Here is a 57,671-nt window from a genome sequence, read left to right as displayed (position 1 = left end):
CCGAATCCGCAAATGTAAACCCCAGTGACAATGGTTTTTTTGGATATAACTTTGCTCCCTTAGCAGATGAATCCAAAATTGATGAACTGGCACAATTAGCAAACGACAATAAAGTATGGATTGTTCCTACACAAAGTTTGTTTGAAAGATGGTTTGCGCCAATAACTGCAAATGAATTATTGAAAGAACCAGAAATGAAATATATGCCCGCTTCTACCCTACAAAACTGGAAAGACAGAAAGGGGCGCTACACTGCAGACAACCCAAATTTTAATGAAAATCAATGGAATCAATTTAATAGCATACGAAGAAAGCTCCTTAAGAAACTAAGCGATAATGGAAATCGAATACTACTTGGATCAGATGCTCCACAATTATTTAATGTCCCAGGATTTTCTATTCATCACGAAATTGATGGAATGATTCGTGCTGGATTAACTCCTTTACAAATCATCCAATCTGGCACCATTAATCCAGCAATTTTTTTAGGCAAAGAAGATACTTTCGGACAGATAAAAACGGGACTGGATGCCGATTTAATCCTTCTGGATTCTAATCCTATTCAAAACATTCAAGCGTTACAACAAGTTTCTGGAATTATAGTGAGAGGAAAATGGTTATCCATAGAAGATATTAATATGAAATTAAGTGAGATTGCTCAAAACGCTGCTCAAAATTGAAGAATTAATCAAATATATAGATACGATGCACTTAGCCCAAGTAAATATTGCCGAAATGATTGCTCCTATTAATGATCCTGTTATGACAGATTTTGTAAATAATCTTGATCGTATCAATGCGCTGGCAGAAGAAAGTAAAGGGTTCGTATGGAGACTTAAGGATGAAGAAGGAAACGCTACGGCAATTACAGTATTTGATAATCTTTTTTTAATTATTAATATGTCGGTATGGGAAGATATGGACACCTTGTTTAATTTCACTTATAAAACCGCACATGTCGAAATTCTAAAACGAAAAAAAGAGTGGTTCAAAAATATGCCCAGAATGCATATGGCATTTTGGTATGTCGACAATGGGCACCTTCCGACCCCAGAAGAAGCCAAAGAAAGATTATATTACTTACAAGAACATGGAGAAACACCCTATGCGTTCTCCTTTAAAAGTAAATTTACCGAAAAAGAGGCTAGAGAATATAAAGTGAAAATGTAAGGAATTTGATGTTTCTTAATATGCCCGGTATTTCAAAATTAAAATGCTTCTTTTCCTCATCATTTGTAGTTATATATGGGGTATGCATGGCAAATCAAATTTAAAACAGAATATCGAGTAAAAAACAAAAAATAGTAGATCGAAAAGAATATACTTCTTTAAAGTATTAACCCAATTTTATGATACCGTCTACAAGAAAATCTATAATTTAGTTAGATTCGAACATAAAGTTATGTCTGCAATTATCAAAATCAAACCTTTAGGTTTTCCATGGGAAACCAGTGATCCATTTTTATTTTGCGCCTATCATGAAGATCAATACCCAAAAGGAAATGATCAACTGGGTCCTAATGTTTCTTTAGAAGGACGAAATATCGGACAAGATTTCACCCTCAAAGATGGTTGGCGAATGTATCACGGAACTAAAATCCCAGGTTTTCCGGCGCATCCTCATCGTGGGTTTGAAACTGTAACTATTGCTCAAAAAGGATTAGTTGATCATTCCGACTCTCTAGGTGCAGCAGGAAGATTTGGTAATGGTGATGTACAATGGATGACCGCTGGTAAAGGTGTTCAACATTCTGAAATGTTTCCATTATTGAATACCGAAAAAGAAAATTCATTATTACTATTCCAAATTTGGCTCAATCTCCCTCGAGATAAAAAAATGGTAGACCCGCATTTCAAAATGTTATGGAATGAAGAAATCCCCAAGGTGGTTATACAAGATGATAATCAGAAAACAATTGAAATTACTTTAATAGCAGGGCAACTAGAAGGCAAGTCTGCTCCGACCCCTGCTCCTGATTCTTGGGCTCTAAACCCAAAAAATGAAGTTGCTATTTGGACCATGAAAATAGAGTCGAACGCGGTTTATACTTTTCCAAAAGCTTCGGAAGGAATAAGCAGATCTTTATATTTTTTTAAAGGAAGTGAAATTACCAGTGATGGATATACTATACCTGTAAATCATGAAATCATTCTTAAAGCAGATCAAGAGCTTACCATTAAAAATGGTGATGCCGAAGCACATATTTTAATGTTACAAGGGAAACCCATTAACGACACCGTTGTAAAACATGGCCCTTTTGTAATGAATAGTCAAATGGAAATTAGAGAAGCGATACTTGATTATCAGCAAACCGAATTTGGAGGTTGGCCATGGCCGGGCTATGATCACGTACATGATAAATCAAAAGGTAGGTTTGCTTTATACCCAGATGGAACTGAGATAAAGAAGTAGATATAGTACTTTAAATAGATAATAATTAATCACTACCTTTAGAATGCGAATTGCGATATTTAAGTATTGCATAATCCTAATACAAAAAAAGAATAGAAGATTTTATCTAAATGCATCGTAGAACACTACTTCTTTTAGCACTATTGTTTTTATTGCATTCGATTCTGTTTTTTTCCTGTTCTCAAAAGGATATATTAACAAATACAGAAAGAGACTGGCTTAACGCAAATGATAAAATCACCATTGCGTTTTTTCCTTATTATCCTCCATATGAGTTCATAAACGAAAACAATACTATTGAAGGCGTTTTTATTGAATATATAAATTTAATTGAACGTAAAATAAACCATAAATTTAAAAGGCAGTATTACTTTCATTGGCCAAAACTGATGGAAGATGTAAGAAACGGAAAGATTGATATCATTATGCAGATACAGTCTACAAAAAACAGAGATACTTACTTAAATTTCTATGCCGAGCTTTTTGAGTCACCACATGTAATTGCCACAAGAAAAGATTATTTTTCTGGAAATAAAATCACCGATTTCACTCATAAAACGATCACCGTACCAGAGGATTATGCCATTTTTGAAAATTTAAGACGTCAATACCCAAATCTTACCTTTATTGAAGATGAAGATGATTTAATATGTCTTCAGAAATTAAACTCTGGAGAATATGACGCATATATTGGACCAAGAGCAGTCGTAAACTACCTCATCAGAACCGAAAATTTAACTAAGTTACATATTACCGGAGAAACTGATTTAATATATAAACCTGGAATTGGTGTTGACAAAAACAACAAAATACTTAATCAAATTTTTCAAAAAGCAATTAATAACATTTCTCAGTCAGAAAATCAAAATATCTTTGAAAATTGGTTGTACACAGAGACTAAACCTTTTTATAAAAAGGTTGATTTCCTAATACCCATAGTTCTTCTTACACTGTTAGGTTTATTAATCATTTTGGGAATAAATTTTTATTTAGGTTTTATAGTAAAACAAAAAACAAAAGAGCTTAGAATCGCAAAGGATCTTGCAGAAAAAGATGATCAATTAAAAACGGCCTTTATTCATAATGTGTCGTATGAAATTCGAACACCGATGAATAACATTCTAGGGTTTTCAAAATTTCTAAATGAACCAAAGCTTACGAATGAAAATAAAGAAAAATATACCAACGTAATAATCAATAGTGGTAAAAAACTAGTTGAGAGTGTGGATAATATCTTACAAATTTCACAATTACAAACGAAACAAGTCAGTCTTAATGTAGAAGAAGCAGACTTATCTGAAGTTCTTGACGATATTTATACTTTTTTCGAAAAACAAGCAAGAGAAAAGAGTATATCATTAATCCTTAATAATAATCTAAAAGAAAATCAACAATTTATAAGAACTGATAAAGCAAAACTTATCAAAATCATAAATAATTTGGTTGAAAACTCTATAAATTTCACAGAAAAAGGAGCGGTTCTTATTTCTTGCATAGTTCAAAACCCTACCTTAATTATTACTATAAGAGACTCTGGAAAAGGGATTTACAATAGAGATAGACAAGCTATACTAGAAAAAGATTACAAATCAGAAAATCAGATATCAGAAAAAAACGGAGGACTAGGATTAGGGTTAATCATTGCAAAAGAAAATGCTAAATTAATGAAGGGAAAGTTATCTTTTTCTTCTATTCCGTCTAAAGGTTCAACCTTTAGACTTGAGTTACCATATTATCCTGCAGATATTAACAACACTACTACCCCATCCCAAACGAATATCAAAAACAATAAGTCAAAACAACATATTGTCTTGATCGCAGAAGATGGCGAGGTTAATTTTATTTTCCTCAAAACAATACTATCAAAAATAAAAGGATATAATTTTATTATTCACCGGGCAAAAAATGGTAAAGAAGCAATTACGTTTTGTATTAAAAACGAACAAATTAACCTTGTCCTTATGGATATAAAAATGCCGGAAATGAATGGATACGAAGCGACAAGAATAATAAAGAAAATGAACCCCGATTTACCTATTATAGCTCAAACCGCATACTCCACCAATGAAGACATCAAAAATGCGCTGAATGCCGGCTGTGATGATTTTATTTCAAAGCCTATACATCCAAAAACATTAAGAAAGCTATTAAAAAAACACCTTCAGACGGCTTAATATGAATGTTTTTTTGCACAAAAACATATTTACATAAATGGCTTTCAAACACTTAACCATTTATACAAATTAATTACAAAATAACATCTACTATTTCTTTTGAAAAAATTACGATTATAGTATCTTTAATGTACAAGCAAAAATAGTAGGGGAGCTTTTTTAGAATCATATTATGGTAAATAAATTAGGGTATTCTTTTCTTATACTTTTTGCTTGCATTAGTCTTTTTTCATGTACAAAAGTCAATGTTTTAGATAACAAAGAAAAGACTTGGTTAAAAAATAATGACAATCTATCAATAGCTGTTTTCCCTTATTATGCTCCGTATCAATTCATTAATAGTAATGAAAAAATAGATGGGGTTCTTATTGATTACTTTAGTCTTATTGAAGATAAAATTGATTATAAATTTAAAAGGAAGCTCTATACCAATTGGGAACAATTATTGACCGATGCGAAAAAAGGTGAAGTAGATATTATCCTTGAAATACAACAGACACATACCCGAGATTCTTATCTTAATTTCTATTCTCAACTTTTTGAATCTAGTTATACCATTGTTACTCGAAAAAATGTTGAGTATAGCTCAAAATTAAAAGGTTATTATGATAAAACAATTACAGTACCCAAGGATTATGGTATACATGAAATCCTTAAAGAACAAGAAAAAAATCTCTTCATTGCTACAGAAATTGATGATTTAACATGTTTGAAACAAGTTAGTAATGGTAAATATCATGCGTATATTGGACCAAAAGCTGTGGCTAATTATCTAATTAAAACAGAAAATCTCAATAACCTTAAGCTTGTATCCGAAACAGAGTATAGTTATGCTCCAAGCATGGCCGTTCAAAAAAACAATGATATACTTAATCAAATTATTGCCAAAGCATCCAATAGTATAACCGACGATGAAAAAGAAATAATCTTTGATAATTGGTTATATCACAATGTAATTCCTTTTTATAAGAAAACAAAGTTCTGGATATTTTTTGCAATGGCTGCTTGTTTTCTAATGACTATCATTTTAGGTCTAAACAGGTATCTAAAATATCTTATTCGAAAAAAGACAAAAGAGTTAAAAATAGCTAAGGAACTTGCAGAAGAAAGTAATAAATTAAAAACCGCATTTATTCATAATATTTCTCACGAAATCAGAACTCCAATGAATGGTATTATTGGCTTTTCTGAACTACTTAATGATCCAAAGTTAACCCCAGAGGAGCAAGAACAGTATACAAAAATAGTGACGGATAGTAGCAACCAATTAATTAATATCATTGGAGATATTACCGAAATTTCAAAATTACAAACCAATCAAGTAGAGATCAGTACCGAAAAAACAGACCTTAATGAAATCTTTGAAAGATTATCTTCTAAATTTCTGGGTATGGCTAACGACAGGAATATCAAAATTACTTTTAGAAATGAACTAACAAAGTCCAAAAGTATAGTACAAATAGATAAGCCCAAAATTCATAAAATTTTACACAACCTAATAGACAATGCCATAAAGTTTACCAATGAAGGAGGCATAGAAGTTACTTGCCAGTTAAGCAATAACCAACTTATGTTTAGTATAAAAGATACGGGTATTGGAATCAAACAAAAAGATCAGGAGCTAATTTTTAGGAATTTTTCTCAATCGGATAAAGATGTTACAAAAAGTTATGATGGTCTTGGATTAGGATTATCTATTTCTAGAAAAAATGCAAGGCTTCTTGGGGGTGATATTTCTTTTACCTCTATACTTAATGAGGGGTCTATTTTTACCTTAACACTACCTTATCACCCCATAAATGATTGATAAATTAGATATTAAAACGTATTCGTAAAACATGCTTTTTAAGTCTTGCATTTTTAAAAGTGTTACTATTATAGTATCTTTATTAAAGAAATGTTAAAGTAAATCCTGAAGAAAAACCGTGTAATGCTTAAAAAATTACCCCTTTTCCTACTCTTTACGGTAGTCCTTATTTTATTCAACTCATGTTCAAAGGATTCAATTTTGAGTGAAAAGCAAAATAAATGGCTACAAGAACAAGACAGTATCAAAGTAGCTATTTACCCTTATCATCCTCCTTATCAAATTATTAATGAACAAGGAAATGTAGACGGTGTTTTTACTGAATATCTCGAGCTTATCGAAGAAAAGATAGGGTACAAATTTCATCAAAAAATTTACAATACCTGGCCAGCATTGATGGAAGATGTTAGAAAAGAGAAGGTAGATCTTATTGTTGAAATACACCCAACAAAAAAACGAAAAGAATACCTAAACTTTTATGCCTTCTTGTTTGAAAGCCCCCATATGATCGTCACTCGAAAAAAGGATTCTAATGGCGCTAAAATTTCTGATTTCTCAGATAAAATTATAGTATTACCAAAAGATTATGCGATAGCAGAAATCTTAAAGCAAAAATACCCAGAATTAAATCTTGCCTTTGAGGAGGATGAAATAACTTGTTTACAAAAACTAAATTCAGGTAAATATGATGCTTTTATTGGCCCAAAAGCGGTGGTACATTATTTAATCAGAACAAAAAACATTAATAATTTAAAAATTGCTGGCGAAACCGATATCTCTTATAAAACAGGAATTGCCGTTTTTAAAAAAAACCAAATTCTTAATAAGATTATTTCAAGAGCTACCAAAGCTGTATCAAGAAAAGAAAAACAAAGTATTTTAGATAACTGGATATTCAATGTAGTGACTCCATTTTATCAGAAAACCATCTTTTGGGTATTTTTCTCTATCGGAGTAATTTTAATTTTACTAACCATATCATTAATTAATAGATATCTTAAGTTCAAAATAAAACAAAAAACACAAGAGCTGCGTATTGCAAAAGAAAATGCCGAAAACAGTAATCAACTTAAAACTAATTTTATTAATAATATATCTCACGAGATCAGAACACCAATGAATGGTATAATGGGGTTTTCTGAGTTTCTTAATGATCCCAATATAACTCCGGAAGAACGAAAAAATTATACCGGTATTATTATTGAAAGTAGTCATCAATTGATGAGTATTATTGATGATATTATGGAAATTTCTAAACTTCGGAGTAAACAAATTAAGATACAAGAAGAAGAAACAAACTTGAACGATCTATTTCAAAAATTAATGAGGGATTTTGAAACCGTTGCTCAGGAAAAGAATATATCCTTACTACTTGAAAATACAATACCACAAGAAAAATCTCTTGTTTTAATTGATAAATCTAAAGTCGACAAAATCCTGAATAAGATTATTGATAATGCAATTAAATTCACCACAGAAGGATCAGTCAAAATTCGTTGCTCGATTACAAAAGACCAATTAGCAATTACTATTGAAGATACCGGTATAGGGATTAATACCGAAGATCAAAAAAACATATTTAAAAGCTTTTCTCAATCTGAAAAAGAAATTGCCCGAACATACGGTGGTTTGGGTCTAGGCCTTACTATTGCCAAAGAAAATGCAGATTTAATAAAGGGAAAAATTTTATTTACATCAACTCTTAACCAAGGCTCGTCTTTTACACTTTTATTAGCCTATCATCCAATCATTGACTCCAATAAAAATAATATGAAATCAGATCCTAAAGAAAACTTTGTAAAACCATTTAAGCATGTTATCCTAATAGCTGAAGATGGCGAAGTTAATTTTTTGTTTCTTAAAACTATTCTTCAAAAAATGGAAAACTATAAATTTGTGATTCATAGAGCAGAGAATGGAAAAAAAGCAGTTGAAATATGTGAAGAGAATGAGAACATTAATTTAGTTTTAATGGATATTAAAATGCCAATAATGGATGGATATGTTGCTACAAAAAAAATAAAGAAACTAAGACCTTATCTACCCATTATAGCTCAAACTGCTTATTCTACAGAAGAAGACATACAAAGAGCATTAAATGCAGGATGTGATGATTTTGTATCAAAACCTGTTGATCACAAAATTCTTAAACCGATGCTTAAAAAATATTTTTCATTCTTTCAAAGTTAAAATTAGATTTTGGCGTCTTTGAAACAGCAATACTTGGGGTTTTTGAATACTAGTTCTATAAGTAACTCTCAAGTTTTTTTTGGGTTAACCCCTTTTAATTTTGAAGAAATCTCGAAAAAGTCAACATTACCTAATAGTATAGATCTGACTATTAATCATAATGAAGTTCTGGGTAAACGTGCTGAACATTTTTTTGAATATTCTATTCGTCTTTCTCCACACTATGAGGTTATTGCAAAAAATATCCAGATTTTCAAAGAAAAAATTACTATTGGCGAGTTAGATTTCCTTGTTAAGGATATACACAATCATAAGGTTATACATATCGAATTGGTCTTCAAATTTTATGTTTATGATCCCAATATTTTGGATGAAATTAATCGATGGATTGGACCAAACCGTAAAGATTCTTTAGTAGAAAAAATTGATAAACTAAAAAACAAACAATTACCATTATTATTTAATGATCAAACCAAATCAATTTTAGATGATTTCAACTTAGATGTAAATAAAATTGATCAACAAGTATGCTATTTAGCAAGTTTGTTTGTTCCATATTCATTTAAAGAGAAAGAAATGCAACTTGTTAATAACGATAGCATCGTCGGATACTGGATTCATTTTGAAGAATTTATTCCTAAAAAGTATGCTTCTTTTCGTTTTTATATTCCAAAAAAGAAGGATTGGATTGTACACCCAAGACACCATGAGGTCTGGCACTCTTTTGATGAAATCTATGAGCAAATAGAGGATCTATACATGCAAAAAAAATCTTCATTATTATGGATAAATAATGGAGAAAACTCTTACGAGCGCATCTTTATAATTTGGTGGTAAACTATTATCTCATCCCGTTTTAATATCAAACAAAAACTTCAAAAAAAATTACAATCCGCTTATATAACTTCCATAAAGGTCATTGAAATGAAAACCTTCAGAAATTTTATGCTTACTTAGCTTTTTGTATTCAACCAATCCCCATAATAAAAACTCTTTCATAAAATAAGAATCACGATTATTGATATCGGGTTGATATTCTTTAATTAAACTAGTAAGAGGAGGTATAGTATCTAATTTTTCCATGTATTCCTTATCTGGTATATCATCGAGTAATTCAACACCACTCTGTTCGAAAAACCAGTTTATTAAATTCTGGTAGGGACTTTCATAATCTTCTTTCTCTAACTTTTCTACCTTAGGAAAATAATTCGAAAACAATGTTTTTATAGCATTAGTTATCAATGTTTGTGCAACAGATGCTGCTCCTTCTTGTTCTCCTTCATATACCAATTCAACTTTACCTGTTATAGAAGGTATCACCCCAATAAAATCACTCAATCTTAGCAAAGTACTGGTATCCCCCGAATGTAATGCTCTATATTCTGCAGTACTCAAAAGGTTTTCATAAGCCGTAATACTCATTCTTGCGCTTATCCCACTTTTATGGTCAATAAACTCACTTTCCCGTGCCTGAAAACTAATTTGCTCTAGTAAATCCTTGGCCAGATCAGGCACATGTACCAAATCACTTTGCCTCGAATCAAGTTTGGCTTCTTGCTGGGTAATTGTCTTAGCTACTTCTATAGTTTCTGGATAGTGTGTTAAAATTTGAGAACCTATCCTATCTTTTAGAGGAGTAACAATACTTCCTCGATTGGTATAATCTTCTGGATTAGCTGTAAATACAAATTGAATATCCAATGGTAATCGCAATTTAAATCCTCTAATTTGAATATCTCCTTCTTGTAATATATTAAACAAAGCCACTTGGATACGCGCTTGCAAATCAGGCAACTCATTAATAACAAAAATACTTCTGTTGGCTCTTGGGATCATCCCAAAATGAATCACTCGATCATCTGCGTAACTTAATTTAAGGTTGGCTGCTTTAATTGGGTCTACGTCTCCTATGATATCTGCTACAGTAACATCTGGGGTAGCCAATTTTTCTGCAAATCTATCAGATCGATGTAACCAGCTAATAGGTGTGTCATCCTTTTTATCGGCTATTATATTTGTAGCATATCTAGAAATCGGATGAAAAGGATCATCATTTATTTCAGAACCTTCTACTATAGGAATCCACTCATCCAATAGATTAATCATTTGTCTGGCTAAACGAGTTTTAGCCTGACCTCTTAAACCCAATAAATTAATATTATGTCGTGAAAGAATAGCCCTTTCTAATTCTGGAATTACTGTATTCTCATATCCATGAATTCCTGTAAAGGTATCTTCATTATTCGTGATTTTTATTCTTAAATTATCTCTTAGTTCATCCTTAATAGATTTACTTTTATATCCAGCTTCTTTTAATTGACCTAATGTTTTTATATTATCAATTTTCATATTTTTCTATGTTCTTTAAAACAATATTTTTTGACTCAAAATTTTCTAATTAGTCTACCCTCTAATTCTTTTTTTCCTATTGGTTTCGTAATCCTCAAAAATCATTTCTCCTAATCCTTTCAAACCGGTATAAAATGCCTTTCCTTGATTTGCATAGGTAAACTCTCTAACAAACTGTATTAAATATGGATCTTGAGCAATCATAAATGTTGTAATTGGAATATGCAGTCTACGTGCTTGTTGAGCCATCATATAACATTTATTAACAATATGTCTATCCAAGCCATTACTATTTTTATAATATTGACCATCTGGCATTCTAAGACAACTAGGTTTGCCATCGGTAATCATAAAAATCTGTTTATTTGTATTACGTTTTCTACGCAGCATATCCATTGCCAATTGCAATCCTGCTACTGTATTGGTATGAAATGGTCCTACCTGCAGATAAGGAAGGTCCTTGATAGCAATGGGCCAGGCATCATTACCAAAAACTAAAATATCCAGTGTATCTTTTGGATAACGGGTGGTAATAAGTTCTGCCAATGCCATTGCTACTTTCTTAGCCGGAGTAATGCGATCCTCACCATACAAAATCATGCTATGGCTAATATCGATCATTAACACTGTGCTCATTTGAGCTTTAAACTGAGTTTCTTCTACTACCAAATCATCTTCGGTGAGATTAAGATCACCAATACCATGATTAATTTGTGCATTCTTTAAACTCTCAGTCATTGAGATACGTTCTAAGGAATCCCCATACTGATAGTTGCGAAATTCTCCTGCATGCTCATCTCCCCTACCGATGTAATTTGTTCGATGATTTCCTGAACCACTACGTTTTAGTTTTCCAAAAATCTGATCCAATGCACGTTTACGTATAGCTTGTTCTGTCTTGGCAGTAATAGACATCCCTCCTTTTCCATCGGGTTTAATCTCTTCCCGAATATATCCTTTCTTTTTTAAGTCTTCCACAAAATCATCTAACGTATACTCTTCATCAGTTAGTTGATATTCTTTATCAAGCTCTTTCATCCAATCCAAAGCTTCATCAAGATCACCTGAAGTATGTGTGATAATTTCCTGAAAAATATCAAAAAGTTTATCGAACGGAGATTGTTCTTTTGCCTCATAAACTTTAAAAGTGAAGCCCTTTTTGAAAATTTTCTTTTTCTCGTTCATACATTAAAGTTAGCATATTTTATAAAAGATAAAGACACATAATCTATCTAAGAAATAAGAATTAACATTTGTTTTGGATAATTACAGGCATAAATCAACATTTTGATGTCACCGAATTACAATTTGCCAACAATTGTTATCTTTGAGAAGAAAGTGTACAGAAATAAAGTACAAGCACAAACATCAATCGTTACAATCACACATTATCATATCTTATGAAAAAATATATCCTATTTTCTTTACTCCTTGCTTTTACATGTTCTATTCATGCACAAGATGATATAGAAAAAGTGAAATCTACAGTTTCTAAAAGTGAAATCGAAGGTCATATATATTTCTTAGCTTCAGATGAGTTAAGAGGAAGACAAACCGGAAGCCCTGAAAATAAAATTGCTGCACAATATCTAGCAAATATGCTAAGAAGTTATGGGGTAAAACCTATTCCTGGCGAGACTAGTTATTTACAACCTGTAGAACTCAAAAAGACTTCTGGTGCAACCAAAACTGAATTTAAGTCCGGAGATCTAACCCTAAAACAGATACTAACCTTAAATCAAGTTAATACAAATTATAAAGGAAAAGCAGTTTTTCTAAATTATGGAGTAGAAGAGGATTACAAAGATACAGATGTTACAGGGAAATTCGTAATATGCATTATAGGGAATAAAGATGAAAAAGCAGTACGAGCAGCTTTTACAAAAACCCAAGAAAAAAGAAAACTAGCCAAAGAAAAAGGAGCATTAGGTATCATCGAAATATGCAATGTAGATGATGTCACAAGAATGCAAATGGAGCATTATTTTAATGGTGATAAAATGTCTCTTTCAAGTTCAAATAAAGAAGAGAAAAATGAATTTACCCATCTATGGATCAATGATAAAAATGAAGAAATAAGTAAGCTTTTTACTACTGCCAAAGAAGCAGATATAGAACTAATGGTAGAAGGTATTAAAGATAGTAATGAGTATTCGCAAAATGTTATAGGTGTCGTTGAAGGATCAGATCCTAAACTTAAAAATGAATATATTATTTATTCTGCTCATTATGACCACGTTGGTATTGGTGTACCCGTAGAAAATGATTCTATTTATAACGGAGCCAGAGATAATGCCGTAGGAACAGTTACTGTGCTTTCTGCAGCAGAAAATATTGCAAAATATCCAACCAAAAGATCAGCACTTTTCATTCTCTTTACCGGAGAAGAAAAAGGGCTATTAGGCAGTAAATGGTATGTTGACCATCCCGTTATTCCATTAGATCAAATGGTATATTGTTTTAATAGCGATAATGGCGGTTATAACGACACCACTAAAGCTACTATTATCGGATTGGGTAGAACTACAGCACAAAACGATATTACCGAGGCAACAAAAGCCTTTGGTTTAGAGGCTATCGATGATCCAGCACCAGAACAAGGACTATTTGACCGGTCTGATAATGTAAATTTTGCTGCTAAGGGTATACCTGCTCCTACTTTTAGTATGGGTTTCACTTCATTTAACGAAGAAATTACCAAATACTATCATCAGGTAACCGATAATCCTGATTCTGTAGATTATAATTATTTATTTAAGTTTTTTCAGTCATACGTACTGGCTTGCAGGAAAATTGCAGACAACCCTAAAACTCCGTTTTGGGTGGAAGGCGATAAATATTATGAGGCAGGAAAAAAATTATATAAAAAATAAGTAATCCATTCTATTGTTTATAGATCGATACTATATGAAACATATCATACTGCTATCCATTATAGTGGTTTTTACGGTTTCGTGTTCTAAAAAAAATCCCTTAGAAATTGCTCTTCAATCAGATGCCGCACGTATCCAAACGGTGATGCAAAATTATAAGGATTATGAGCTTCAAATCATATACACTCAAATTGATAGAGATAAGGACAATATTCCTGGTTTTAAAGATTATGAATTTAATGTTGATGACAGTATTTATTTTTATCCTGCTAGTTCGGTAAAGTTTCCAGTTGCTTTGATGGCTCTTGAAAAAATGAAAAATTTACAAGAAAAAGGAATTAATATCGATCGAAAAACGAGTTTTAAAACACAAAACGATACGTTATATACTTCTATTGAAGAGGCTATTACAAAAATTTTTGCTGTAAGTGATAATCAAGCTTACAATCGTTTATTTGAGTTTCTAGGGCAAGATTATATCAACACAAATTTAAAATCCAAAAATCTTACAGGTAGGATTTCTCATCGGTTATCAGCATTTCATTCTCAAAATTTAAAAACCCAACCTGTCTTTTTTAAAGAAAATATACAAAATGGTGATACTATATACCAACAAACAAGCATAAAAAATTCACCTCAACCTCTATTATCATTAAAAAAAATACGGAAAGGTAAAGGGTATATCTATAATGACACATTGATCCCGCATCCCAAAGATTTTTCTAAAAAAAACTACCTTCCTCTTAGGTCATTACATGAAACTATGAAACGCATGCAGTTTCCTGAAATGTATTCAGAATCTCAACGCTTTGCTATCGCCCCAAACGATTATGAGTATGTCCTAAATGCCATGAGTACATTACCTTACCAAGCCGGATATGGCAAAGAAAAATACTATGATTCTTATGTCAAATTTTTCATTTTTGGTGATACAAAAAAGGATATTCCTAAAAACATTAAAATCTTTAATAAAGTGGGATATGCATATGGTTACCTAACCGATTGCGCATACATTAAGGATACAAAAAACAACATCGAGTTTATTCTTTCTGCCACTATTCATGTTAATAAAAATGGAATCTATAACGATAACAACTATGAATATGATGACATAGGAATCCCATTTTTGGCTCAATTAGGAAGAGAAATTTATCGATTAGAAAAAAGAGACTAGCTAACCCATAGTAAAACTACGGTATTTTATCAAAATCTTAATTATAAAGCGTAAAAACCGCCTTTTTAATAGATATTTCACTCTTTTTTAACAAAATAATATCATAAAGAGGTCTTTTAAGCGTTAATTTTACATAACCCCTATGTAGATATATTGTTAATGTACTATTACAAATACATATGAAAAGACATTTAAAGATTATGTAATTGCGTACTATAGTATGGTATGTGATTCTTAAAACCCCAAATTATGAAAAACTACATACTACCCCTTTTGGTATTTTCTTGCACACTGCTGTATCCAAATATTTTAGTGAAAAATTATACTTCGTCTATCACTATAGATGAAATTCAAAACCCTCGAGATCGTAAACTATCTCCCCAAGAAGAAAAACAAAGAGGTATAGATCTTTTAGCAAATGAAATTATTGAAAATATCGACGGAATCGATTTAAGAAAAATGGCAAGATCTGCCATCTTTGAAACTTCTTATGGTTTTAGATGGAAAATGGTCAATTTACATACAGGCAAAAAAATTATTATTAAGGTAAATAAAGATTTCAAACTTATTTCTGCCAGAACTGGAGATAATTCTAAAATAATTACGCCATAAAACTACTTTGAAAGTAGTCTTTTTACCTGCTCATAATCCTCTTCATACTCCCAATAAATTATTCTATCATAAGCATATTGAATTAGAATAAAATTTTCGCTTACCGATAAAATTCTATCTATAGCGACAAGTTTTTTAGAAGCTTCGGCAACTTCGACTTCTTCTGTAATCTCTTTATTTCTGGCATCAAAACCATGAACAATAGTATGGTTTTTTAGTGTAAGTTCTATAAATCTCATTATTACTGCATTTTACCTCTCAAAGGTATTTAATTTACTTAACACCGCTTTAAGAATTTAACTTTTACATTTTAGTAACTTTAGAGCTCATAAAGTCAATCCAGCGACAGGTGATAAAAACACTTCTTTTTCTTACAACTATTACTCTTAGTTTCCTTGGGTTTTCGCAAGAAAATATATCACTTACGTATGTAGGGAATATGGGAGTATATATTTCTAATGACCAATCCTCTTTTTTAATCGATGGTTTACATTTGCAATATGGGGAAGATTATCTTTTTCCAGATGAAAAACTCGTTCATAAAATAAAAACTGTGCTAAAACCCGATGCAATTTTATTTACGCACTATCATGGTGATCATTTTAGCAAAGAACTTTCCATTAACCATCTTCAGTTAAATAAAGAAACAATTCTTTTCGGCGCAAGTCAGGTTACATCTGGTTTTGAAAAATTTAATGATCGTGTGATTACTATTGCTACAAAAGATTATAATAGGCAATCTCATAATCTCAAAAATTTAAAAATTACAGGACTAAAAATAAACCATGCCGGAAAAAGGCATATTTCAGTAGAGAATGTAGGTTATATAGTTAACATTGCAGATAAGAACATTCTGCATGTTGGAGATACAAACTGGCTAGAAGAAATAAACTTGTTTGAACAATTAAAATTATTTAATGAATCCATAGATATTGCTATTCTTCCGTATTGGATGCTGATGGATACCCGTGCTTCAGAATTAATCAAAAAATATATACACCCAAACCATGTAGTTGCAACTCATATTTCACCCCGAATAAAACAAGAAGAACTACAATCCTTAAAGAATAAATTTCCAAAAGTTTATTTTTTGACCGAACTAGAACAGCAAATTCAATTATAATTCAATGACAACAATGAAAAGAAACATCTTTCTTCTTTTTTTAGGAATCACTTGCATAGTATCTGCTCAAGAATTCTCTATGGATCTAATTAAAGATCTTACTCCGCGTAATATTGGTCCTGGAGGAATGAGCGGGCGTGTAACAGCTATAGATGTAGTTATCTCTGATCCTGATATTATTTATGCAGGAACTGCCTCTGGCGGACTATGGAAATCTAAATCCGGAGGTATCAAATGGGAACCCATTTTTGATCATGAAACTACAGCTTCGGTTGGAGCAGTTGCTATACAACAATCTAACCCATCTGTGATCTGGGTAGGTACTGGAGAAGGAAATCCCAGAAATAGTCTTAATGGTGGATACGGTATATACAAATCCCTAGATGGTGGCAAGAATTGGAAGTCAATGGGGTTAGAAAGAACACGACATATTCATAGAATAATTATTGATCCCACCGATCCCAATACGATATATGTCGCAGCTATTGGATCTCCATGGGGCGAACATCCAGAAAGAGGTATTTTTAAAACTACTGATGGAGGTACAACATGGAGGAAAATTCTATTCGCAAACAACAAAACCGGAGCTGCTGATCTTATTATGGATCCTACCAATCCCAATAAATTAATTGCTGCATTATGGGAACATAAGCGAGATCCATGGTTTTTTAAATCCGGTGGAAAAGGTTCTGGCCTGCATATCACCCATGATGGAGGCAAAACCTGGGAACAACGAACAGATAAGGATGGTTTGCCTAAAGGAGAGTTAGGCCGCATTGGATTAGCCATTGCTGCTAACAAACCCAATATTATCTATGCCTTAGTTGAAGCAAAAAAAAATGCGCTCTATAAATCAATCGATGGAGGATTTAAATGGGCAAAGGTGAATGACAAAAATGATATCGGTAACCGTCCATTCTACTATTCTGATATTTTTGTGGATCCTCAAAACGAAAATAGAGTGTATTCTGTTTTTACGTATGTAAATGTTTCTGAAGATGGAGGTAAAAACTTTTCGCAACTTATGCCAGCATATGGGGTTGATAATGGTATACATCCGGATCATCATGCTTGGTGGATTCATCCTAACGACGGTAACTATATGATCGATGGTAATGACGGTGGCTTAAATATTACAAGAGATGGTGGAAAAACATGGCGTTTTATCGGTAATCTTCCTGTAGCTCAATTCTATCATATTAATGTAGATAATGAGTTTCCATATAATGTGTATGGTGGTATGCAAGATAATGGTAGTTGGAGAGGACCTGCATACGTCTGGAAAACACAGGGAATTCGTAACTCTTATTGGCAGGAAATATCCTTTGGTGACGGATTTGATGTGGTTCCAGATAAAGATGATTCTCGTTATGGCTGGTCCATGAGCCAACAAGGGTTTGTGCTAAGATATGATTGGAAAACAGGGAATAACTATATTGTTAAGCCAATTCATCCTGATCCAAAAGTTAAACTTCGTTTTAATTGGAATGCGGCAATTAATATTGATCCCTTTGACAATAGTACGCTGTATTTTGGAAGTCAATTTGTACATAAAAGTATCGACAAAGGACTTACCTGGAAAATCATATCACCAGATTTAACTACCAATGACCCTAATAAACAAAAACAGGCGGAGAGCGGTGGATTAACCATGGATGCAACAGGGGCAGAAAATCACTGTACAGTTATTGTAATAGAGCCCTCAATTTTAGAAGAAAACATGCTTTGGGTGGGTACCGATGATGGGCGAGTACATATCACAAAAAATGGAGGTGCCAACTGGACCGATGTGTCAAAAAACATAAAAGAACTACCGCAAGGAAGTTGGATTGTACAAATTAAAGCCTCGAACAAGAATAAAGGTGAAGCGCTCTTAGTAGCAAATGATTATAGAAGATTTAATTACATTCCTTATGTGTTTAGAACCACCGATTATGGTAAAACCTGGAAACGTATAGTACATCAAAATGATGTAAAAAGTTATGCATTAAGTATTGCAGAAGATCCTATCGAAAAGAATCTTATATTTTTAGGTACAGATGATGGGTTATACATTTCATTAAACGCAGGAAACAGTTGGACAAAGTGGACAAAAGGATTCCCTACGGTACCTGTAAAAGATTTAGTAATTCAACCTAGAGAACATGACTTGGTCATTGGTACTTTTGGTAGAGCGGCATGGGTGTTAGACGACATACGACCTCTAAGAGCTTTAGCAAAAAATAAGAGTGTCCTAAATCAAAAACTACAACTTTTCAAACCTCCTGTGGGGTATGAAGCTGCATACCAACAACCAACCGGCACTCGTTTTGGTGGGGATGCTCTATACAATGGTGAAAATCGTGATCAAGGTGCTCATATTTCATATTATATTAAAGTAGAAGAAAAGAAAAAAGAAAACACCGAAAAAGAAAAGAAAGAAGATATAGAAGATGACGAAAAAGAAAAAACTAAAGAAAAGTGGGATTCTATTCATCTCAAAATTTATGATAAAGATCGCTTAATAAGAACCTTAAAAGAAAAAGCTCCGGATTCTACTGGTTTTCATAAAATAATGTGGTTAATGGATGAAAAAGGAGTAGATAATCCTTCTCGGAAAGTTGAAAAACAGGACAAAGAACCCGATGGTGTTACTGTTAAGCCGGGCCAATATAAACTGGTCATGCAATATGGTGATCAAAAATCTGAAACCGATATAGAAATCATGAATGACCCCAGAGTACAGGTTTCTCAAAAAAACATTGATGAAATTTATACCGCTTCCAAAAATTTGGAAAAAATGACTAAAACTGCCGCTGATGCTGTTAAACAATTAGCAGAAAGTAAGGAAGTAGCTTCTAAATATCAAAAGGAACTTCAAAAATCTGATAAGAAGTTATATAAAGATCAAATAAAATTATCTGGAGATATTACCAAGAAAATCGATAGCGTTATAGCACTATACATAGGAAAAGAAGATAAACGACAAGGAATAACTCGTAACCCCGAAGTAAATGTTATGCAACGCATTCAAACAGCTAGGAGATATACCGATAGTCGCCAAAATGGTTTAACTTCTACAGAAAACACTCTTATCAAACATGCCAAAGATGATTTAAATGATGCTCTAAATAAGACTAATGAGTTTTTTGATACCCATTGGAAATCCTATCGTGAAGCAATAGAGAAATCGAATATATCTCCTTTCAAGCAAACAAAGAGTTTTAGTTTAGAATAAAATAAATAATAGCCCGTAAACCAAGATTAATACACCCTAACTTTTTATGATTATTATGTTTAGAAACTATATTTCAGTATTATCCTTTTTTTTAATTACCACAATTGCAACTGCCCAGGATACTGGTGAAAATGATTTAGGCGCTTGGTATATGTATTTTGGCACCAATCAAATAACCGACAAATTAAGTATCCATTCTGAAGCTCAATTTCGTTTTTATGAAACGACTTCGAACTTTAACCAATTATTATTAAGAACCGGATTGAACTATCATATAAATGATCATGCCATAGCTACTATTGGATATGGATATATTAATACCGATGGTACTTTTGAAGATTTCCCGGATGAAGAAAATTCTAACGAACATCGAATTTTCGAACAATTTATCCTTAAAAATACTGTTGGTAAATTCAAGTTTGAGCATCGATATCGTCTAGAACAGCGATTCATAAACACACAGACTAATAATTTTACAGAACACAGAGCCCGGTATCGACTTCAACTTACCTACCCCATTAATGAAAAATGGTTTTTAAATGTATATGATGAAGTCTTTATTAATTTACAAGAACCTATTTTTGGACAAAATCGCTTATATGGAGCAATTGGATATACTGTAAAAAGCAATTTTAGCATTCAATTGGGATACCTCAAAAATCATTTTACTGGCGTAAATTTTGATCGTTTACAGTTAGGAATTTTTTATAATACCGACTTTAGAAAAACTAAATAGCGAAACATGGCAATCAACAAAGGTGATCATCCCGCACTTATACTAATCGATGTTCAAAAAGGGTTTGAAGATATTCAATATTGGGGAAGTGAACGTAATAATTTAGATGCAGAAGCTAACATAGAGGTGCTCTTAAAATTCTGGAGAGCAAATAGGCTTCCTATATTTCATATAAAACATTGCTCTACTACCCCAAATTCTCCTCTTAAAAAAGGAAATCCGGGAAATAACTTTCAAGATTTTATTATTCCAAAAGATGAGGAGCCTATTATCGAAAAAGAGGTGAATAGTGCTTTTATTGGTACAGATCTTCAAAAACAATTAGAGAACAAAAACATCAATACCCTAGTCATCGCTGGTTTAACTACTGATCATTGTGTATCCACCACAACGAGAATGGCAGGCAATTTTGGGTTTACTACATACCTAATTGAAGATGCAGTTGCTACTTTTGATAAAATCGGAATTAAAGGAAAGCATTATAGTGCACAATTAATCCATGACACTGCTATAGCCAGTCTTAAAGACGAATTTGCAACCATTTTATCTACAGAGTCTTTATTAAAAAATATACTTCTCTAAAAAATGATTCCTATATGTTTTTTAATACTTAATAAAATTCGAGTATTATAATTTAGAGGTTATAAATTGTAGAATATCCTCCAAAATTACCTGTTGCTCTGGTTCATTATGTAGTTCGTGGTATAGTCCTTTATAGCTTTTAAATTGAATCAGTGCATTTGTAGATGCAAATTCTTTAGATCCCTGACAACTTGTAAGACGATCTTCTGTCCCGTGTATAACCATTGTTGGAATCTTTAATTTATCCCCGTTATTTTTTACCCATTTTCCAGCTTCAAAACAAGATAAAAAGAAAGCAGGAGTAATTTTTCCATGAACCAATTCATCATTGCGATACGCATCGACCACATTTTTATCCCTGCTAATTGCGGTAACATCTAAATTAGTAGTATCGCTAAATGCCGGATAAATTTTATTCATAAATTTGGCTAAACCCACTTTAAATTTTGGAGGTTCAAAAGGTAGCGTGAACCATGGTGCTGATAAAATAGCTGCGTTTATTTTTGAAGACTTTCTAAGCAAATAATTAGCCACAACATTTCCGCCCATACTGTGCCCGTACAAAAACATGGGTATGTTTTGATTTTCTTTATTAGCAATAGAAATTATTTTTTCTACACTATTTAATAGAAAATCATAAGTTGGAGTATGCCCTCGTTTACCTTCTGATTTACCATGACCGATATGATCAAAAGAATATACGCTAATACCATGAGCATTAAGAAAACTAACTACATGGGTATATCTAGAACTGTGCTCTCCCATCCCATGAACCAAACACACTATCGCAATTGGATTTTCGATTTGCCAAGATTGAGCGTATATTCTTTTATTTCCTTGTTGCCAATTAAATTCTTTATGCACCGTAGATTGTTTTATATTTTATGCAATATAACAAATATAAGCCTGAGCGTTTTCTCAAAAATTCTGACAAAAAACAGTTATTACCGAATGTTTCACAAAAGAACTAGGCTAAGAATTTTTTCCAATATACTGCATTGGTGTCATCGAGGTAATTTTCTTAAAAGCTCTATAGAAACTTGTCTTACTGCTAAATCCACACTCCTCGCCTATTGCCTGCACAGAAATTTTCTGTAATGCTCCAGATTGTAGCATCTCTTTAGCTTTCTCTATTCGATGACGATTAAGAATTTCATAAAAATTTGAATTCATTTTTTCACTCAATACCTGAGAAATATGATGTGATGGTACATTAATGGTACTGGATAAATCTGCAATTTTGAGATTAGGATCCAAATATCTCTTTTCCTCATAAAAAAACACTTGTATTTGTTGCTGAATCTCTTGGGAACGGACTTCAGATAATGGCGAGGTTTTATATTTTCTTCCCTCTAGTACTGGTAATATTTGTTTAATATCCACAATCCAGTATCCTAATAATAATATCGTTATCGACATGAGTCCGGATAATATAATTTCGGTTGTGATTGCAGAGGCTCCTGTAAGTAAAAAACCGGTCTGTAGCATAAGTTCGGTAACCGCTAAGAATATCAAAAGAATCCCAAATCGTTTTAGGAGAACGCTATTTTTTTGATCTTTTTTATGAATAAAAAACAATGCAATTGTAGCATAAACAAATAATAGGATCAGGTGCAAACTAGCCTGTAACCAATCCGAAAAAGCTACAGATCCATTGGGTAAAATATCATAGTAATACTGTATTATAGCTTGTTTTTCTTCTATACTTCCTATATATCTGGGAATAAAAAGTACCAACATCGATATAAAGGGAAGTATATGTATTAAATCAATCGTCTTTAACCTAAAAGATGAATCCCCATAACTCTTTATAAATAAATAAAAACAAGGACCAACCAAGTATAACAAAGGATAACCAATACCAAGCAAATGTGGCCATTGCTTGATAAGTTGTGTTGTAAATAAAAGGTAGGTAAACAGATGCTGAATTAAACCAAAAATTGCTAAAGCTAAAAAGAATCTTGATTGCCTTAACGAAACACTTTTAAGAACTACCAAAATAATGAAGCATCCCACCAAGATAACTCCACCAAGTAAAAAGGTGATCACAAATGCAAAAGACTCAATACTATTCATAAGATAAAAATAGTACTACTTAATTAAATGAGAAAATGCATCTGTGGTGAATGTACTATAAATAAGTTTCAATTAATTGAGAGCACCCTATTTACTGCAAAATCAAGCAGTTTGTTAGGTACTTTTATAGTACAAAAATGAACAGTTATGATACGTAAAATTTTAAAAGTAATAGCCATCTTTTTGGTGCTAGACATTGTAGTTTTATTGGTGTACGGGTTTGTGCAGTATCCTAAAGCCAAAGGTGAACAACATTTTATTGCAGAACGAATTATTAATGCCCCTAAAGAAAATGTCTGGGAGGTGATTTCTGATGTAGGAAATTATCATAAAGTAACTGCCCCAAATATACATCATGTAGAAATTGTGGAAGGGCAAGGTTTAGGAATGAAGCGTGTTTGTAGTGCTCCTGATGGCAGTAGTTGGGAAGAAACCTGTACGGTATGGAATCCTGGTAAGGAGTTTCGATTTGTAGTAAACACACAAAAAGAAGACTATCCCTTTCCTCTTAAATCATTATCTGGTTTATGGAAAGTAGAACAAGTAAGTCCATTACAAACAAGATTAAAGATGGATTTTGCATATGAATTTAAAAGTCCTTTTTTAAGTGGATATTTCCTTTCTATGGGGATGAAACAAGCTAAAGAAGATACCGATTTTCTATTAGACAATTGGCAACAACAAGCAGAAGGTAAAAAATAATTAAAACTAACATGATGAAAACATATATCACATTTTTATTATTCGTATCAATTACAACCAGTACACTCGCTCAACAAAAAGCACCGGATTGGTTTGTTAAGAATATGGAAGAGTCTATTGGAAATTGGATTACAGATAATTCAACATATAAAAACGAAAAAGAGCCTTTTGATCAATACGGAATGGATTGGCAATGGGGAATAGGAAAACAAAGTATTACCGGAAAATTATATGGGTTGATTAATGGCAAAAAACAAGGAATTTTCTGGGAGTTTCGGCAATATTGGGATTTTGGTAAAAATCAAGGAATTGTTGTACAATATGCAGGTGATGGCACCATTGGGATAGGGCCTATGACAATGAACAAAGACAATCAATCAGAACTCATTCAGGAATTTGTTGACCCAAGTGGCAATAATAAAGTGCATGGACATCGCTCTACTCTTAAAGATGGGGAACTTATAACGACTTCATTTGATATTTCGAAAGATGGTACCTGGAAAAAAAGAAGATCATATACCTGGCATATTAAAAATATGAAGCCAAAACTTTAACAAAACCCAAGGCAAAATTAATGTGGTGATTTTGGTTTGAAAAAATTATCTTTAGAGAAAGTATTCTTATTATAAAACGACTCTAAAATAAACTATCCAAAATGAGCTTATCTAAAGTTACTTTCACCAATACAGAAGGTCAAACACTATCTGGGCGTTTAGAGCTTCCCGCAGATCAACATCCACATAATTTTGTATTATTTGCGCATTGCTTTACCTGTAACAAAAACCTGGGAGCAGTGCGTAATATAAGTAGAGGACTTACCTCTCATGGTTTTGGGGTATTGCGATTTGATTTTACCGGGCTTGGCGAGAGTGAAGGAGATTTTGCAGATACCAATTTTTCTGGTAATGTAGGAGACTTGGTCGCTGCCGCAGACTTTTTAGCAAAAGAATATAAAGCCCCAACCCTGCTCGTTGGTCATTCGTTAGGTGGAGCAGCATCTATATTTGCAGCCGCAGAAATCGACTCGATAAAAGCAGTCGCCACTGTTGGTGCACCATCTAATCCCAAACATGTAAAGCATTTATTAAAAAGTGGATTACAAGAAATCGAAGACAAGGGTATGGCTGTAGTTAACTTAAGCGGAAGAGACTTTACTATAAAAAAACAGTTTATTGATGATTTAGAGACCAAATCCTTACCCGAAATAGCAAAAAACTTAGGAAAAGCACTTTTAGTAATGCACTCTCCTCAAGACACAACAGTAGGAATCCAAAATGCAGAAGAGATCTATCACGCTGCTAAACATCCTAAAAGTTTTGTTACTCTTGATGGTGCGGACCACCTATTAATGAGAAAAGAAGATTCTATCTATGTAGGTAAAGTGATTGCTGGTTGGTCATCCAGGTATGTTGATATTCCTGAAACTCCTCAATTAAAGAGTCATCATCATGTTGTTGCCAGTCTAGGTAATGATGAAGGATACACCACACAAATGAAAGTAGGGAATCATTATATGGTTGCCGATGAACCAGAAAGCGTTGGCGGTAGTGATTTTGGACCTACTCCCTATGAATTAGTTTCGGCGGGTCTATCTGCTTGTACGGCTATGACCATCAAAATGTATGTAGCCAGAAAAGATTGGGAACTGCAGCATATAGAAGTACATACCAGTTATGATAAAAAGCATATGGTTGATTGTGAGAATTGCGAAGATCCAACAGCAAAGATTGATACTTTTGAAAGAGAAATTAAACTTGAAGGTAACCTTGATGAAAAACAGATTGCAAGAATCCTCCAGATAGCCGATAAATGTCCTGTGCACAAAACATTGCATAGCGAGACACAAGTGATTACCAAATTAGTGGATTAGTTTTAAATTACTATATAGTCATAAATAGGTAGCAACAGTAATGGTTGTAGTGCATTAGGAATGAAATAAGAACAAATGCAATTTGAATTAAACAAATCAATAGAAATTTTAGAAAAAACCCCTTTAATTTTGAAATCCTATTTATTAGGATTGTCTAATGAATGGTTAAGGAATAATGAAGGATTGAATACTTGGAGTCCATACGAAATCGTAGGGCATTTAATTTTTGGAGAAAAAACAGATTGGATGATACGAATCAGAACAATTTTGAGCGTCTCTGAAAACAAATTGTTTGAACCCTTTGACAGATTTGCTCAATTACAAGAAGATCAAAACAAACCGATTTCTGAATTACTTGAAAATTTTACCGAATTAAGATTAAAAAACCTTGAAGAATTAAAGTCGTTAAAAATTACAGAAGACGATTTGAAATTAACTGGAACACACCCCGAATTTGGAAAAGTTACACTAAAACAACTTATATCTACATGGACAGTTCATGATTTAGGACATATTGGACAAATTTCAAGGGTAATGGCTAAACAATATAAAGATGAAGTTGGACCCTGGATAAATTATTTGAGGGTTTTAAAGAAATAAAAAAACAGGACTACAACACATATAAAAACACATTTTACATATAGCATTCAAGCCATTAAGAAATAACCAAAACATGTCAATATATCAGAAAATAGCAAAAATAGGTTCAAAATATATCGGAAGGCATAATCTCTTTAAGTATGGCTTCAATTTTTCTCCAATGTACAGAAGAAGCACAGGAAGGATTAAAAAAGTTTCAAAAGACTTGCTGGTTGTTAAAATGAAAATCCCTATTAGTTATAAAAATAGAAATTATGTAAACTCAATTTTTGGAGGAAGTATGTTTTCTGCTGTAGATCCAGTACCCATGGTTCAGTTAATTAATATTCTAGGAGAAGAATATGTCGTATGGGATAAATCTGCAGAAATCAATTTCAAACGTCCGGCAAAAGAAAATCTGTATGCTGACTTCATTTATACCTTAGAAGAATTGTCAATGATAAAAGACAAGGTCAAGCTAGAAAAAGAAATTGAAATAATAAAAACCACTATTCTTACCAATAAAAATGGCTCAAAAATCTACTGCGAGATAAATAAAACATTATATATCGCCGATAAATTATATTACAAAGAGAAAAGAAAAAAATCAAAAACCGCCAATTCTAATTAAGAATTAGCGGTCTAAAAAATGTACATTTAGTTTTATGTACTTACTTCTTTACCAACCTTTCCGTTTTGATAATAGTATTATTCTCATCACTTATCGAAAGTAAATAAACACCAGCCTGAGTAACTTTAGGATGTATTATTTGTGATTTTGAAGAAATGCTTTCTTTATATACTTCCATACCTGTTAGTGTATAAATTGTAACGGTATATGATCTATTAACCTTTAATAAAGGGGTCGAAATAGTGATGTCATTAGTAAAAGGGTTAGGAAGCACACTAAAAAACTGTTTTTGCCCTACTATCGCTTTGGAAGATCTTACGTTTCCGGTTGTATATTCTATAATTAATCTTGCTGCCTTGTTCGCGCCTCCTTCATAAGAGTCGGCTACTCTTTTTGCAGAAGTACTCGTTAAACTATTTCCTTTTCCTTTAATAATAAAACTTACATCATTACCCGAAGCCCAACCGCTTTTATTAACCAAGCTTTGCACCATATTCTTTAAATTAGGAGAACGTTGCGAATTTCCGCTTTGGTTACTTGTCCACGAAGAAGGTTGCCACGTAATTTTATTAGAAAAAGTGGTTCTGCCAGATACATTATTTGACGAAGAAAATGCTGGGGAATCACTACTATTATGTAACGAAACCTCTAACTCTGCTCCTGCACTATTGCTTTCGTCTGCGGTAAACTGCAAATATGCACTATTAATTGTAGCATTTTTTGGTAATTGTACAGATCTAAATCTCAAACCTATTTTTTGATACCCATTGCTATTATAGCTATCATAGACCATTTCAAGATCACTACTATTAGCATAGATTGCTCCATTCTGACTTTCTTCTACATCATCACTCCCACTGGTAATTGCAACTTCTAAAGTTCTGGTTTCCCCTCCCCCTGTTACTTCACTAAAGGTAGCGGTAACATTTTTATTAGAATTCATGATTATGTTGGCAGGATTAGCAGTACCAGAAAGTCCTCCGGTCCATCCATCAAACTGCCATCCTGATATTGGAGTGGCTGTAACTGTTGCGGTAGTCCCTTCTGTATATGTACCAGCACCATTTATCGACCCTTGCCCAACAATATTCGTGGTTAATGTATAGGTTGTAGATGATGTGTTTCTTAAGTAGTTTGCATATACTGAGTATAGATAATTACTTTGGGACCCACTACCATAGGTTGATGGCATATTATTACCACTTGTTGACCAACTAGACCCTGTTGCCTGGTATCGTCCTGGACTTCCAGAAATATATGCAATCCCAGGATTATTAGAAAATATCCAAGCTAACCATATCGTATCTCCATTATTTACAGGAACAGGGTTTTGTAGTGATAAGGTTTGCCACCCTCTTGTTGATCTAACAGAAGTAACTGATGTGGTACCTAATCTATTCCCTGGTGTTCCATTATTATTGGCATATACTCCTAGTTGAACATCTCCCGTACCACCTTGAATATGAAAAGAGATACTTTGCAGTATTCCGTTTTCTGTCATTGTATATGGCATTGCTCGACGTGTAGCATGAGCAGAATTACTACCGCCAACTGTGGTAATACCAACAGTATATAATGTTGTTGAGCCATCTAATGTAGTAACATTCTCTGCATTACCGAATCCAGAAATATTACCCGCAGCATCTTTAGCTTTAATCTTAAATGAATATGATGTATTAGAAGACAGTCCACTCACATCGTAGCCTGTAGTTCCAGTACTTCCAATTTTTGTGTTGTTTTGATAAATATCATATCCAGAAACTGCAATATTATCGGTTGCAGCATTCCAGTTTAAAGAAACTGAGCTTGCTGTTACATTAAATGACGTAAGATTAGTTGGTGCAGATGGTGCTTCGGTATCAACTACATTTGTATTATTAATGGTTACAACACTACCATTTGAAGGATTCCAAATATCTAGATTGTTAGGTATTGTAAAAACATTATTATTAGAGACCGATCCCACTTGTGATTCGTTATCTACTCTAACGGTTCTTATTTCTATTTTACTTTCATCAACAAAAATCCATTTAAATTGATTGAACTTTGCCGAGTTACGAGTCCAGTTTTTATTATCATTATTAGAACGTAACGGGGCACCCCAACATCCTTCTCCTGCGTATACTGTTCCATTTTGATCATCTCTAATAAAACCTTCATCGCTTCCTGACCCTGTAGATGGGCGCACTGGCCAAGTTGTTTTTACGGTATGGGCATCACACTCGATGACCAATTTCACTCCTTTATTGTAAAACAATTGTGACCAATTATTATACTGATTATTCCCTTCTGATTTTGAAGAAACATGAGGACGCATAGGTTTATGGTACTGTGCCATTTTCCATATGGTATTGCCATTAGAGTTTAAATCATTTTGCAGCCAGGTTGTTTGATTTCCCGAGATAGATATTTCGGTATTCAAAGTATAGGCTCTTACCAAATTATTGCCAAATGTAATTGCATAGTATACACTTGATGAAGGCACATCAAAAAGGTTATAGATACTATTATTGCTATCTTCATGATTACCTCGCGCAGCAACAATAGGAAACATTCTATTATCATTAGCTATAGTTAATTGCCAATCATTAAACCAATCGATCCATTCACTATTACTATCACCGTTGGTCATATCACCGCCAAATAGCACAGCATGAGGTTTAAGTTTTGCCACTAATCGATTTGCTCTTTGTCTGGGAGTTCGGTTGTTTCGAGAATCTCCTCCGGCAATAAATGACAATCTACCATTATTTGCTGGGGCTGTTTTAAACCAGAAACGTTCACTTGTGCCTTGACTATCTTTTATTACAAAATAATAAGCCGTATTAGGGATTAGACCAGTAAGACGAGTAAAATTATTGTTCATTCCTTTATAAGAAACGGTTCTGGAAGGGGCTTTAGCATTTGGATAACTATTGTAGTTTGTTCCAAAATCGGTAGTACCATAATGCACTACGGGATTACTTCCTGAAGTTTGATCCCATCCTATTACAATTGAGGTTGCGGGGTTGCCTCTCAGGGTTAAACGATATTTACCATTCGATGAGTACGAATTAATTGCTAATAATGAAATTAACAATAAAAGTAGTCTTTTCATGTTGTAAATTTTAAGTGGTTAGTGTTTTGTTAAACGTATTTATATAATCTATAGTTTGTTCTTTTTTTAACATTTATTCTACCAGAAGCATTGAATCTTAACAGTATTAAGATTTGATTAACAAGAAGTTTTAAACGGCAATCTCCATTTACAATTCGATAAATTTAATTCAATCAGGTCTTTAAAATTCTATAAGTGAAGAATCTTAATTCAGAATTAAATTGGTTAACAATATCTTTCATAAAACATAACCAAAAGTTGAAATACTATTAACCTCTACTACTTTAGTTTCGCAAGATGTAAGATTCTAAATTCTTCAGTTATTTGAATAAAAAAGACCGTCCTAGGACGGTCTTTTATTAATCTAAAATTCTAAACAAATCAATTATTCGATAATTATTCGATGTACAGATTTTGTTTGTTGGTTTTGGATATTGATTATATATAAACCAGCGCCCATACCACTAACATCTATTGTACCGTTACTATTAAGCTTTCCTTTTTTAACTACTTGTCCCATAACATTTAATATAGAAATTGTAGCATTCTGTGAGTCTTTTTTAGGCATATACACCTTAAGTAAACCACCTTTTTTAAGAGGATTAGGAGCTATTTTTACAGAAGAGAATGCATCTTCCTCTCCATCGGTTCCTACAAGCGCAGTAATATCTCCAAAACTTGATTCTACTACAGAACTACCACAAGTACCTTCATAAATCTTGACATTAGAGAATACAGAAGTATTTCCTGATCCCGCATCGTTATCATTGATAAATACTAATCGGTCCATACTTCCTGTATAGAAATCACCTACTGGTATAACATACGTTGTAGTACCACCGGCATAATTATCAAAGTTTGTCACTCCATAATTTTGAGTACCATGAACTTTGAAATATCTAGCTGGTGTTAATGAAGCATCATTTTCGAAACCAACTGCGTGAATTTCTCCTTGTGCTGTACTACTAAAATCAAACTCTATTACTGTACTAGATGTTACCGTATAGCTAAGAGCAATTTCTTTCCATGTATTACCACTCATTGATAATCCAGCTCCTGCATTTACAATTGTTGCAGTACCACCTCTATCTTGATTAGAGAAAGGATTAATTTGGAAATCATTAAAACTTAAAGCATTACAGTCTGGATCAGGTCCTGGTCCACCAGTACCATTCTGGATAGATACAGCATCTATAGCTATATCACTTTGCCATCCACTACCACCAGTACCAGTAAGCACATTAAATCGTAGTTGTACACTTGCGTTTCCTGCATATGCTGCAAGATCTACATCTGCTGCATTCCAGTTATTTCCTTGTGCACCATTTCTACTAAATATGCTTGTCCAATCTCCAGTATTATCGGTTCTAGCTTCAACATTTAAACTATTGATCGCACTACCAAACATATGGTATTGGAAAGTAAGTCTAGGTGTAGCTAAGCTAGTAAAGTTTAAACAAGGAGAGTTTAAGATCGCTCGTTTGTTAGGGAATCCTGTACCGTTTCCTGAAGCTTCTACATAAACATAGAAATTACCATCTGCACCACTACTAGGTCCAGTTTGGTTAGAAGGAGTACCGTTAGAATCTCTAGTCCAGTCGATATCATCTCCAGAAGTAGCATTTGACCACTCACCAAGATTAGTTTCAAAACTTTCACTGAAAGGGAATGAAGCTACATCTCCAGAACATTCTCCTGTTCCTGGCCCAGGTCCTCCACCATCACATGGATTTACAAAAGATACGGTTTGATCTGTCTGACCATTAGAACCTCCATTGTTGTTTTCGTTTGCATCTTGTCCTACTCCTCTTTCAGCAAATGCTTTCCAGATTAAACATCTGTATGCTCCATTGTATAAATCCTGATCTGCTTGTAAAATACCATCACGACCAGAAACAAACCCTGGATTATTGGCTGTATTTTTTAATCCTTCAGTTACAAGAGCCAAGGCGATATTGTTACCACCTGTACCATTATAAAAATCTGGATCAAAACCTTCTTGATCTACTAATAACCAAGTCATATCCCATAATATAGTAGCAAAAGCATATCCAACACCGTGCGGTCTTGCTAATCCACCTATATCTGCATAATCTGTATTATTTATAGATCTATCTGTAGAATATCTAGTTGGTCGAATTCCTCCTCCACTAGTTGGTTGGTTTAATGCATAGGTACCAATTCCTCTACCATCAGTACCTCTATCACCTGCTCTCATGGTTAGCATTAATCCAAACCAGTCAGACCATCCTTCACCCATTTGCTCAGAACCTCCTAATTGATTAGAAGCTGGACCACCTACTAATCGAATAGAAATACCATGACCATATTCATGAATAATGATACCATTATCTAAATCTCCATCTCTATCTGGATTAGGTGCGCTCCAAGTAAACATTTGCATTCTTGGGTTTCCACCGTCTCCTGGAGTAGCGAAATTAGCATTATTACTACCACTACCATCTTGAGCATCTGCATTTACAGAATCGCTTCCTGCTCCTCCATTACCATAATTATTTTCCTGAAAGTTACCACTGGCTTCATTAAATCCATACTGGTAGAATACATCATGTATAATATTATTCCAGTAGAAAAGGTTTGTAATCGCCGCACTTTGGTAATTACTTGGAGCCTGGTTAAGGTTTATTGGGAAATCAAAATCAAGGCTTGCCCCTCCATCTGGAGCAAAACCAGTTCCATTATTTCCATTTCTGTCTTCTTGAGCCCATACATTGTTACCTCTTGTGATAGTAAACTCTGCTCCGTTACTTCCATTAGTATCATGCCATCCAAAAGGAGATGCAGTACTATTAGCTGGATCTGTAACTATAGAACGGCCACCATGACTAGGACTTTCTAAAGGCATTGCATATACATTATACGAATCCGGTGCTAATGCCGCTGTTGTAGCTTCTGTTAAAGGCCCCATTTTAGGAGCATCAAAAAGTACAGATTCAGATTCGTGCTTATGAGAAGAATGATCTGGTGCATCAAAATTACATCTGATCACTAAATTTCTTTCCAAAAGAACTTTACCGCTAGAAACATCTACATATGTGCTCCACCAGTTTTCGCCACTTTTTTCGTACAGACTAACATTATATGCTAGTTTTAACTGATCATTATCTAACACATATACCTTCTGTACCTTTATCGGTTCTTCATCTATTGTTAAGTTAGAACCTAAGAATTCAGAAACTTCCAATCCGCTAGATTTTTTGTTTACGGTTTTAGATAATCTAGCTGGCGCAGCTAAATTATGTCTTCCCGTTAGAATACGTATAGCACGTTCTTCAGAAATCGAAAATTTGGCAGACACCACTTTATCTTTAACACCTTCTACAAATTGTGGAACAGCATACGTAATTTTGTTGTCCCGTATCGTAAACTTATACGTTCCATGTAAAATAGGGATTTTATTGTGAAGTTGTTGAACATAATAATGCCAAATTCCAGTTTTTAAAGAAGGAACCTTGTCTGTGATTATCCATTCTTTAAAATCAACGTTTTCTGAGGATGACTTTGCATTACTTACGACAGTAATAGCATCATTAAAATGTTCTTTAATCAATTCATTTGCACTTTGTTGTGCAAAAGTTGTTTGCGTTATTAAAAATAATAAAACGACAAACGAGTAGACTCTTTTCATAAAATTAAGTTTTGAGTTTGTGTCCTGCAAAATTAACAAATTTTAGATAATCTGCAGCTATAAGTCCTTAAGTCATATTAATTTATCATAAATTAACATTTATATTAAATTTTATTTAACACTTAAGTTAAAATGTATTTTTCCCCAATATATTCCTGTTAGACATTATTAGTACTAGTGTTTCCAAAAAAAAGAGGTTTATTCAGAATAAATTGTTAAAAATCAGATTAATAAAAATACCTTTTTAAGATTACGGTAAAAGTGTCGAATTTTGTATCTAAAAAATTACAAAATATAGTTTTCTAATGTCATTCTAATAAATTTTGATTAACAAAAATAACAGAACATTAAACAAGAAATTCTTAAATTTACATTGAAAAATCTTATCCTATTTTTTTCAAACACCTGAAAATCAACAACAAAACATATACATGAAAAATTTGATTTTTGAAACTTCATTAAAATCCAACCATAGTTTTGTGGTACCCGAAAAAATTGCCCAACATTGTTTGGATAAAAAGTATAAAAGAGTAGTAGTTGAAATCACTTTTAACAATCAAAAAATTAGATTTCATGCTGCGCTACAAAAGTTAAAACAGAATTACAACATTACTTTCAATACAACTAATCAAAAGAAACTAGGCATTTTTCCTTCAGATTATTTCAAAGTCCAGTTATTTGAAGACACCTCTAAATACGGTGTAGAAATGCCAGAAGAATTTGATGCAGTTTTACAAAGTGACCTCGAAGCTTTTGAAATATTTGAGTCACTAACAGATGGTAAAAAACGAAGTTTAATTTACTATATCTTAAAAATTAAGAAATCTCAAACCCGAATTGATAAAGCATTAATTATTACAGAGAATTTAAAACTTGGAATTAGGGATCATCAAGAATTAATAAAAAAAATCTAATCTCAATAGAAGAACTTAATTTTAACAACCCTTGTATTTCCTCTTTAAATTCTTTGTCATAAACTAAAACTACATTATCTTACGTTTAGAAACGACAAACAAATCATAAAAATTATGAAAACGTTAAAATTGGTAGTACTTACTTTCTTATCTATAGCAACATTTAGTTGTAAAGGTGAAAAGAAAGAAGCAACAGATCAAGAAAACAATACTGAAACAGTAACGTCTACTGAAAAAGGAGAAGAAGAAACTAAAACTATAACATTTGCATTAGTACCAAAAAGTGATAGTAATGTATCTGGAAATGTTACATTTACCGAATCTGAAGGTATGGTGAATATGGTAGCCGAAATAAATGGATTGAGCGAGGGTGAGCATGCTATTCATATTCATGAGAAATCAGATTGTTCTTCTGCAGATGGTAAATCAACAGGAGGGCATTGGAATCCAACTATGGAAGCTCATGGAAAATGGGGAGCAAAAGAAGGGTTTCATAAAGGAGATATAGGAAACCTAAAAGCCGATGCCGAAGGAAATGCAAGTATTACCTTTGCTACCAATGAATGGTGTATCGGTTGTGATGATGAGAAAAAAAATATTGTAGGCAGGGCAATAATTGTACACCAGGGTGTTGATGATTTTACTACACAACCAACAGGAGCTGCTGGAGGTAGAGTTAGCTGTGGTGGCATAATACAATAACCTTGTATAGAATAATTGAAAAAGCATTCTTCGATAAAATATTGAAGAATGCTTTTTTCTTTTATGTTTTTTGAAATAACTTAGCTAACTAACACTACTTTATGAATCCTTCAACTTCGGGTTGGGTAGAAAAATTTTTAAGAGATCTTGATGAGAATATTAATCTCCCACAATGGTCTTTTGATCAATTATATTCTGATTTAAGAAGAGTTGGTTTTATTTTTGGTACTTCGGTAGAAACTATTATTACAAACAATTCTGATATTGTTTATTCAGAAGAAGAAAAAACAAAAATCAATCTTTTTACGGCGTTAGTAGTTACCTATTACGATACTATAGAAAATGCTGATAAAAAAGACTGTATTCATGCACTCATTCAGTATTATGATTTTTTAGACACAAAGAAATCTTTTTTTTCTTTTACTAATGTACTTCCTGCTAATGAGAATGAAAAGCTAGAGAAAATTATACATACCCGCATTCAAACCAATGAATCTATTTTTAAGAAAAACTTCAGTCATCTTTTAACCAATGCCCTGCTATTTATTGATATACTGGCTTTTGAATATTATCTAATTCATGACAAAAACCCTTTTGAATATGCCGCAAAACTAGAGGAAACGTTAACAAATACCGTTTTTTTAGCATTAAACTCTAAACAACAGCAAGATGATTATGATAAATTATTAGTGAAGTTATTTGCATCATCTGTGCGATATACAGATATCTCGACAGAAGAAGATGCGAGTTTTGATTATATAGAATTAGACCCATATACCGATGAAATAGAGAAAAGATATATTATAGATCTAACTAGCCTTGCAGTATGGAATGATGACGAATTAGATAAAAATGAGCAAAGTTTTATGTCTGCACTTGGAGCAGAATTAAAACTATCAGATGTGGTAGTCAAAGAATCTATTGATTCGGTAAAAACATTTATAAATGACCACAAAGATCATATTTCATTCTTCAACTATTCTCATCCAGCGTTACACTTTTATCAACAGACTTCAAGAACAGTTCGTGTATTGATTTTGAGAAACAAAAAACGATTGATTAATGAGATTACAGAAAGTAAAGATTTAATGATTTTATTAGGTCAATCTACAATGCGAGATTTATCAAAACAAGAAAAGAAACAAGTAAAAAAGCAATTACTTGACATCTGTAAAACGGTTCCCTCTCTTGCAATTTTTATATTACCCGGAGGAAGCCTTTTACTACCTCTTTTGATAAAATTTATTCCTCAATTATTACCTTCAGCTTTTAACGAGAACAAACAATAATTATACCTCTAGTTTTTCAAGTTCTTTATAGTTGTTTTTTAACCTACGCGTTAAAATCCCATAAATTAATCTATAAAACAAAGCCACAAGACCAAGCGCTATAGCCAGCACAGCAATTGTACTTACGATTACTAAAAACACAGACACCCCTTCTTCTGAAGATTGATTTGAAAACTGATCCGTAAAAAATGCTAAATACGCTACAAGCGAAATGGTAGTTAACCCCAAAAAACTTAAGTTAAACCAAACATAATATTTTACAGTTTTTCGTGTTTTTAGAATATTTTGCATCAATACTTTTGCAGAATCCGTAGTCTGTATTCTTTTATAATTAAGATAAAACCTTACCATAAAATATATAAGAATAGAATACGATATCGTAGTGGAAATAATTGAAAAACCTTTCAAATTAACCCCTTCTAAGTCGTTATAATTACCACTTAATCTAACAACGATATCAATAGATGCCCATAATAAAAACTCTAACACGCTTATGATAAAAATCCACTTAACCATCGAAGAAGATTTCTTCAATATCATCTGGTAGATTTCTTTATAAGATAATCTAGGAAGCACACCTTCTTGCTTCTTCCAGTCTTTCTTTAATAATTCTAATTCGTCCATGGGGTTACGGATTTAATATTTTTTTCAATTTTGTCTTCACTCTATTCATTTTGACTCTGGCATTTACTTCACTAATACCCATAGTCTCGGCAATCTCTCTATACGATTTATCCTCCAGATATAAGAAAACCAAAGCTTTCTCAATATCATTTAACTGCTTTACTGCCGAATACATAAGTTTTAGTTGTTGTTCTACTTCATCATCATATTCCTCTGCCTTAATCTTAAAGTTCATGGAATCAAAATCTGTAGTCTTAATGCTCCTCTTAGACCTTCTATATAATGTAATTGCAGTATTTAATGCCACTCTGTACATCCAGGTACTAAACTTAGCATCACCTCTAAACTTAGGATATGCTTTCCAAAGCTGGATTGTGATTTCCTGAAACAAATCATTATGTGAGTCGGGATCATTGGTATAAATCCTACAAACTTTATGCACAATATTCTGATTCTGCTCAAGATTGGTTACAAAACTATGTTCTAAATCTTTATTCACTCTAGTCGGTTACGTTCTTATATGTAGTCAATAAAACATTTCTGTTACACTTAAATTCTAAATTTATCATTTTATGGGTAATAAACTTCATCAAAAAGTGATAAAACAATTTAGTATTATGACAGTTTCGAGCATAAAAAACGACGAATATGTAGCGTAAATAATTTTATCATTTTACCTTTGTTCTACAACATATAGATTATGAATATACCTTTCTCTAATCTACCCAGGTTAGTAATTATTGGCGGTGGTTTTGCAGGAGTTGCATTAGCTCGAAAAATGATTAAAGAACCTGTACAATTAGTATTAATAGACAGACATAATTACCACACGTTTCAACCTCTTTTATATCAAGTATCTACCTCTTCATTAGAACCAGATTCTATCGCATATCCTCTACGTAAAATTGTTAAAAGAGGAAAAAACACTTTCTTTAGAATGGCCGAAGTAGAGTCTATCGATCCCGCTACACAAAAGATCTATACCAATATTGGTAATATTTCTTACGATTATCTGGTTATTGCTACAGGAGCTCGTACTAACTTTTTTGGTAATACTACAATCGAAACTAATGCAATGCGCATGAAAAATCTTCCGCAAGCATTAAATTTGCGTAGTTTAATGCTAGAAAACCTAGAGCAAGCTGTAATTACTACTGATCCCGAAAAAAGAAAGGAGCTTTTAAATTTTGTACTTGCCGGAGCGGGTCCCACAGGAGTAGAACTTGCCGGGGGTATCGCAGAGCTAAAATTAAATGTCTTACCAAGAGATTATCCCGATATGGATTTTAGCGAAATGGAAATTCATTTAATCGAAGGTGCATCTCGTGTTCTTCCTCCAATGAGTGAACATGCCTCAAAAAAGGCAACCAAATTCTTAGAAAATATTGGAGTGCATATTCATCTAAATACTCAAGTCAAAAACTATGAGAATGAGTTGGTAACCACCAATACCGATCTATCTATTAGAACCGCAACATTTATATGGTCTGCCGGAGTTACTGGTGCACCTATATCTGGTCTAAAAGCCGAATCTCTTATCCCAAGAGCCAATCGCTATAAAGTAAACCAATGTAATCAAGTTGAGGGGTATACTAATGTTTTTGCCATTGGGGATATTTCTGTGATGGAAACCCAAGAGTACCCAAAAGGTCATCCTATGGTGGCTCAACCAGCCATACAACAAGGAAGACACTTGGCCAAAAATTTAAAACGGCATATAAAAGGAAAGGCAATGACCGCATTTAAATACTTAGACAAAGGATCAATGGCCACTATTGGTCGAAACAAAGCTGTGGTGGATCTCGGAAAATTTAGATTCGGTGGTTTTTTTGCCTGGTTTATCTGGATGTTTATCCATTTATGGTTTCTGGTAGGTTTTAGAAATCGATTTGTCACTTTCTTTAATTGGGTATACAATTATATTAATTACGACAAAGCGGCCAGATTAATTGTTAGACCATTTAAAAATGATAATGGTTCTACAGAAAGAGTGTAATGAAGGTTTTAACACGCTATAACCCCAAATTTTGAAGGTAGCTTACACTCTGATGTATTCGCCCTATTAAATAATCAGTTGTTTTTAGTCAACTTTGAATATTTAACACTGAAACTCTAGTGTTATTTGTTCAAAGACAAACCTTTTGTATTCAAACTCAAGTATTTTATATAGATACTCGAGTCTTTTATACTCAAAATCCAGTGTTTTTTACTCAAATTTTAATCCTTTAAATTCAAATGCTATATAAATTATAACTAAATACATTGCTTTAGTTTATTTATGTAAGCAAACTTTATTGGCATTTATCTATCAATTGATCATTGATTTTCTACAATTCGGTAAGACATTATTTCAGATTCTTTTAAGATAAATCACTTTTGACCTATCAATTCAAAAAAACTTACTGAAATGAAATTAAAACTAACCATACTTTTATTAATACTCTTTTACAACGTATCGGGTCAAACCACTATAAACGGAAAAGTCGTTGATAAAAAAGGGATTCCGATCATCGGTGCCAATGTATATCTAGAAGGTACGTATGACGGTAGCTCTTCAAACGAAACAGGAACCTTTTCTTTTACTACTTCAGAAACGGGGCATCAAAGTTTTATTGTTTCTTTTCTTTCTTTTGAAACATACACCTTACATAGAGACATTTCAGAAATGAAAAATTTGAATGTGGTCCTTAAAGAAGATGTAAACTCTTTGGGGAGCGTTGTATTAAATGCCGGAACATTCTCTGCAGGAGATAACAGTAAAGCTTCTGTGCTTACCCCCTTGGATATTGTAACAACAGCAGGATCTGCAGGAGATTATATCGCCGCGTTACAAACGTTACCAGGTACTTCTAATGCAGCAGAAGACGGACGTCTCTTTGTACGTGGTGGTGACGCTAATGAAACCAATATTTATATCGATGGCTTACGTGTTTTTCAGCCATTTTTAGCAACTACAAATAATATCCCAACTCGAGGTCGGTTTTCTCCTTTCCTTTTTAAAGGAACGAATTTTTCTACAGGTGGATATTCTGCAGAATTTGGCGATGCATTATCCAGCGTATTACAACTTAACACTATAGATGAACCCGATCAGAAAAAAACAGATCTTCAGTTTATTAATGTAGGATTGGGTGGAGGAAACACTCAAAAATGGGAGAACAGCTCATTAAGTGTAAATGCCTTTTACATAAATCTAAAACCGTATCAAGGTATTATAGAACAACGCGTAAAATGGATCAACCCTTACGAATCCTTATCAGGAGAAACGGTATATCGCCATAAGTTTAGCAATGATGGACTTTTGAAAATTTACGGCGGTTTAAATTATGCTGATTTCGAACTTATACAAGACGATATTAATGCTCCCCAAGGCGTCAATTTTGGATTAAAAAACAGAAACTTATACCTAAATGCGTCTTACAAAGGTGATCTTAAAAATGATTGGGATATTGCAACTGGCGCGAGCTTTGCTAATGATGAAAATGATATCAGAATTGACGACATAACTCTTGACGATACCGAGAATAGTTTTCATTTTAAAATGAAACTTAGAAAAAGGTTTAGTAATCAATTTAAACTAAGTTTTGGTGCAGAACAGTTCTTAACTACATTCTCTGAAAAAGCCGAAAGCCCAAGCTTTGATACTTTTGATACTACATATGATAATCCTAGCACCGCTGTATTTACCGAAGCCAATATCTTTTTTAGTAAAAAACTAGCACTACAGATTGGTGTTAGAGGTGTTCATAACACATTATTAAACTACAATAAAGTGTCTCCGAGAACATCTTTAGCCTACAAAACCTCATCAAAATCGCAGATATCACTTGCATATGGAGACTTTTATCAGGCTCCCCAACAGGATGTATTGAAATATAACTCAATGCTAGAGCCCGAAAAATCATCTCACTATATCCTGAATTATTTATACCAAGATAACGGTAGAACATTTAGAGCAGAAGGGTACTATAAATCATATAAAAGTCTTATAAAATTCGATACAGAGATCCCTATGTTTGATAGTAACTTTACCAATAATGGAGATGGATATGCTACAGGTTTAGATATTTTTTGGCGGGACAATAAATCGATCAAAAATCTTGACTATTGGGTTAGTTATTCCTACTTGGATACCAAAAGAAATTATAGAAACTACCCCAATAGAGCTACTCCAAATTTTGCAGCCAAGCACAATCTTTCTTTAGTCACAAAGTATTGGATTAAAGATTGGAAATCATTGATCAGTACTACCTACAACTTTACTTCTGGAAGGCCTTATAATGATCCAAATGAAAGTGTTTTTCAGAATCAAAAAACACGAACGTTTAATGCTGTTAATTTTAGCTGGGCATATTTAATTAGTCAGCAAAAAATTCTGTACTTCTCGGTCTCAAATGCACTGGATTTCAACAATGTTTTTAACTATCAATACTCCAATACTCCAGATGCCAATGGTAACTTTTCAAGACGGGCAATACGCCCCAATGCTGATCAGTTTTTTATTCTTGGATTCTTTTGGACTATCAGCGATAACAAAACCGATAATCAATTAGATACTCTATAATCTTAAAAATCAAAAATTATGAAGACTACATTTTTTACAGTAATCATAGCATTACTGGCACTATCAACATCCTGTTTTGCACAGAACAACAACCCATCAATAGATGTTATCATTACGAATATAAAATCTAATGATGGAACCCTAAAAATTGGTTTGTATAATAGCAAAGAAAGCTTCTTGAAAAGTATCTACAAATCAATTAGTATAAAAGCTAAAAAAGAAGGTGTACAAGTGACTTTTGAAAATATTAAAGAAGGAGAATATGCAATCTCTCTATATCATGACAAGGATAATAATCAAAAAATGAATACATTTTTCAGAATCCCAACAGAGCCCTATGGTGTTAGTAATAATGCAAAAGGGCAATTTGGCCCTCCAAAATGGGAAGATGCTAAATTCATTATTTCTACCGAAAAAGAAATACAACATATTACACTATAAAATATAAGGAACATTTCATCCATCAAAAACTACAATTGAGTCATAAATACTATAATAAGATACTTACCCAATCGATATTTGTCTTATAAATCAAAACATAACAACTATGAAAACACTACTAATTATACTAAGTTTTTTAACAGCTACTACAATCAATGCACAAGCTGCATATGAAAAAGGAATGACCAAAGCTTTTGAATTATGGAGAAGTAAAACCCCAGATGAAGCGATTAATCTTTTTGAGCGTATTGCCAAAGCTGAAAAAGAAAATTGGCTACCATTTTATTATGCCGCGCAGGTACATATTGTTACCACTTTTGGAATAAAAGATGCAGAAGAAATCGAGTTAAGATTAAAAAAAGCTCAGAATTTTCTAAATGAAGCCAAAACATTTTCTAAAGACAATGCCGAAATCCTAATCATGGAAGCAATGCTTAATACTGCTTATGTTGCTTATAACCCATCGGTATACGGACCTACACTTTCTGCTAAAGTTGAAGAACTCTATCAAAAAGCTAAAGCTTTGCAGCCCGAAAATCCTCGTGCAATTTTATATCATGCCGAGTGGAAAATGGGTAGTGCAAAATTCTGGGGTAAAGACCCAAAGGCCTTTTGTCCTGAGATAGAAAAAGCTATCTTGTACTTTGAAAAGGAGACACATGATACTCCCTTTTATCCTAAATGGGGAAAGGGTCAGGTACAAAGGGTTCAACAAAGCTGTAAACAATAGGTTGAATACATAAAAAAACGACAAAAATACATGTTCGATTTACGAAAAATATTGAAAATAAGCATTATCCTCGCGATATGTATTGAATTGGTTATTATAATCTTTGGTACTGGAGGTCCATTGACATACAAAAGCGTATTAGAAAGCACCATTATACAATTTATGTTTGCTTTTCCACTTACGCTGGTAAATGCATATTATTCTGATTTTATCGGTAAATTTTACACATGGGGAAAGCAGCCTCAAAAAAGATTATGGTTTGGCGCTATTGGTGCTATAATTCTAACTATGGTTACCATAATCGCGATACGTTTAGTACTTGTCGTTGGGTATTATGGAAAACCTTTAGAACAATTTATACAAGACGAAAAATTAAGCTATTATCTAAGTGGTTTTGTCATAACCCTTATCGTTACACTCTTTTTTCATGCATTCTTTTTCTTTAAAGAATTACAAAAACAAAAAATAACAGAACAAAAAATTATTGCCGGTACCGCTTCGGCGAAGTTTGCTGCCTTAAAAAACCAGCTTGATCCACATTTCTTGTTCAATAGCCTTAATGTATTAACCTCTCTTATTGATGAAAATCCAAAGATGGCTCAAAAGTTTACTACATCGCTTTCAAAAGTCTATAGGTATGTATTAGAACAAAAAGATAAAGAATTAGTAACAATAGATGAAGAATTAGCGTTTGCAAAAACTTACATGACCCTATTACAATTGCGGTTTGAAGATAGTATCATATTCGAGATGCCTGAAAAAGCTACAAATCCCGAAGCCAAAGTTGTACCGCTTTCGCTACAAATTTTATTAGAAAACACGATAAAACACAATGTGGTAATGCAAACAAGACCATTGCACATTAAAATTTATGAAAAAGATAATTTCTTAATCGTAGAAAATAACCTTCAGCCTAAAGAGGTAATAAAACAAAGTAGCGGTGTCGGTTTAGGAAATGTACAACAACGATATGCATTATTGACTAAAAGGAAATTTTCAGTATACAAAACTAATGATGCTTTTATTGCAGAGCTTCCGATATTAACAAGAAAAATAAAATTTGCAGCTCTTGAAGCTTCACAAGCTTTAGAAAATATTGAACATGAAAAAACTATAAAATACGAACGCGCAAAAGAGCAAGTGAAAAAGATAAAAGACTTTTACGGTAACCTTACTGCATACTGTATTGTTATTCCATTTTTAGTATTTGTTAATTATCAAACTAATGAGTTGCAGTTTCCTTGGTTTTTATTTGCCATGGGAGGCTGGGGGCTTGGTATAATTTTTCACTACATGGAAGCTTTTGATCATCATCTTTTTTTGGGAAAAGACTGGGAGAAAAGAAAGATTAAGAAATACATGACCGAATCAAAAAACAAAAGTTATGACTAATGATAATCTAAAGAAAAAAAGCTATTACAAAGCAAAAAAGCGAGTAGAAAAAGAAAAAGGATTCTACGGTCACCTTATGGTATATATTGTAATAAATATCGCTATTGTAATAATTCATAGAGTGGTGTACCTTAATATTGATAAGATTAATCCTGATCATGGTTTTACCGAATGGCTTAATTGGAATTTATTGTTCACACCTGTGTTATGGGGTATTGGTTTATTAATTCACGGAGCATGTGTTTTCAAGAAAAACTTCTCTTTTTTTAAGAGGCTAAGGCGTTCTATTTTTAGCAAAGAATGGGAAGAAAATAAAATTAAAGAACTTATAGACAAAGACGATTTTTAAAATATATAATTATGAGAAATTTTGAAGAACAAAAACGATATGAACGCGCGAAAGAACGTGTAGAAGAATTAAAAAAGTTCTATAACAACCTTATATCCTATTTTGTTGTTATTGGATTTTTAGCCGGATTAAATTACTATCAAAATGAGTGGCACTACGCCTGGTTTTTATGGGCTGCCTTTGGTTGGGGGATCGGTATCGTTTTTCATGCTATCAAAGCCTATAGAGTGAACCCCATGTTTGACAAAGACTGGGAAGATCGAAAAATCAGAAAATATATGGACGAAGAACAGGATAAAGACAAACAACTTTGGGAGTGAAACAAGGAAACAATGAGAGAAGGAAACAATGAGAGAAGGAAACAATGAGAGAAGGAAGCAATGAAAGAATGAGGGAATGAACTAATAGAAGAGCGAAAACCTTTATAATAAAATGATGCGAATATTAAATTTTTAAACCACTACGCGTATTTTATATGGAAAAAACTAAATTCATTGAAAATTTTAAAAAGAGAACAAAAAAACTATCTATAGATATTATTTTAATGTACAATACATTACCCAAAAATGAGGCTACTAAAATAATTGGTTATCAAATTATTAAAAGTTCTACCTCTACTGCTGCCAACTATAGAGCTTCTTGTATCGCAAGATCTAAAAAAGAGTTCTATTCTAAAATGTCTATTACAACTGAAGAAGCCGATGAAACCGTTTTTTGGTTAGAAATTTTAGAGGAATCAGGACTAGCAAGTACAGACAAAATAAGTCCTTTATTAAAAGAAGCCAATGAAGTTTTAAAGGTTGTATCAAAGGCAAGAAAAAATACATCATTTCAATAACCTTTAATTCATTTAATCATTAATTCATTTAATCATTAATTCATTTAATCATTAATCCATGAACATCATTATCATCGAAGACGAAAAACCCGCAGCCAGACGCCTAAATAGAATGCTGTCTGATCTAAACATAACTGTAAACACTATGCTACATTCTGTGCAAGAATCTATAGAATGGTTTGGTAATAATGAACACCCTGATTTAATTTTTCTCGATATTCAACTAAGTGATGGATTGTCTTTTGAGATCTTTGATGCTTTAACTATAAAAAGTTCGATCATTTTTACAACGGCTTATGATGAATATGCACTTAAAGCCTTTAAATTAAATAGTATTGATTATCTGTTAAAACCAATCGATGATGAAGAACTAGAAACAGCAGTTAATAAATACAAAGAACACCTTCCTAAAAAACAGCAATTACAGGTAGATTTTGAAGATATTAAAAAGCTACTCATCAACCCAATGGATAGGGTGTATAAAAAACGTTTTACAGCCCGAGTGGGGCAACACCTTAAAATATTCCCAGTAGAAGAAATTGAATGCTTTTATTCTGAAAATAAAGGAACATACTTACACACGACCGATAATAGAAATTATTTGATTGATACTACGCTCGAAGCACTCGAAAATGAATTAAATCCACAACAATTCTTTCGTATAAGCAGAAAATTCTATGTGAATATTAATGCCATTAAAGATATTATATCCTATACAAATTCAAGACTTCAAATCAAGTTTAATAATTTTAATGAGCAGGAAGTTATTGTAGCAAGAGAAAGAGTTAAGGATTTTAAATCTTGGTTGGAATAAAATAACGTTTTGTAAGGTCATCATTCAAAATCTTCTACGTCACTACCATTTTTCGATAGTTAATCTTCAAAAAAAACTCTTGACCTCAAAAACTGTGGTTTGTAATGCTAGAATTATAGGCCGAAGCTCAAATTTAGCGTAACCGTTCAGTTAACTAAATGTTGTATAGTTCATTCTTAGGTTTTAGTTTTGATCTATTCAAAAAGAAGACACAAAAAGAATACTTGCAAGATTAACAATATAGCCCCTTATACCCCGGCTTAAGGACATGCTGGAGAATATGGAGGAGTATAAAGTAAATCGATAGATGAACTCCTACCTAATAAATGGATCGTGTTATAATGGTAAGAATTACATATGCATATAATCTTGCCATTTTATAAGTAAGGGATCAATTTCGCTATCCCCATTTAAGAGTTCCAAAGCAAGGTTTCCAATTGCACGCAATACAATTTGCATTTGACCGGCATTTGCAGCAATGTATATGCCAGTTTTTGAGTCTGTTTCTGCTTTAAAACAAGTAGAAAACCCAGGAACCCCACCTGTGTGTGTTAAATACTTTGTATTATTCTTTATAACTACTCCAATTCCAAACCCATAATTACTTCCAAACTGTGGTTCCTGCATCTTGGTCACAGAATTTGAGTTCAAGATAGATTGACCATCAAAAGAACCTTGATTCAATTGGGCAATATAAAAATTAGCCATTTCCGGGGAGGTCAAATAAGCATCGCCTGCAGGATATACATCAAAACGAGATTGATACTCGGGAATTGGTTGATTGTCTTCTAAAGAATATGGTAGAGCTAGTTCCTCAATCATACTTGGAGTGGGCACAATTGGACCTTTAGATTCAATTTGAAGCGGTATTAGAATATTATCCACTATGTAATCTTGATAAGACATTCCTGACACTTTTTCAATTATCAACCCTGCAAGACCATAACAATGATTGCAGTATTGATAATTTATTCCAGGTGGTTCTTCAGTACTTATTTCAGAAGCAAATTTTTCTAGTGTTTTAGGTAGTTTTCTTTCCCATACTGGAATAATCTCAATTGGCCCAGTTAATCCTGAATGATGACTTAACAAGTGACGAAATGTAACAGGTGTTCCATCATTCGAAAGATCCTTAATTGGTGATTCTCCTAAATATTTGTTTATAGGATCATCAATGTCCAATTTACCAGCTTCTACTAATTGCATTATAGCTGTTGCTGTGACGAATTTGAAATTTGAACCAGTACTATATATAGTAGAACTAGTTGCAGGAACTTTTTTCTTAACATTCGCAAACCCGAATGCCTCTGACCAAATAATGGTATCACCTTTAATCAGCGACAAAGAAACAGAGGGTATGCCGGTATCCATTAATATTTTATTGATTTGTTCCTTGAGTATTTTTTTTGATTGTTCTAGATCGAATTTGTGTTTTGGCTCGCTAACTTGAGAAATAGATTTATTGGTTATAAGTAGGAGACCAAACAATAATAAGAATAGAGTTTTATTCATAATTTTTAGTTCTGTTGCTAGTGAGATATAATGGGAGTTTGTGTATTAATATGGTTTTGTTAATTCAAATATATTGAAGTTGTTCTTGACTAATGATTAAGTTTCTGCTTTTTATAAAAAAGTGCTTAAAATTAAAGCAACTGGTATGTGTTTTTTAAATGTATTACCTAATCAAAGAAAAGTGCCCATTTACATTCTGCCCATCTCTTAAGTCTAAGTTATACCAATATTCTGATGAAGGTAATAATCGGCCTCGATATGTGCCATTCCATCCAGTTCCATTGGGTGATATTTGTTTCAAAAGTTTACCTAGTCTATCATAAATACTAAGTAATGCGTTAGGGTAGTTTTCGATTCCTTCAATATGCCATATATCGTGAAAACCATCATTATTAGGCGTAAAATACTCGGGATATACTAACAATATAAAATCTTGAGTATCTAATCCACAGCCATTTTCACCTCTAACATAGATAGTGTATAGACCACCTTCTACATTCGTAAAGACATTACTGTCCTGAAAAGATACTCCATCGATAGAATATCCGAATGCCCCAGAATTAGAGGTTGTAACAATAATAGAATCTCCATCAGAAGTAATATTGTCTATAATCGGTATACTATTTTGGGTAAGTGTTATGGTTTTGACACTAGAACATCCATTAGTATTCGTTACTTCTACTGTATACGTACCGGGCGTATTGACCAAAATTTGTGAGCTGGTCTCCCCAGTATTCCATAAATACGTAACATTAGTTATTCCGGCATCCAGAGTGATATTTTCACCTTCACAAAAGGATAAGTTTTCATCAAAAACTAGTGGTAATTCATAGAATCCCGCTGTAACAGGAATTCTTGTGTCTGAAATACAATTGGCAAGGGTTGATATAGCTTCAGCATAGTACACTCCTGCAGTATCTACTTGATACGATGTATTACCCGCAAGTAATAAATTGCCTCCAATAGCACTATCATACCAATTTACGGTTTCATTGTTAGAAACGGTTACCGATATGGTCAAGTTTTCATTTTCACAAACAATAACATCCCCATTACTAACAGGAGTATTGGGTTCTGCTATAACCGAAACATCAAATACTTCGGATAATGAATTACATAATGGATTGGCAAGATTAATAGGGTCTTCGGCAACTTTAACCCTATAAGACACCGAACTTATAATTGGCGGAGTAGCATATATCGAAGTTGTTTCTCCAGGAATATCGAACCAAGTAAGCCCATCTACGCTTTGTTGCCATTGATATGCATGAGTAGCATATATCGAAAAATCCGGATTTGCCATTAACTGTGTAGAAAAAGGTGTATCATCCTGACAAATGGCAACATCTGCATTGTTTTGGTTGTCTGTTACGGTAATGAAATCTCCACAAGTTCTAAAAACTATATCATCAATCGCCAAATCGTTACCACAACCGCCATTACCGTTATTAATCATTTTAAGAATTACAGAGGTCTGTCCTGGTACCGTTTGAAATACTAAACCATATTGCTCCCAAACCGGTGATGCACTACTACCAATATTTCCGGTATCTCCTGATGCTAATAAATTAGTATCGGTACTATCCCATATTTGAAACCTAACATTGATTGGTATTCCACCACCTCCACAATTATTAGCACTGGGTAATAAATTTAATAACCATGCAGAAAATTCATATGAGGTATTTTCACAAAGCCCAGCTACTGTACGTCTAAAGAACTCTCCAGCTGTGACATCGGCATTAAAAATTAAGCTTTTTCCGTTAGCATCATTAGGGGTATGATCCGAGGTATCATGCCAATCAAAATACCCGGTAAAATTAGAGATTGTATATTCTCCATCATCAGGGGTTCCATCTATATAGGTATATGTAGTAACTCCTGCTGGTAATTGAGGCCCATTGGTAACACCTGTTCCAAAAGTTTCATTAAATATGGGATCTCCTGAGTTGCCATTACAAAACCCTAGTTGTGCCTGTGCATTAAAAAACACAAGATTAGTTGCAAGAAAAAATACGAAGCGTAGTATCCTAGGGGTCATTTTCATGCCCCGAATATAGCACAATTTAACAAATATTTAATAATTTGTTTTGATTTCAAAACTAGGAATACGTCAATATTATTTTTGAAATTCATATGCTTTTAAATGTACCCAAATATATCTAACAAAGAGTATTACTTAATTAATACTCCCATTGTCTCTTTTTATTTAGCTCTTCTTCAGCTTCTAATTCTTCTTGAGGTATCACCTTGAGAAATGATGAATGTTGTTCAATAGCATATTCTAATTTTTCAACAATATCATCAATTGAATCTTTGTCATAATCAATATCCAGAGGTGGTTTGATTACCATAGACTGTAAAATTCCCTTCTTTTTAATTACCACTCCTTTTTTATCAAAAGATCTTCGAAATCCATCAATTACTATAGGGATTACAATAGGTTTATACTGCCTAATGATATGTGCTGTACCCTTTCTAATAGGTTTGAAGGGTTTTGTTGTTCCCTGCGGAAATGTGATCACCCAACCATCTTCTAAAGCTCTTGAAATATTGGTAATATCGCTCATCTTTACCTGGCGATTAACGTCCTTCCCTTTTTCTCTCCATGTACGCTCTACGGTTATGGCTCCGGCATATGCCAGCACTCTTGCCAATAAGCCAGCTTGCATAGTCTCTTTTGCTGCCACATAATAAAGATTCATTTTGGGCTGCCATAAATATCCCACATTTTTAATAGAATCTGTACGACCACTTAAACTAGCATTAAAAACATGAAACATTGCAACTACATCTGCAAAATAGGTTTGGTGATTAGAAACAAATAAGACACCATTATCAGGAAGATCCTTAAAAATTTCGCTCCCTTCAATCTTTAATTCATTAAAACCACGATAGCGCCTATGCGTTAAGCCACCCATAATACGGATCAGCCATTTTTTTAAAAATAATATATGCCCAAAAGGATTTCTCTTAAACAACCCCATAAATACATTCTTGTTTAGTATGTTATTTAGTGTCGATGTATCTTAATTACTCTTGTAAAATTGTAATGATTTGATTTTCAATGAAAATTACTAACAAAAGATTAAAAAACCGATATGTTCTTCGATAAATTCTTGTGAAAATTTCGAAAAGACAAGTTCCAAATATACAAAATCATTGCTCTTTTGAAATTTTTAAAAACATTTTGAGTTCACTTAGCATCATAGCCGTTGCTCCCCAAACCACATAACTATTTAATTTAAAAGATGGTACCTCTATATTTTTCGCATACGAAGTAGACAATATTTGTGCCTTTACGTTATCCTCATTCAACAATTCTGCTAATGGAACCTCGATTACCTTGGCAACTTCTTCTTTTTGTAATACAAAATCGGGTCGTTCTTCGGTAAAACCCATAAAAGGATGCACCCAAAAATTAGAAGGAGGAATATATACTTTGGTTAATGATTTTATTACTTCAACAGTATGTATATGTACACCAATTTCTTCCTGGGTTTCTCTTAATGCTGTTTCTGTATAATTTTGATCTTGCATTTCTACTTTTCCTCCGGGCAATGCAATCTGTCCAGAATGCACGCCTTCATACTCGGGTCTCAAAATTAAAGCAATGTGTGTTGTGCTCTCTTTTGGATAAAAAAGCATCATCACTGCAGCATTTCTGGGGTTTCTTTCTTCAATCATTATCGCATTAAGCTCTTTCATTCTAATCTCTGGAGCCATAATAAAATGTGAAGATTCTCCCGGTACCGACATTTTCTTTATTTTTGGAACTAATTTTTTAAATGTTTCAAATGTCATTGACCAGATCTATTTTAACTTTTTGCACTTGCATTCTTTTATTCTCTAATTGTGAAGATACACAATCTAAAAAAAATAAACAGAAAACAATAGATTCTCATTCGGGAAGTGATACTACTGTAGTTGAAGATAACCATAAAAAAGAAATAGTAAGTGATCCTGTTTTGCAAAAAAAAGAGGCCGAAGAAGAACCGTTTAAACTTACAAACAAAAACCTTAGGGAGTTTATGACCAATTATGGGAACGAAAACCCTGAAACTTTGGTAAGAATAAAAACCACGTATGGTAATATTGATATCCAATTATATACTGAAACACCAATACACAGAGCCAATTTTATCTATCTGGTTAAGCAGAAATATTTTGACGAGACTTTTTTCTACCGGGTAGCTAAAGGATTTGTAATTCAAGGAGGTAATAGCGATCGACAACAAATGGCCGTTAGACGTTTCCAAATTGGGGAATATACAATTCCGCAAGAACCTGTTAAAGGTCTAACGCATACTCGTGGTGCAGTAGCATTGTCAAAGCAATGGGTAGATAATCCCTCTAACCGTTCAACCCCTTTTGAATTTTTTATCGTTATTGCAAAAAAAGGAGCATATCATCTTGATGGAGAACACACTATTTTCGGAAAAGTAGTAAAAGGTATGGCCGTAGCCGATAAGATATCTAATGTTCCTGTAGACGGAAGTGAATGGCCAAAAGAAAATATTTTTATAAAAGCTGAAGTGATTAAGTAATGGTTTCAGGTATCGGGTATCTGGTATCTGGTTTCTGGTATCGGGTATCTGGTTTCTGGAAAATACTTAAAAAGTGTGCAATGCACCTCATTACCCAATTTACAATCGTTGCGTATAGTAATTATAATCTTTTAAAATAGTATCTAAAAATTGGCGATCATACAATTCAGACTTTACTTCTAACACTTCTTCTACCTTATTTCGCAATGCTGTTAATGTTTTAAAATCATTAGATTTTCTTGCAATACGATAGGTGTCTTTAATTAATCGAACATCTTTATCTGAAAGCTTGGTTACATTTAAAAATTGAGGTCGATAATCATCGTTGACTTCCTCTAAAATGGTATGCGATATTTTTACTTTCTGTTTTGTACTGATTACAATAGTACCTGCTGCAGCATCACCAAGTCGCTGACGTTTACTCGAAAATAAAATGCTAAATACGCCAACCGATGCCATAAAGATCCAAATATCAACTAATCGCAACATCCATCTAACCAAATAATTACTCCAGCTAGCAGGTAAGCCATCAATACGCACAACTTTTATTTTCAAAATCATTTTTCCAACGGTTCTGCCGTTAAAGAGAATATGCATATACAATGAATAAAACATAACAGGTAACAATAAGAGAGATTGTATCCCAAATACGGTCCAATTATCTTCGAAAGCAGTTCCTACAAGAGCTGTAATAAAATTTACAATAAAGAGATAAAGCCAAAATATCGCAAGATCAATTAAAAATGCGAGCATCCTCTCTCCTATGCTAACAGTTTTATAATCCAGATTTACATTTTGTGTGGTATTGATTGCTATATTTGACATTTATAAGTAAGTGATTATCTTTAACAAAAAATTGATAGATGCGGGAAGCAGCTTTTGTGAAGCAAAATAAAGAAAAATGGATCGCTTTTGAAAAGGCAATACATGAAAATTTCAAGATTAGTCCAGATCAACTTGCAGATTACTACATACATTTGACTAATGATTTGTCCTATGCTCAAACGTATTACCCCGATAGCAAGACCCTACTTTACCTTAATTCTTTGGCCTCACAAGCACATCAAAAGATATATATCAATAAAAAAGAAAGTAAAAATAGGATTGTCGAGTTCTGGAAAACAGAATTTCCTTTATTTTTCTCTCAACATCAAAAAACATTATTTTATACTTTTCTGATTTTTACCGCCGCATGTTGTATCGGGGTTATTTCTGCTTTAAATGATTCTTCATTTTTAAGATTAATTTTAGGAGACGCCTATGTTAATGAAACGCTCAGTAACATCGAAAAAGGAGACCCAACGGCAATTTATAAAAGCGGAAGCATGGTAGGTTCCTTCCTTGGGATAACAATAAACAATATAAGAGTAGCATTCTTGGCGTATGCTTTTGGGGTGATCACCTCTATAGGAACTGCTTACGTATTATTTAGCAATGGAATTATGCTTGGAGCTTTTATTACTTTTTTTTATACAAAAGGCCTTTTATTTGAGGCCTCTAAGTCGATATGGCTACACGGAACAATAGAAATTTCTGTAATCATAATAGCAGGTTGTGCTGGGATAGTAATGGGAAACAGTATACTATTTCCTAAAACCTATTCTAGAAGAGTGTCCTTTATGAAAGGCGCAAAAGATGGTCTAAAAATAGTGGTAAGCACTATTCCATTTTTTATTATTGCCGGATTTATAGAAGGGTTTATTACGCGATATTCTAACATGCCTGTATGGCTGGCCATGTCAATTATATTTAGTTCTTTAGCACTCATTATATTTTATTATATCATATACCCCAATCTTTTAAAAAAAACATATGAAAGAAGATAACTATATAGAACTTAAACAAAATAGAGATCTCGGAGAAATAATCTCTACCTATTTTGATTTCTTTAAACAAAATCTAAAAAGCTTTACTAATATTTTCATAAGTTATAACGGTATTTTTATTCTTTTGCTATTAGGAGTAAGCTATCTTATGGTAACAGGTTTCATTGGTTTATATGATAGTAGTGGCACTACAGGATTTGGTAGCGCCAACAGAGATGATTCCTTTATGTTTATAGGTATAGGTTTCTTTTTCTTCTTTATTGTATTTATGATCATTGCCGCATTAAATTATAGTTTAGCATCTGGATACATGATTACCTATGAACAACAAAAAAAAGTCATAGAGAACAAACATGACGTCTGGAATTTTGTAAAAGAAAATTTTGGTAAAATATTTATCTTTATTTTACTATTGATACCGATATATATTGGTTTTATGATCATTTCTGTAATCTTGGCAATTATCCCTATTATAGGTACATTAGTACAATATGTACTACAATTTGCATTAACTGCTTGGATTGGATTATCTTTTATGGTGATGTTGCATGAAAATAAAAGTACTACAGATGCCTTGGGAGAAGGTTGGGATTTGGTAAGAAGTAATTTTTGGAAATGTGTTGGGGTTAATTTCATTCTCGGGTTACTAGTTGGACTATTAGTACTATTTATTATTGTAGCCATACCAGGAGTAATTGGTGGTGTTTATACCTATATTATGATTGACACCGGGGGCGACATAGTAAACTCAGCCGTGGCCAAAATTATATATACTCTTGGGCTATGTATCATTTTAGTGATCTTGGCATATTCGCAATCATTATCCCAGTTTATTAACGGAATTTTATATTTCTCTTTACATGAACAAAAATACAATGTAAATACAAGAGAAAAGATTGATCAAATCGGTACTGGTGAATAAGAAAGGATACTATATTATATTTGTTTTTTTAGTAGCTCATTTATTTTCACCAGTGTGGGCACAACAAGACTCGCTCAAAATAGCAATTGATAGTAGTAAGGTATCTGTTATTGATTTTTCTGATGATTTGTCTAAAAAATATACAGGAGATGAATTTGATTACAATACGGTTGAAGGCGAAGCAGAAAATTTCTTAGCCAGAGCGCTAAATTGGTTTTTTAATAGCCTACAGAGTATTTTTGGAGTCACAATTGACCCTCTATTGGCTAAACTACTAGAAAACATTATCTATATTGTACTCATTGGTATTGCAGTATACATTTTAATCAGGGTGCTGGTAGGGAAAGATGCCGTATCTTTTTTCAGAAAAAAGAATACCCTTGTTGCTCCAATACAAATTACCGAAGAACATATCGAAAAAATAAATCTAGACAAATTGGTTAGTGACGCGCTTAAAGAAAAAGATTATCGTCTTGCTGTACGATATATGTATCTAAAGACATTACAAGATTTATCAATAAAGAAAATAATTGATTACCATTTCGAAAAAACCAATACAGATTATTATCGAGAAATTGCAGATATTACTTTAAAGCAAAATTTTAACAGAGTTTCTTATCTATATGATTATATATGGTATGGTAAATTTGAGTTAGATAAAAATGGGTATCTAAATGCCAAAGAGTCTTTTGACGTGTTAAATTCTAAAATGAAAAACTTTGGATAAAAAGTCAAGAAATATATTGATTCTCTTTGGGGTAGCATTATTGGCCATCATTGTTATCGAACTGTCCAGACCTACACCTATAAATTGGAAATCGAGTTATACATCATCAGACAAAATACCATTTGGTGGATATATCCTTTTTGAAGAACTAAAAAACCTCGAAAACGATAAAGAGATTCTTCCTATTTCAAAAAATCCTTTTGATTTCTTAAGTAGCCAAGAGTACCAATCTAATTCTGCATATCTCTTTATCAATTCCAACATCAATTTTGATAAAAGATCTTATGAAAAACTTATTGAATACGTAAGACAAGGAAATTCTGTGTTTCTTTCTGGAGAAAATTTTGGGCAAATTCTAAAGGATTCCTTAAATATCGAAACAGAGGTAGATTATCAACTCACAGAAAAAGAAATCACACCTACGTTCTTCTCTTCTTTCATAAAAGAAGATTCGTTACCAAAATTCAAAAAGAATATCTACAAAACAGTTTTTAAAAGTTTCGATACCACAAAAACTACAACATTAGGACATTACAAGAATGAGGAAACTGCAGAGAGGCTCAATGAGGTTAATTTTATAAAGGTAGAAGAAGGTAAAGGAACCCTATATTTAAACACACTCCCTCAGGCATTCTCTAATTACTACATGCTTAACGGAAATCAGAAATATGCAGCCACATGTCTTTCATTTATAGATAATCATCAAATATTATATTGGGATGATTATCTAAAAGATGGTCGTAAAATTATAAATTCGCCTATGCGGTTTGTATTAAATCAAACCTCATTACGATGGGCTTGGTATCTTTTAATTATTGGTTTGTTGATTTTTATAATTTTTACAGGAAAAAGAGAACAACGAATAATCCCTATTGTTAAGCCGTTAGAAAATACTTCGATAGAGTTTACTAAAACTATCGGAAACTTATATTTTCAGTATAAAGATTATAGTGATATCATTTCAAAAAAAATTACCTACTTCCTCGAAAAAATAAGAAGTACATATTATATAAATACAAATACGCTCGATACAGATTTTATGAATAGGCTTGCCGTAAAAACAAATCACTCTTTAGAAGAAACGAAAGACCTCATCGATTATATCAATACTTTAAGAGGAAAAGCGATTCACAGTGAAGAAGATTTGATAGCCTTGAATAAAAAAATAGAAGAATTTACAATATAAATTATGGAAGAAACTAACGAAAATCCTTTGGAGTTTAACAGTAGAATAGATCTTAAAAACCTACAAGAAGCTGTTCAAAAAATAAAAGATGAGCTGGGCAAAGTAATTATTGGTCAACACGAGATGATCGATTTGTTGATTATTTCTATCCTGGCCAATGGGCATTCTCTTATTGAAGGAGTTCCGGGAGTAGCAAAAACTGTTACAGCTAAACTACTTGCCAAAACGATGAGTGTAGATTTCAGTCGAATTCAGTTTACCCCTGATTTAATGCCAAGTGATATTCTTGGAACGTCAATTTTTAATGTAAAGACATCAGAATTCGAATTCAAAAAAGGGCCGATATTTTCAAATATTATACTGATTGATGAGATTAACCGTGCTCCAGCCAAAACCCAGGCAGCTTTGTTTGAAGTAATGGCAGAGCGACAGATTACCAT

Annotated in this window: 51 protein-coding genes (2 of these 51 cut by a window edge); 37 read left to right on the top strand and 14 right to left on the bottom strand. The window is 32.9% G+C overall.

Annotated features, from left to right (window positions below; translation table 11 throughout):
- From ABW637_RS13050 to ABW637_RS13020, 7 genes are all read left to right on the top strand, one after another.
- Window positions 1-680 carry the final stretch of an amidohydrolase family protein gene (locus ABW637_RS13050; RefSeq protein ID WP_367585143.1) on the top strand. The gene continues 697 nt to the left of window position 1, outside the view, so 680 of the gene's 1,377 nt are visible here — the last part of the coding sequence; the start codon falls outside the window, past its left edge; the stop codon is at window positions 678-680.
- Window positions 649-1,170, top strand: coding sequence for a DUF3291 domain-containing protein (locus ABW637_RS13045; RefSeq protein ID WP_367585142.1), 522 nt, complete (start codon window positions 649-651; stop codon window positions 1,168-1,170). Before ABW637_RS13050 ends, ABW637_RS13045 begins: the two co-directional genes overlap by 32 nt.
- Before the next feature lie 232 nt (window positions 1,171-1,402).
- Window positions 1,403-2,413: a pirin family protein gene (locus ABW637_RS13040; protein ID WP_367585141.1), complete on the top strand. Its 1,011-nt coding sequence runs from the start codon at window positions 1,403-1,405 to the stop codon at window positions 2,411-2,413.
- Between the two features lie 110 nt (window positions 2,414-2,523).
- Window positions 2,524-4,587: a hybrid sensor histidine kinase/response regulator gene (locus ABW637_RS13035; RefSeq protein WP_367585140.1), complete on the top strand. Its 2,064-nt coding sequence runs from the start codon at window positions 2,524-2,526 to the stop codon at window positions 4,585-4,587.
- A 172-nt stretch (window positions 4,588-4,759) separates the two neighbouring features.
- Entirely contained in the window at window positions 4,760-6,394 is a 1,635-nt protein-coding gene (locus ABW637_RS13030; protein ID WP_367585139.1) for an ATP-binding protein, read from the top strand.
- Between the two features lie 201 nt (window positions 6,395-6,595).
- Window positions 6,596-8,584 carry a response regulator gene (locus ABW637_RS13025; protein WP_367585138.1) on the top strand — a complete coding sequence of 663 codons (1,989 nt, stop codon included), beginning with the start codon at window positions 6,596-6,598 and terminating at the stop codon, window positions 8,582-8,584.
- Window positions 8,585-8,602: 18 nt separating this feature from the next.
- Entirely contained in the window at window positions 8,603-9,421 is an 819-nt protein-coding gene (locus ABW637_RS13020; protein ID WP_367585137.1) for a DUF1853 family protein, read from the top strand.
- Window positions 9,422-9,469: 48 nt separating this feature from the next.
- Here the strand turns inward: ABW637_RS13020 and ABW637_RS13015 are convergent, their stop codons facing one another.
- Entirely contained in the window at window positions 9,470-10,933 is a 1,464-nt protein-coding gene (locus tag ABW637_RS13015; protein WP_367585136.1) for a magnesium chelatase, read from the bottom strand.
- A gap of 54 nt (window positions 10,934-10,987) precedes the next feature.
- Window positions 10,988-12,118: a vWA domain-containing protein gene (locus tag ABW637_RS13010; RefSeq protein ID WP_367585135.1), complete on the bottom strand. Its 1,131-nt coding sequence runs from the start codon at window positions 12,116-12,118 to the stop codon at window positions 10,988-10,990.
- A gap of 215 nt (window positions 12,119-12,333) precedes the next feature.
- Here ABW637_RS13010 and ABW637_RS13005 point away from each other — a divergent pair, with 215 nt between their 5' ends.
- The 3 genes from ABW637_RS13005 (at window position 12,334) to ABW637_RS12995 (ending at window position 15,592) form a co-directional block, all read left to right on the top strand.
- Window positions 12,334-13,806 (top strand): M28 family peptidase, encoded by a 1,473-nt coding sequence (locus ABW637_RS13005; protein ID WP_367585134.1) that lies wholly within the window; start codon window positions 12,334-12,336, stop codon window positions 13,804-13,806.
- 34 nt (window positions 13,807-13,840) lie between these two features.
- Window positions 13,841-14,980 (top strand): serine hydrolase, encoded by a 1,140-nt coding sequence (locus tag ABW637_RS13000; RefSeq protein ID WP_367585133.1) that lies wholly within the window; start codon window positions 13,841-13,843, stop codon window positions 14,978-14,980.
- Between the two features lie 249 nt (window positions 14,981-15,229).
- Window positions 15,230-15,592 (top strand): hypothetical protein, encoded by a 363-nt coding sequence (locus tag ABW637_RS12995; RefSeq protein WP_367585132.1) that lies wholly within the window; start codon window positions 15,230-15,232, stop codon window positions 15,590-15,592.
- 2 nt (window positions 15,593-15,594) lie between these two features.
- Here ABW637_RS12995 and ABW637_RS12990 read toward each other — a convergent pair whose 3' ends face one another.
- On the bottom strand, window positions 15,595-15,831 hold the full coding sequence (locus tag ABW637_RS12990; protein ID WP_367585131.1) for a hypothetical protein: 237 nt from the start codon (window positions 15,829-15,831) through the stop codon (window positions 15,595-15,597).
- A gap of 110 nt (window positions 15,832-15,941) precedes the next feature.
- On the opposite strand from ABW637_RS12990, the gene ABW637_RS12985 reads away from it, so the two are divergent.
- Genes ABW637_RS12985 through ABW637_RS12970 form a run of 4 tightly spaced genes read left to right on the top strand, consistent with a single transcriptional unit; the run spans window position 15,942 to window position 21,250 of the window.
- Entirely contained in the window at window positions 15,942-16,715 is a 774-nt protein-coding gene (locus ABW637_RS12985; RefSeq protein ID WP_367585130.1) for an MBL fold metallo-hydrolase, read from the top strand.
- Between the two features lie 13 nt (window positions 16,716-16,728).
- On the top strand, window positions 16,729-19,932 hold the full coding sequence (locus ABW637_RS12980; protein WP_367585129.1) for a WD40/YVTN/BNR-like repeat-containing protein: 3,204 nt from the start codon (window positions 16,729-16,731) through the stop codon (window positions 19,930-19,932).
- A 55-nt stretch (window positions 19,933-19,987) separates the two neighbouring features.
- Complete coding sequence (locus ABW637_RS12975) at window positions 19,988-20,668, top strand: DUF2490 domain-containing protein (protein WP_367585128.1); 681 nt, start codon at window positions 19,988-19,990, stop codon at window positions 20,666-20,668.
- 6 nt (window positions 20,669-20,674) lie between these two features.
- On the top strand, window positions 20,675-21,250 hold the full coding sequence (locus ABW637_RS12970) for a cysteine hydrolase family protein (RefSeq protein WP_367585127.1): 576 nt from the start codon (window positions 20,675-20,677) through the stop codon (window positions 21,248-21,250).
- A 45-nt stretch (window positions 21,251-21,295) separates the two neighbouring features.
- Here the strand turns inward: ABW637_RS12970 and ABW637_RS12965 are convergent, their stop codons facing one another.
- Window positions 21,296-22,114, bottom strand: coding sequence for an alpha/beta hydrolase (locus ABW637_RS12965; RefSeq protein ID WP_367585126.1), 819 nt, complete (start codon window positions 22,112-22,114; stop codon window positions 21,296-21,298).
- A 108-nt stretch (window positions 22,115-22,222) separates the two neighbouring features.
- Window positions 22,223-23,326, bottom strand: coding sequence for a helix-turn-helix transcriptional regulator (locus ABW637_RS12960; RefSeq protein ID WP_367585125.1), 1,104 nt, complete (start codon window positions 23,324-23,326; stop codon window positions 22,223-22,225).
- Between the two features lie 147 nt (window positions 23,327-23,473).
- Here ABW637_RS12960 and ABW637_RS12955 point away from each other — a divergent pair, with 147 nt between their 5' ends.
- The 5 genes from ABW637_RS12955 to ABW637_RS12935 all read left to right on the top strand — a co-directional run bounded on the left by ABW637_RS12955 (window position 23,474) and on the right by ABW637_RS12935 (window position 27,108).
- On the top strand, window positions 23,474-24,028 hold the full coding sequence (locus tag ABW637_RS12955; RefSeq protein ID WP_367585124.1) for an SRPBCC family protein: 555 nt from the start codon (window positions 23,474-23,476) through the stop codon (window positions 24,026-24,028).
- A gap of 14 nt (window positions 24,029-24,042) precedes the next feature.
- Complete coding sequence (locus tag ABW637_RS12950) at window positions 24,043-24,582, top strand: hypothetical protein (protein ID WP_367585123.1); 540 nt, start codon at window positions 24,043-24,045, stop codon at window positions 24,580-24,582.
- A 101-nt stretch (window positions 24,583-24,683) separates the two neighbouring features.
- Window positions 24,684-25,898: a bifunctional alpha/beta hydrolase/OsmC family protein gene (locus ABW637_RS12945; protein WP_367585122.1), complete on the top strand. Its 1,215-nt coding sequence runs from the start codon at window positions 24,684-24,686 to the stop codon at window positions 25,896-25,898.
- 75 nt (window positions 25,899-25,973) lie between these two features.
- Window positions 25,974-26,498, top strand: a complete 525-nt coding sequence (locus ABW637_RS12940) for a DinB family protein (protein WP_367585121.1) — start codon at window positions 25,974-25,976, stop codon at window positions 26,496-26,498.
- 73 nt (window positions 26,499-26,571) lie between these two features.
- A complete protein-coding gene (locus tag ABW637_RS12935) occupies window positions 26,572-27,108 on the top strand; it encodes a DUF4442 domain-containing protein (RefSeq protein ID WP_367585120.1) in 537 nt (178 codons plus the stop codon).
- Between the two features lie 40 nt (window positions 27,109-27,148).
- Here ABW637_RS12935 and ABW637_RS12930 read toward each other — a convergent pair whose 3' ends face one another.
- On the bottom strand, window positions 27,149-30,205 hold the full coding sequence (locus ABW637_RS12930; RefSeq protein WP_367585119.1) for an InlB B-repeat-containing protein: 3,057 nt from the start codon (window positions 30,203-30,205) through the stop codon (window positions 27,149-27,151).
- Between the two features lie 385 nt (window positions 30,206-30,590).
- Window positions 30,591-33,854 carry a M36 family metallopeptidase gene (locus ABW637_RS12925; RefSeq protein ID WP_367585118.1) on the bottom strand — a complete coding sequence of 1,088 codons (3,264 nt, stop codon included), beginning with the start codon at window positions 33,852-33,854 and terminating at the stop codon, window positions 30,591-30,593.
- Window positions 33,855-34,285: 431 nt separating this feature from the next.
- Between ABW637_RS12925 and ABW637_RS12920 the strand changes: the two genes are divergently transcribed.
- The 3 genes from ABW637_RS12920 to ABW637_RS12910 all read left to right on the top strand — a co-directional run bounded on the left by ABW637_RS12920 (window position 34,286) and on the right by ABW637_RS12910 (window position 36,759).
- Window positions 34,286-34,768 (top strand): YdeI/OmpD-associated family protein, encoded by a 483-nt coding sequence (locus ABW637_RS12920; protein ID WP_367585117.1) that lies wholly within the window; start codon window positions 34,286-34,288, stop codon window positions 34,766-34,768.
- Window positions 34,769-34,882: 114 nt separating this feature from the next.
- A complete protein-coding gene (locus tag ABW637_RS12915; RefSeq protein ID WP_367585116.1) occupies window positions 34,883-35,470 on the top strand; it encodes a superoxide dismutase family protein in 588 nt (195 codons plus the stop codon).
- 101 nt (window positions 35,471-35,571) lie between these two features.
- The gene (locus ABW637_RS12910; protein WP_367585115.1) at window positions 35,572-36,759 is read left to right on the top strand and encodes an LETM1-related biofilm-associated protein; all 1,188 of its coding nucleotides are present in this window, start codon (window positions 35,572-35,574) and stop codon (window positions 36,757-36,759) included.
- Here ABW637_RS12910 and ABW637_RS12905 read toward each other — a convergent pair whose 3' ends face one another.
- Both ABW637_RS12905 and ABW637_RS12900 read right to left on the bottom strand, forming a co-directional pair.
- Window positions 36,760-37,383: a DUF8845 family protein gene (locus ABW637_RS12905; protein ID WP_367585114.1), complete on the bottom strand. Its 624-nt coding sequence runs from the start codon at window positions 37,381-37,383 to the stop codon at window positions 36,760-36,762.
- 4 nt (window positions 37,384-37,387) lie between these two features.
- A complete protein-coding gene (locus ABW637_RS12900) occupies window positions 37,388-37,882 on the bottom strand; it encodes an RNA polymerase sigma factor (RefSeq protein ID WP_367585113.1) in 495 nt (164 codons plus the stop codon).
- Window positions 37,883-38,083: 201 nt separating this feature from the next.
- On the opposite strand from ABW637_RS12900, the gene ABW637_RS12895 reads away from it, so the two are divergent.
- The 9 genes from ABW637_RS12895 to ABW637_RS12855 all read left to right on the top strand — a co-directional run bounded on the left by ABW637_RS12895 (window position 38,084) and on the right by ABW637_RS12855 (window position 46,511).
- Entirely contained in the window at window positions 38,084-39,379 is a 1,296-nt protein-coding gene (locus tag ABW637_RS12895) for an NAD(P)/FAD-dependent oxidoreductase (RefSeq protein ID WP_367585112.1), read from the top strand.
- 411 nt (window positions 39,380-39,790) lie between these two features.
- Entirely contained in the window at window positions 39,791-41,947 is a 2,157-nt protein-coding gene (locus ABW637_RS12890) for a TonB-dependent receptor (RefSeq protein ID WP_367585111.1), read from the top strand.
- 18 nt (window positions 41,948-41,965) lie between these two features.
- Window positions 41,966-42,388 (top strand): DUF2141 domain-containing protein, encoded by a 423-nt coding sequence (locus tag ABW637_RS12885; protein ID WP_367585110.1) that lies wholly within the window; start codon window positions 41,966-41,968, stop codon window positions 42,386-42,388.
- A gap of 106 nt (window positions 42,389-42,494) precedes the next feature.
- Window positions 42,495-43,118: a hypothetical protein gene (locus ABW637_RS12880; protein ID WP_367585109.1), complete on the top strand. Its 624-nt coding sequence runs from the start codon at window positions 42,495-42,497 to the stop codon at window positions 43,116-43,118.
- A gap of 30 nt (window positions 43,119-43,148) precedes the next feature.
- Complete coding sequence (locus tag ABW637_RS12875; RefSeq protein WP_367585108.1) at window positions 43,149-44,510, top strand: 2TM domain-containing protein; 1,362 nt, start codon at window positions 43,149-43,151, stop codon at window positions 44,508-44,510.
- Window positions 44,503-44,859, top strand: coding sequence for a 2TM domain-containing protein (locus ABW637_RS12870; RefSeq protein WP_367585107.1), 357 nt, complete (start codon window positions 44,503-44,505; stop codon window positions 44,857-44,859). The genes ABW637_RS12875 and ABW637_RS12870 overlap by 8 nt, the downstream gene beginning before the upstream one ends.
- An 11-nt stretch (window positions 44,860-44,870) precedes the next feature.
- Window positions 44,871-45,179, top strand: a complete 309-nt coding sequence (locus ABW637_RS12865; protein WP_367585106.1) for a 2TM domain-containing protein — start codon at window positions 44,871-44,873, stop codon at window positions 45,177-45,179.
- A 155-nt stretch (window positions 45,180-45,334) separates the two neighbouring features.
- Complete coding sequence (locus tag ABW637_RS12860; protein ID WP_367585105.1) at window positions 45,335-45,697, top strand: four helix bundle protein; 363 nt, start codon at window positions 45,335-45,337, stop codon at window positions 45,695-45,697.
- Between the two features lie 58 nt (window positions 45,698-45,755).
- A complete protein-coding gene (locus tag ABW637_RS12855; RefSeq protein WP_367585104.1) occupies window positions 45,756-46,511 on the top strand; it encodes a LytR/AlgR family response regulator transcription factor in 756 nt (251 codons plus the stop codon).
- Window positions 46,512-46,862: 351 nt separating this feature from the next.
- Here ABW637_RS12855 and ABW637_RS12850 read toward each other — a convergent pair whose 3' ends face one another.
- From ABW637_RS12850 to ABW637_RS12835, 4 genes are all read right to left on the bottom strand, one after another.
- On the bottom strand, window positions 46,863-48,023 hold the full coding sequence (locus tag ABW637_RS12850; RefSeq protein ID WP_367585103.1) for a serine hydrolase domain-containing protein: 1,161 nt from the start codon (window positions 48,021-48,023) through the stop codon (window positions 46,863-46,865).
- A 163-nt stretch (window positions 48,024-48,186) separates the two neighbouring features.
- Window positions 48,187-50,070 carry a T9SS type B sorting domain-containing protein gene (locus ABW637_RS12845; protein ID WP_367585102.1) on the bottom strand — a complete coding sequence of 628 codons (1,884 nt, stop codon included), beginning with the start codon at window positions 50,068-50,070 and terminating at the stop codon, window positions 48,187-48,189.
- 136 nt (window positions 50,071-50,206) lie between these two features.
- On the bottom strand, window positions 50,207-51,010 hold the full coding sequence (locus ABW637_RS12840; protein ID WP_367585101.1) for a lysophospholipid acyltransferase family protein: 804 nt from the start codon (window positions 51,008-51,010) through the stop codon (window positions 50,207-50,209).
- Between the two features lie 172 nt (window positions 51,011-51,182).
- Window positions 51,183-51,827: an NUDIX hydrolase gene (locus ABW637_RS12835; protein WP_367585100.1), complete on the bottom strand. Its 645-nt coding sequence runs from the start codon at window positions 51,825-51,827 to the stop codon at window positions 51,183-51,185.
- Here ABW637_RS12835 and ABW637_RS12830 point away from each other — a divergent pair.
- Complete coding sequence (locus tag ABW637_RS12830) at window positions 51,821-52,570, top strand: peptidylprolyl isomerase (protein WP_367585099.1); 750 nt, start codon at window positions 51,821-51,823, stop codon at window positions 52,568-52,570. The two genes, ABW637_RS12835 and ABW637_RS12830, sit on opposite strands and share 7 nt — an antisense overlap.
- Before the next feature lie 99 nt (window positions 52,571-52,669).
- Here ABW637_RS12830 and ABW637_RS12825 read toward each other — a convergent pair whose 3' ends face one another.
- Window positions 52,670-53,395 (bottom strand): RDD family protein, encoded by a 726-nt coding sequence (locus ABW637_RS12825; protein ID WP_367585098.1) that lies wholly within the window; start codon window positions 53,393-53,395, stop codon window positions 52,670-52,672.
- A gap of 38 nt (window positions 53,396-53,433) precedes the next feature.
- On the opposite strand from ABW637_RS12825, the gene ABW637_RS12820 reads away from it, so the two are divergent.
- The 5 genes in view from ABW637_RS12820 to ABW637_RS12800 are tightly spaced (at most 3 nt apart) and all read left to right on the top strand, a layout consistent with a single transcriptional unit that may run on beyond the window.
- Window positions 53,434-54,396 (top strand): stage II sporulation protein M, encoded by a 963-nt coding sequence (locus ABW637_RS12820; RefSeq protein WP_367585097.1) that lies wholly within the window; start codon window positions 53,434-53,436, stop codon window positions 54,394-54,396.
- Window positions 54,383-55,318 (top strand): hypothetical protein, encoded by a 936-nt coding sequence (locus tag ABW637_RS12815; RefSeq protein ID WP_367585096.1) that lies wholly within the window; start codon window positions 54,383-54,385, stop codon window positions 55,316-55,318. Before ABW637_RS12820 ends, ABW637_RS12815 begins: the two co-directional genes overlap by 14 nt.
- Window positions 55,311-56,045 (top strand): hypothetical protein, encoded by a 735-nt coding sequence (locus ABW637_RS12810; RefSeq protein ID WP_367585095.1) that lies wholly within the window; start codon window positions 55,311-55,313, stop codon window positions 56,043-56,045. The genes ABW637_RS12815 and ABW637_RS12810 overlap by 8 nt, the downstream gene beginning before the upstream one ends.
- Window positions 56,038-57,231: a DUF4350 domain-containing protein gene (locus ABW637_RS12805; RefSeq protein ID WP_367585094.1), complete on the top strand. Its 1,194-nt coding sequence runs from the start codon at window positions 56,038-56,040 to the stop codon at window positions 57,229-57,231. Before ABW637_RS12810 ends, ABW637_RS12805 begins: the two co-directional genes overlap by 8 nt.
- Window positions 57,232-57,234: 3 nt before the next feature.
- Window positions 57,235-57,671, top strand: the beginning of a protein-coding gene (locus ABW637_RS12800; protein ID WP_367585093.1) for an AAA family ATPase. It continues 556 nt past the right edge of the window; only the first 437 of its 993 coding nucleotides appear in the window; its start codon is at window positions 57,235-57,237; its stop codon lies beyond the right edge, outside the window.

The sequence above is a fragment of the Aquimarina penaris genome, from assembly GCF_040786285.1.
Classification (GTDB): domain Bacteria; phylum Bacteroidota; class Bacteroidia; order Flavobacteriales; family Flavobacteriaceae; genus Aquimarina.
This window is presented reverse-complemented; position numbering and strand designations above follow the sequence as displayed.

Coding starts and splice junctions, on each gene's coding strand:
- ABW637_RS13040 (WP_367585141.1), top strand. CDS start 1,403: ATGTCTGCAATTATCAAAATCAAACCTTTAGGTTTTCCATGGGAAACC.
- ABW637_RS13035 (WP_367585140.1), top strand. CDS start 2,524: ATGCATCGTAGAACACTACTTCTTTTAGCACTATTGTTTTTATTGCAT.
- ABW637_RS13030 (WP_367585139.1), top strand. CDS start 4,760: ATGGTAAATAAATTAGGGTATTCTTTTCTTATACTTTTTGCTTGCATT.
- ABW637_RS13015 (WP_367585136.1), bottom strand. CDS start 10,933: ATGAAAATTGATAATATAAAAACATTAGGTCAATTAAAAGAAGCTGGA.
- ABW637_RS13010 (WP_367585135.1), bottom strand. CDS start 12,118: ATGAACGAGAAAAAGAAAATTTTCAAAAAGGGCTTCACTTTTAAAGTT.
- ABW637_RS13005 (WP_367585134.1), top strand. CDS start 12,334: ATGAAAAAATATATCCTATTTTCTTTACTCCTTGCTTTTACATGTTCT.
- ABW637_RS13000 (WP_367585133.1), top strand. CDS start 13,841: ATGAAACATATCATACTGCTATCCATTATAGTGGTTTTTACGGTTTCG.
- ABW637_RS12995 (WP_367585132.1), top strand. CDS start 15,230: ATGAAAAACTACATACTACCCCTTTTGGTATTTTCTTGCACACTGCTG.
- ABW637_RS12990 (WP_367585131.1), bottom strand. CDS start 15,831: ATGAGATTTATAGAACTTACACTAAAAAACCATACTATTGTTCATGGT.
- ABW637_RS12980 (WP_367585129.1), top strand. CDS start 16,729: ATGAAAAGAAACATCTTTCTTCTTTTTTTAGGAATCACTTGCATAGTA.
- ABW637_RS12975 (WP_367585128.1), top strand. CDS start 19,988: ATGTTTAGAAACTATATTTCAGTATTATCCTTTTTTTTAATTACCACA.
- ABW637_RS12970 (WP_367585127.1), top strand. CDS start 20,675: ATGGCAATCAACAAAGGTGATCATCCCGCACTTATACTAATCGATGTT.
- ABW637_RS12960 (WP_367585125.1), bottom strand. CDS start 23,326: ATGAATAGTATTGAGTCTTTTGCATTTGTGATCACCTTTTTACTTGGT.
- ABW637_RS12955 (WP_367585124.1), top strand. CDS start 23,474: ATGATACGTAAAATTTTAAAAGTAATAGCCATCTTTTTGGTGCTAGAC.
- ABW637_RS12950 (WP_367585123.1), top strand. CDS start 24,043: ATGAAAACATATATCACATTTTTATTATTCGTATCAATTACAACCAGT.
- ABW637_RS12945 (WP_367585122.1), top strand. CDS start 24,684: ATGAGCTTATCTAAAGTTACTTTCACCAATACAGAAGGTCAAACACTA.
- ABW637_RS12940 (WP_367585121.1), top strand. CDS start 25,974: ATGCAATTTGAATTAAACAAATCAATAGAAATTTTAGAAAAAACCCCT.
- ABW637_RS12935 (WP_367585120.1), top strand. CDS start 26,572: ATGTCAATATATCAGAAAATAGCAAAAATAGGTTCAAAATATATCGGA.
- ABW637_RS12930 (WP_367585119.1), bottom strand. CDS start 30,205: ATGAAAAGACTACTTTTATTGTTAATTTCATTATTAGCAATTAATTCG.
- ABW637_RS12925 (WP_367585118.1), bottom strand. CDS start 33,854: ATGAAAAGAGTCTACTCGTTTGTCGTTTTATTATTTTTAATAACGCAA.
- ABW637_RS12920 (WP_367585117.1), top strand. CDS start 34,286: ATGAAAAATTTGATTTTTGAAACTTCATTAAAATCCAACCATAGTTTT.
- ABW637_RS12915 (WP_367585116.1), top strand. CDS start 34,883: ATGAAAACGTTAAAATTGGTAGTACTTACTTTCTTATCTATAGCAACA.
- ABW637_RS12910 (WP_367585115.1), top strand. CDS start 35,572: ATGAATCCTTCAACTTCGGGTTGGGTAGAAAAATTTTTAAGAGATCTT.
- ABW637_RS12905 (WP_367585114.1), bottom strand. CDS start 37,383: ATGGACGAATTAGAATTATTAAAGAAAGACTGGAAGAAGCAAGAAGGT.
- ABW637_RS12895 (WP_367585112.1), top strand. CDS start 38,084: ATGAATATACCTTTCTCTAATCTACCCAGGTTAGTAATTATTGGCGGT.
- ABW637_RS12890 (WP_367585111.1), top strand. CDS start 39,791: ATGAAATTAAAACTAACCATACTTTTATTAATACTCTTTTACAACGTA.
- ABW637_RS12885 (WP_367585110.1), top strand. CDS start 41,966: ATGAAGACTACATTTTTTACAGTAATCATAGCATTACTGGCACTATCA.
- ABW637_RS12880 (WP_367585109.1), top strand. CDS start 42,495: ATGAAAACACTACTAATTATACTAAGTTTTTTAACAGCTACTACAATC.
- ABW637_RS12875 (WP_367585108.1), top strand. CDS start 43,149: ATGTTCGATTTACGAAAAATATTGAAAATAAGCATTATCCTCGCGATA.
- ABW637_RS12870 (WP_367585107.1), top strand. CDS start 44,503: ATGACTAATGATAATCTAAAGAAAAAAAGCTATTACAAAGCAAAAAAG.
- ABW637_RS12865 (WP_367585106.1), top strand. CDS start 44,871: ATGAGAAATTTTGAAGAACAAAAACGATATGAACGCGCGAAAGAACGT.
- ABW637_RS12860 (WP_367585105.1), top strand. CDS start 45,335: ATGGAAAAAACTAAATTCATTGAAAATTTTAAAAAGAGAACAAAAAAA.
- ABW637_RS12855 (WP_367585104.1), top strand. CDS start 45,756: ATGAACATCATTATCATCGAAGACGAAAAACCCGCAGCCAGACGCCTA.
- ABW637_RS12850 (WP_367585103.1), bottom strand. CDS start 48,023: ATGAATAAAACTCTATTCTTATTATTGTTTGGTCTCCTACTTATAACC.
- ABW637_RS12845 (WP_367585102.1), bottom strand. CDS start 50,070: ATGAAAATGACCCCTAGGATACTACGCTTCGTATTTTTTCTTGCAACT.
- ABW637_RS12840 (WP_367585101.1), bottom strand. CDS start 51,010: ATGGGGTTGTTTAAGAGAAATCCTTTTGGGCATATATTATTTTTAAAA.
- ABW637_RS12830 (WP_367585099.1), top strand. CDS start 51,821: ATGTCATTGACCAGATCTATTTTAACTTTTTGCACTTGCATTCTTTTA.
- ABW637_RS12835 (WP_367585100.1), bottom strand. CDS start 51,827: ATGACATTTGAAACATTTAAAAAATTAGTTCCAAAAATAAAGAAAATG.
- ABW637_RS12825 (WP_367585098.1), bottom strand. CDS start 53,395: ATGTCAAATATAGCAATCAATACCACACAAAATGTAAATCTGGATTAT.
- ABW637_RS12820 (WP_367585097.1), top strand. CDS start 53,434: ATGCGGGAAGCAGCTTTTGTGAAGCAAAATAAAGAAAAATGGATCGCT.
- ABW637_RS12815 (WP_367585096.1), top strand. CDS start 54,383: ATGAAAGAAGATAACTATATAGAACTTAAACAAAATAGAGATCTCGGA.